49 protein-coding genes (2 of these 49 cut by a window edge) are annotated in these 56,595 nt (G+C 67.5%); 28 read left to right on the forward strand and 21 right to left on the reverse strand.

Annotated features, from left to right (window positions below):
* Positions 1–1,217, forward strand: partial view of a threonine ammonia-lyase, biosynthetic gene (ilvA, locus tag AACH00_RS03755; protein WP_341397639.1) — the 3' portion only. 367 nt of this gene lie to the left of the window's left edge; the window shows 1,217 of its 1,584 coding nt (coding positions 368–1,584); its start codon lies off the left edge, out of view; the stop codon is at positions 1,215–1,217.
* Between the two features lie 10 nt (positions 1,218–1,227).
* Entirely contained in the window at positions 1,228–1,617 is a 390-nt protein-coding gene (pcaC, locus tag AACH00_RS03760; protein WP_341397640.1) for a 4-carboxymuconolactone decarboxylase, read from the forward strand.
* 33 nt (positions 1,618–1,650) lie between these two features.
* Here the strand turns inward: pcaC and AACH00_RS03765 are convergent, their stop codons facing one another.
* The 7 genes from AACH00_RS03765 to AACH00_RS03795 all read right to left on the reverse strand — a co-directional run bounded on the left by AACH00_RS03765 (position 1,651) and on the right by AACH00_RS03795 (position 8,294).
* The gene (locus AACH00_RS03765) at positions 1,651–2,496 is read right to left on the reverse strand and encodes a formate dehydrogenase accessory sulfurtransferase FdhD (RefSeq protein ID WP_341397846.1); all 846 of its coding nucleotides are present in this window, start codon (positions 2,494–2,496) and stop codon (positions 1,651–1,653) included.
* Between the two features lie 86 nt (positions 2,497–2,582).
* Entirely contained in the window at positions 2,583–2,924 is a 342-nt protein-coding gene (locus tag AACH00_RS03770; protein WP_341397642.1) for a hypothetical protein, read from the reverse strand.
* Between the two features lie 19 nt (positions 2,925–2,943).
* The gene (locus tag AACH00_RS03775; protein ID WP_341397643.1) at positions 2,944–4,092 is read right to left on the reverse strand and encodes a formate dehydrogenase subunit gamma; all 1,149 of its coding nucleotides are present in this window, start codon (positions 4,090–4,092) and stop codon (positions 2,944–2,946) included.
* A 17-nt stretch (positions 4,093–4,109) separates the two neighbouring features.
* Entirely contained in the window at positions 4,110–4,361 is a 252-nt protein-coding gene (locus AACH00_RS03780) for a hypothetical protein (protein ID WP_341397644.1), read from the reverse strand.
* Positions 4,358–4,975, reverse strand: coding sequence for a formate dehydrogenase FDH3 subunit beta (gene fdh3B / locus AACH00_RS03785; protein ID WP_341397646.1), 618 nt, complete (start codon positions 4,973–4,975; stop codon positions 4,358–4,360). Before fdh3B ends, AACH00_RS03780 begins: the two co-directional genes overlap by 4 nt.
* A 20-nt stretch (positions 4,976–4,995) precedes the next feature.
* On the reverse strand, positions 4,996–7,974 hold the full coding sequence (locus tag AACH00_RS03790) for a formate dehydrogenase subunit alpha (RefSeq protein WP_341397647.1): 2,979 nt from the start codon (positions 7,972–7,974) through the stop codon (positions 4,996–4,998).
* Between the two features lie 107 nt (positions 7,975–8,081).
* Positions 8,082–8,294: a formate dehydrogenase gene (locus AACH00_RS03795; protein WP_341397648.1), complete on the reverse strand. Its 213-nt coding sequence runs from the start codon at positions 8,292–8,294 to the stop codon at positions 8,082–8,084.
* A 202-nt stretch (positions 8,295–8,496) separates the two neighbouring features.
* On the opposite strand from AACH00_RS03795, the gene AACH00_RS03800 reads away from it, so the two are divergent.
* The 8 genes from AACH00_RS03800 to mobA all read left to right on the forward strand — a co-directional run bounded on the left by AACH00_RS03800 (position 8,497) and on the right by mobA (position 17,746).
* A complete protein-coding gene (locus AACH00_RS03800) occupies positions 8,497–9,918 on the forward strand; it encodes a sigma-54-dependent transcriptional regulator (RefSeq protein ID WP_341397649.1) in 1,422 nt (473 codons plus the stop codon).
* Between the two features lie 41 nt (positions 9,919–9,959).
* Positions 9,960–12,074, forward strand: a complete 2,115-nt coding sequence (locus AACH00_RS03805; RefSeq protein WP_341397650.1) for a sensor histidine kinase — start codon at positions 9,960–9,962, stop codon at positions 12,072–12,074.
* 86 nt (positions 12,075–12,160) lie between these two features.
* The gene (gene apbC / locus AACH00_RS03810) at positions 12,161–13,252 is read left to right on the forward strand and encodes an iron-sulfur cluster carrier protein ApbC (RefSeq protein WP_341397651.1); all 1,092 of its coding nucleotides are present in this window, start codon (positions 12,161–12,163) and stop codon (positions 13,250–13,252) included.
* A gap of 9 nt (positions 13,253–13,261) precedes the next feature.
* Complete coding sequence (locus AACH00_RS03815; protein WP_341397653.1) at positions 13,262–13,744, forward strand: DUF3305 domain-containing protein; 483 nt, start codon at positions 13,262–13,264, stop codon at positions 13,742–13,744.
* A gap of 13 nt (positions 13,745–13,757) precedes the next feature.
* The gene (locus AACH00_RS03820) at positions 13,758–14,390 is read left to right on the forward strand and encodes a DUF3306 domain-containing protein (protein WP_341397655.1); all 633 of its coding nucleotides are present in this window, start codon (positions 13,758–13,760) and stop codon (positions 14,388–14,390) included.
* Complete coding sequence (locus AACH00_RS03825; RefSeq protein ID WP_341397656.1) at positions 14,302–16,476, forward strand: 4Fe-4S binding protein; 2,175 nt, start codon at positions 14,302–14,304, stop codon at positions 16,474–16,476. Before AACH00_RS03820 ends, AACH00_RS03825 begins: the two co-directional genes overlap by 89 nt.
* 13 nt (positions 16,477–16,489) lie before the next feature.
* Complete coding sequence (locus AACH00_RS03830) at positions 16,490–17,125, forward strand: TorD/DmsD family molecular chaperone (protein ID WP_341397658.1); 636 nt, start codon at positions 16,490–16,492, stop codon at positions 17,123–17,125.
* A gap of 3 nt (positions 17,126–17,128) precedes the next feature.
* On the forward strand, positions 17,129–17,746 hold the full coding sequence (mobA, locus tag AACH00_RS03835; protein ID WP_341397659.1) for a molybdenum cofactor guanylyltransferase MobA: 618 nt from the start codon (positions 17,129–17,131) through the stop codon (positions 17,744–17,746).
* Positions 17,747–17,797: 51 nt separating this feature from the next.
* Here mobA and AACH00_RS03840 read toward each other — a convergent pair whose 3' ends face one another.
* The gene (locus AACH00_RS03840) at positions 17,798–18,151 is read right to left on the reverse strand and encodes a hypothetical protein (protein WP_341397661.1); all 354 of its coding nucleotides are present in this window, start codon (positions 18,149–18,151) and stop codon (positions 17,798–17,800) included.
* A 75-nt stretch (positions 18,152–18,226) separates the two neighbouring features.
* On the opposite strand from AACH00_RS03840, the gene AACH00_RS03845 reads away from it, so the two are divergent.
* Positions 18,227–19,081, forward strand: a complete 855-nt coding sequence (locus AACH00_RS03845; RefSeq protein WP_341397662.1) for a TOBE domain-containing protein — start codon at positions 18,227–18,229, stop codon at positions 19,079–19,081.
* Between the two features lie 181 nt (positions 19,082–19,262).
* Positions 19,263–20,369 (forward strand): tetratricopeptide repeat protein, encoded by a 1,107-nt coding sequence (locus tag AACH00_RS03850; protein ID WP_341397663.1) that lies wholly within the window; start codon positions 19,263–19,265, stop codon positions 20,367–20,369.
* A 3-nt stretch (positions 20,370–20,372) separates the two neighbouring features.
* On the opposite strand, the gene AACH00_RS03855 is transcribed toward AACH00_RS03850, so the two are convergent.
* Positions 20,373–21,188, reverse strand: coding sequence for a mechanosensitive ion channel family protein (locus AACH00_RS03855; RefSeq protein WP_341397665.1), 816 nt, complete (start codon positions 21,186–21,188; stop codon positions 20,373–20,375).
* 269 nt (positions 21,189–21,457) lie between these two features.
* Here AACH00_RS03855 and AACH00_RS03860 point away from each other — a divergent pair, with 269 nt between their 5' ends.
* The 3 genes from AACH00_RS03860 to AACH00_RS03870 are packed head-to-tail and all read left to right on the forward strand — an operon-like array spanning position 21,458 to position 23,597.
* Positions 21,458–22,417, forward strand: coding sequence for a DUF3034 family protein (locus tag AACH00_RS03860; RefSeq protein ID WP_423221889.1), 960 nt, complete (start codon positions 21,458–21,460; stop codon positions 22,415–22,417).
* A 29-nt stretch (positions 22,418–22,446) separates the two neighbouring features.
* Positions 22,447–22,965: a group I truncated hemoglobin gene (locus AACH00_RS03865; protein ID WP_341397666.1), complete on the forward strand. Its 519-nt coding sequence runs from the start codon at positions 22,447–22,449 to the stop codon at positions 22,963–22,965.
* Positions 22,962–23,597, forward strand: a complete 636-nt coding sequence (locus AACH00_RS03870; protein ID WP_341397668.1) for a plastocyanin — start codon at positions 22,962–22,964, stop codon at positions 23,595–23,597. Before AACH00_RS03865 ends, AACH00_RS03870 begins: the two co-directional genes overlap by 4 nt.
* 39 nt (positions 23,598–23,636) lie before the next feature.
* On the opposite strand, the gene AACH00_RS03875 is transcribed toward AACH00_RS03870, so the two are convergent.
* On the reverse strand, positions 23,637–24,149 hold the full coding sequence (locus AACH00_RS03875) for a hypothetical protein (protein WP_341397670.1): 513 nt from the start codon (positions 24,147–24,149) through the stop codon (positions 23,637–23,639).
* 245 nt (positions 24,150–24,394) lie between these two features.
* Between AACH00_RS03875 and AACH00_RS03880 the strand changes: the two genes are divergently transcribed.
* The 3 genes from AACH00_RS03880 to AACH00_RS03890 are packed head-to-tail and all read left to right on the forward strand — an operon-like array spanning position 24,395 to position 27,664.
* Positions 24,395–25,615 carry a porin gene (locus AACH00_RS03880; RefSeq protein ID WP_341397671.1) on the forward strand — a complete coding sequence of 407 codons (1,221 nt, stop codon included), beginning with the start codon at positions 24,395–24,397 and terminating at the stop codon, positions 25,613–25,615.
* A gap of 14 nt (positions 25,616–25,629) precedes the next feature.
* Positions 25,630–26,064, forward strand: coding sequence for a hypothetical protein (locus AACH00_RS03885; RefSeq protein ID WP_341397673.1), 435 nt, complete (start codon positions 25,630–25,632; stop codon positions 26,062–26,064).
* A gap of 55 nt (positions 26,065–26,119) precedes the next feature.
* Positions 26,120–27,664, forward strand: a complete 1,545-nt coding sequence (locus AACH00_RS03890) for a methyl-accepting chemotaxis protein (RefSeq protein ID WP_341397674.1) — start codon at positions 26,120–26,122, stop codon at positions 27,662–27,664.
* A 105-nt stretch (positions 27,665–27,769) separates the two neighbouring features.
* On the opposite strand, the gene AACH00_RS03895 is transcribed toward AACH00_RS03890, so the two are convergent.
* Both AACH00_RS03895 and AACH00_RS03900 read right to left on the reverse strand, forming a co-directional pair.
* A complete protein-coding gene (locus AACH00_RS03895; RefSeq protein WP_341397675.1) occupies positions 27,770–28,267 on the reverse strand; it encodes a cyanophycin metabolism-associated DUF1854 family protein in 498 nt (165 codons plus the stop codon).
* A gap of 11 nt (positions 28,268–28,278) precedes the next feature.
* Positions 28,279–30,606 (reverse strand): cyanophycin metabolism-associated ABC transporter, encoded by a 2,328-nt coding sequence (locus tag AACH00_RS03900; protein WP_341397676.1) that lies wholly within the window; start codon positions 30,604–30,606, stop codon positions 28,279–28,281.
* 175 nt (positions 30,607–30,781) lie between these two features.
* On the opposite strand from AACH00_RS03900, the gene AACH00_RS03905 reads away from it, so the two are divergent.
* From AACH00_RS03905 to AACH00_RS03920, 4 genes are all read left to right on the forward strand, one after another.
* On the forward strand, positions 30,782–32,977 hold the full coding sequence (locus AACH00_RS03905; protein WP_341397677.1) for a cyanophycin synthetase: 2,196 nt from the start codon (positions 30,782–30,784) through the stop codon (positions 32,975–32,977).
* A gap of 81 nt (positions 32,978–33,058) precedes the next feature.
* Positions 33,059–35,629: a cyanophycin synthetase gene (gene cphA, locus AACH00_RS03910; protein WP_341397679.1), complete on the forward strand. Its 2,571-nt coding sequence runs from the start codon at positions 33,059–33,061 to the stop codon at positions 35,627–35,629.
* Between the two features lie 192 nt (positions 35,630–35,821).
* On the forward strand, positions 35,822–37,681 hold the full coding sequence (locus AACH00_RS03915) for a methyl-accepting chemotaxis protein (protein ID WP_341397681.1): 1,860 nt from the start codon (positions 35,822–35,824) through the stop codon (positions 37,679–37,681).
* A gap of 59 nt (positions 37,682–37,740) precedes the next feature.
* Positions 37,741–37,974 (forward strand): cysteine-rich CWC family protein, encoded by a 234-nt coding sequence (locus tag AACH00_RS03920; protein WP_341397682.1) that lies wholly within the window; start codon positions 37,741–37,743, stop codon positions 37,972–37,974.
* On the opposite strand, the gene AACH00_RS03925 is transcribed toward AACH00_RS03920, so the two are convergent.
* The 5 genes from AACH00_RS03925 to AACH00_RS03945 form a co-directional block, all read right to left on the reverse strand.
* On the reverse strand, positions 37,968–38,351 hold the full coding sequence (locus AACH00_RS03925) for a nuclear transport factor 2 family protein (protein ID WP_341397683.1): 384 nt from the start codon (positions 38,349–38,351) through the stop codon (positions 37,968–37,970). The genes AACH00_RS03920 and AACH00_RS03925 overlap by 7 nt on opposite strands.
* A gap of 38 nt (positions 38,352–38,389) precedes the next feature.
* A complete protein-coding gene (gene ahpF, locus AACH00_RS03930; RefSeq protein ID WP_341397684.1) occupies positions 38,390–39,955 on the reverse strand; it encodes an alkyl hydroperoxide reductase subunit F in 1,566 nt (521 codons plus the stop codon).
* Between the two features lie 165 nt (positions 39,956–40,120).
* The gene (ahpC, locus tag AACH00_RS03935) at positions 40,121–40,684 is read right to left on the reverse strand and encodes an alkyl hydroperoxide reductase subunit C (RefSeq protein WP_341397685.1); all 564 of its coding nucleotides are present in this window, start codon (positions 40,682–40,684) and stop codon (positions 40,121–40,123) included.
* 199 nt (positions 40,685–40,883) lie between these two features.
* A complete protein-coding gene (locus AACH00_RS03940; RefSeq protein ID WP_341397687.1) occupies positions 40,884–43,853 on the reverse strand; it encodes an adenosylcobalamin-dependent ribonucleoside-diphosphate reductase in 2,970 nt (989 codons plus the stop codon).
* A 61-nt stretch (positions 43,854–43,914) separates the two neighbouring features.
* Positions 43,915–44,124, reverse strand: coding sequence for a hypothetical protein (locus tag AACH00_RS03945; protein ID WP_341397689.1), 210 nt, complete (start codon positions 44,122–44,124; stop codon positions 43,915–43,917).
* A 75-nt stretch (positions 44,125–44,199) separates the two neighbouring features.
* On the opposite strand from AACH00_RS03945, the gene AACH00_RS03950 reads away from it, so the two are divergent.
* Positions 44,200–45,963, forward strand: a complete 1,764-nt coding sequence (locus AACH00_RS03950; protein WP_341397690.1) for a methyl-accepting chemotaxis protein — start codon at positions 44,200–44,202, stop codon at positions 45,961–45,963.
* Here the strand turns inward: AACH00_RS03950 and AACH00_RS03955 are convergent, their stop codons facing one another.
* Together AACH00_RS03955 and AACH00_RS03960 are read right to left on the reverse strand one after the other, a co-directional pair.
* Positions 45,964–46,539 (reverse strand): chorismate--pyruvate lyase family protein, encoded by a 576-nt coding sequence (locus AACH00_RS03955; RefSeq protein WP_341397692.1) that lies wholly within the window; start codon positions 46,537–46,539, stop codon positions 45,964–45,966. It abuts the gene before it with no gap.
* Positions 46,536–49,409 carry a DUF3857 domain-containing protein gene (locus AACH00_RS03960; RefSeq protein ID WP_341397694.1) on the reverse strand — a complete coding sequence of 958 codons (2,874 nt, stop codon included), beginning with the start codon at positions 49,407–49,409 and terminating at the stop codon, positions 46,536–46,538. The genes AACH00_RS03955 and AACH00_RS03960 overlap by 4 nt, the downstream gene beginning before the upstream one ends.
* A gap of 154 nt (positions 49,410–49,563) precedes the next feature.
* Between AACH00_RS03960 and AACH00_RS03965 the strand changes: the two genes are divergently transcribed.
* A complete protein-coding gene (locus tag AACH00_RS03965; RefSeq protein WP_341397695.1) occupies positions 49,564–49,950 on the forward strand; it encodes a hypothetical protein in 387 nt (128 codons plus the stop codon).
* A 116-nt stretch (positions 49,951–50,066) separates the two neighbouring features.
* Positions 50,067–50,951, forward strand: coding sequence for a transglutaminase-like domain-containing protein (locus AACH00_RS03970; protein ID WP_341397697.1), 885 nt, complete (start codon positions 50,067–50,069; stop codon positions 50,949–50,951).
* Positions 50,952–50,969: 18 nt separating this feature from the next.
* On the opposite strand, the gene AACH00_RS03975 is transcribed toward AACH00_RS03970, so the two are convergent.
* Positions 50,970–52,949: a hybrid sensor histidine kinase/response regulator gene (locus AACH00_RS03975; RefSeq protein WP_341397699.1), complete on the reverse strand. Its 1,980-nt coding sequence runs from the start codon at positions 52,947–52,949 to the stop codon at positions 50,970–50,972.
* Positions 52,950–53,088: 139 nt separating this feature from the next.
* Between AACH00_RS03975 and AACH00_RS03980 the strand changes: the two genes are divergently transcribed.
* Entirely contained in the window at positions 53,089–54,873 is a 1,785-nt protein-coding gene (locus tag AACH00_RS03980; protein WP_341397701.1) for an MFS transporter, read from the forward strand.
* Between the two features lie 66 nt (positions 54,874–54,939).
* Here the strand turns inward: AACH00_RS03980 and AACH00_RS03985 are convergent, their stop codons facing one another.
* Positions 54,940–55,506, reverse strand: a complete 567-nt coding sequence (locus AACH00_RS03985) for a GNAT family N-acetyltransferase (protein WP_341397702.1) — start codon at positions 55,504–55,506, stop codon at positions 54,940–54,942.
* A gap of 186 nt (positions 55,507–55,692) precedes the next feature.
* On the opposite strand from AACH00_RS03985, the gene AACH00_RS03990 reads away from it, so the two are divergent.
* A complete protein-coding gene (locus AACH00_RS03990; RefSeq protein ID WP_341397703.1) occupies positions 55,693–55,905 on the forward strand; it encodes a hypothetical protein in 213 nt (70 codons plus the stop codon).
* An 88-nt stretch (positions 55,906–55,993) separates the two neighbouring features.
* Positions 55,994–56,595, forward strand: the 5' portion of a protein-coding gene (locus AACH00_RS03995) for a hypothetical protein (protein WP_341397704.1). Its footprint extends 559 nt past the window's final position; only the first 602 of its 1,161 coding nucleotides appear in the window; the start codon lies at positions 55,994–55,996; the stop codon falls past the right edge of the window.

Genomic DNA, 56,595 nt, shown 5'->3' on the forward strand with positions numbered 1-56,595 from the left:
CGGTGACCACGCCCAAGGTCAAGATCGACGCCGTGATCGCTCTCGGCGGCGAAGTGGTGTTGTTCGGTGAAAGCTTCTCCGACGCCTACGGCCATGCCGTGGAGCTGGAAAAGGCCCAGAACCTGACCTTCGTGCACCCGTTTGATGATCCGGATGTGATCGCCGGCCAGGGCACGATCGCGATGGAAATCCTGCGCCAGCACCAGGGGCCGATCGACGCCGTGTTCTGCGCGATTGGCGGTGGCGGCCTGATTTCCGGCGTCGCCGCCTACATCAAGGCCGTGCGTCCGGAGATCAAGATCATCGGCGTGCAGATGGTTGATTCCGACGCCATGCTGCAGTCGGTCAAGGCGGGCAAGCGCGTGACGCTGCCCGATGTGGGCCTGTTCGCCGACGGCACCGCCGTGAAGCTGGTCGGCGAAGAAACTTTCCGCCTGGCGCGTGAGCTGGTCGACGACTACGTGGTGGTCGACACCGACGCAGTCTGCGCCGCCATCAAGGATGTGTTCCAGGACACCCGCAGCATCGTCGAGCCATCGGGGGCGATGGGCGTGGCTGCCATCAAGCAGTACGCGGCCGAGCACAAGCTCAAGGGCAGCACCTTCGTGGCCGTGACCTGCGGCGCGAACATGAACTTCGACCGGCTGCGTTTCGTGGCCGAGCGCGCCGAGTTCGGTGAGCAGCGCGAAGCGCTGTTCGCGGTGACCATCCCCGAAGAGCGCGGCAGCTTCAAGCGCTTCTGCGAACTGCTGGGCACGCGCAGCGTCACCGAGTTCAACTACCGCATCTCGCACGCCAATGTGGCGCATGTGTTCGTGGGTATTTCCATCAGCAAGCGCGACGAGGCCGACAAGGTCGCCCGCAGCTTCAGCAAGCATGGCTTCGCCACGGTCAACCTCACCGACGATGAGTTGGCGAAGGAACACGTGCGGCACATGGTGGGCGGCCGCAGCGAGCTGGCCAGCGACGAGCGCCTGTTCCGCTTCCAGTTCCCCGAACGGCCAGGGGCGCTGATGCGTTTCCTGTCGGCCATGCACCCGGACTGGAACATCAGCCTCTTTCACTACCGCAACCAGGGTGCCGATTACGGCCGCATCCTGGTCGGCATCCAGGTGCCAAAGGGCGACAAGAAGGCCCTCAAGGCTTTCATCGATGGCTTGGCTTACCCCTGCGTCGACGAAACCGAGAACCCGGTCTACAAGCTCTTCCTGCGCTGAGGAACACCTGATGAACGACGACCTGTTCAACAAGGGGCTGCAAACGCGCCGCGAGGTGCTTGGCAGCGACTATGTCGACAACGCCATCCGCAACGCCGATGCCTTCAGCCTGCCCTTGCAGGAGATGGTGACGCAGTACGCGTGGGGTGATGTCTGGAACCGCCCGGGGCTGGCCCGGCGCGACCGGAGCCTGCTGGTGCTGTCGATGCTCACGGCCCTCAACCGCCCGCATGAGTTGAAGCTGCACCTGCGCGGCGCGCTGAACAACGGCGTCACGCGCGACGAGATCAAGGAAGTGTTTCTGCAAGCCGCCATCTACTGCGGCGCACCGGCCGCGATGGACAGCTTCCGCGTGGCGCGCGAGGTGTTTGCAGAAATCGACGCGCAAGCCCAGGGCTGACGCAGCCGCCGGAGTCGGTCTGATCCGGGCTCGTCAGGTGTCGCTGCCCGCGACCACCCGCACCGCGGCCGGTTGCGGCAACGGCTCGGCGTCGAACCGGTCAAAGCCGGTGTAGCAGAGGAAGTGCTTGTTCGCCGCACGACCGAACAGCGTCATGCCGAGCTTCGAGGCCAAGTCATGGCCCATCTGCGTCACGCCGTTGCGAGAGACGACGATGGGCACGCCCATGTGCGCAGCCTTCATCACCATTTCGCTGGTGAGCCGGCCCGTGGTGTAGAAGGTCTTGTTGCCGCCGGTCACGCCGTGCAGCCACATCCAGCCGGCGATGGTGTCGATGGCGTTGTGGCGGCCCACGTCTTCCACGAACATCAGCAGCTGGTCGCCTTCAAACAAGGCGCAGCCGTGGACCGAACCCGCCTTGCGGTGGATGCTGTCCTGCTGGCGCATGGTGTCCAGCATCCGCGCCAGTGTCGACTGGCGGATGCGAGCGTTGTCTGCCGCGGGCAGATGCACCGCGTCCACCTGCTGCATCAGATCCCCAAACACCGTGCCTTGCCCGCAACCGGTGGTCACCACCCGCTTGGCGGTGCGGCTGTCGAGATCATCGATGCCGTGCCGGGTCTTCACGGCCGCGGCATGCACGTCCCAGTCCACGGTGATGGACTCAATGTCTTCAAGCGACGACACCAGCCGCTGGTTGAGCAGGTAGCCCAGCACCAGCATTTCAGGCGCAGCGCCCAAGGTCATCAGGGTGACGAGCTCGCGCTTGTCCACGAACACCGTCAGAGGCCGCTCGGCAGGAATGTGCAGACTGCGGCGTTGGCCGTATTCGTCCTGGATCTGGATCTCGCGCAGCATCGGCGCGCTGGCAGCCGTCATCCGCGGCGCATCGCTCCGCAACACAGGCACCACCGCCGTGACGGCATCGGTGGGCTGGTTGGCAGCGGAGGCCGCGGCGCTCATGGTCAGCCCTTCTTCGCAGCCGATGCCGGTGCGGCAGGGGCTGCAGCCGTGGCGGGCGCAGAAGCTGGCGCGGGCGGCGTGTAGACAAACGCACCCGGGTCAGCGCAGGCCGGGGTGTCGACGGTGGCGCCGAGTTCCTTGCCTGCCTTCTTGGCCTGGGCACGGTACTGGTCGGCCACGCGCTCACGCGACTTGCACAGCTGGAAATCAGCCACCTTGTTGCCGTGCGCGGTCTTCGCGGCGGCCTCGGCGGCCTTCGCCTTGGCTTCGTCGCTCGGGGCCGGCAGTTTGGCGGCACAGGTGCCGGCCACTAGGGCCAGCACGCAGAGGGTCAATGCACGCATCGGATGTCTCCAGAAAATGTCAGGCTTGCACGCCCGGACGACCCACCGGCGCCGGGCCAGCTTCGGTCGAACGTTGTGCGGGGATCTTGCCGGCCTTGATGTCGTCGTACCAGAGCTCGTGGTGTTCCTTGGCCCATGCTTCGTCGACATAGCCGGTGCGCATGGCGCTGTACGCGCCCTTCATGCCGATCGTGCCCATGTAGATGTGGCCGGCGAACATCGCCATCATCAGGATCGTTGCCACGCCGTGCACCATGTGCGCGATCTGCATGTCGCCACGCAGGTAGTCGAGACCCGGGATGACCTTGTCGAGCACCAGGCCCGACGCCACCACCACCAGACCGAGACCCAGCACACCACCCCAGAAGACGATCTTCTCACCGCCGTTGAAGCGGTGCGAAGGCACCTCGTGATCACCAAACAGGCCGCCAGCGCGCAGCAGCCAGGTCAGGTCTTCACGGCTAGGCCAGTTGTCACGCAGGAAGGTGAAAAACACCACCAGCAGCGACACCGCGAACAGCGGACCAGCGAAGTTGTGGGCCGTCTTCAGGGCGTAGGTCAACCAGCTGAACAGCGTCGAGCCAATCACCGGCAGCAGCGTGAACTTGCCAAAGGCCATCACCAGGCCGGAAATCGCCAGCACGGTGAAAGCGCCAGCATTCGACCAGTGCGCAGCGCGCTCGAACGGGGTGAAGCGCTCGATCAGCCGGCCGGTATCGGCGCCACCATGGCCACCGAGCGGGCCCTTGCGCCAGTAGAACAGGCCGAGGGCCAGCGCCACGATGAACAGCAGGGCACCGCCATACGGCAGGATCCAGTGATTGCGAACCTGGCGCCACGCCTCACCGGCCGTCGTCAGGCTGGAGCCCGGGTACTGCACGAAGGACTGGATCAGCACGCCCTTCTCGGCGCCCGGCAAAGAGCTGTAACCCGCCTGGGTGCCGGATTCACGCACCGCGCGCCAGTACGGCGCGTTGTTGCCTGGCTGGCTCTTGTTGCGCTCGGCGGCAGATTCATCAGGCTTCGGAAGCGCTGGCGCCACGAAGCCGGCAGGGGCACCGCCTTGCGCCGCCGACGCAGCGGCTGCCGGAGCCGCCTGTGCCAGAACGCCACCCGCCGTGAGCGTCAGGCTCGCGGCGATCAGCAGGGATTGCATGCAGCGCTTCATGGGCACTCCTTGCGCCATCACTTGGCCGGCGTCACCGAGCCGGTGCGCTGGTATTCGTTCTGGCCTTGATTGCGGGTGCGGATCTGGGTTTGCCAGCTGGTTTCATCCCCAGTGGTCCAGCCCGATGCGGTGTACTCGTTGCTGGCGCTTTCCCAGGGCTTCGCGTCAGCCTTCTTCAGCTTGGACGCGTCAATCTGCGCGCGTTCGCCGCAACCGGCCAACGCAGCAGCACACAGCGACAGCGCGATCAGGTGGGCAACGCGGCTCATGACTTGGCGCCTTCGGTCTTGGCAGCGGTGGGCTGGCCGTAAGCCGTGCCCCAGCCCCAGACTTCGCTGCCCTTGTTACGGGTCAGCACGCGGGTGCGGAAGATGTCCGCCACGACGTCGCCGTCGCCGCCGAGCAGGGCCTTGGTCGAGCACATTTCAGCGCAGGCCGGCAGCTTGCCTTCAGACAGGCGGTTGCGGCCGTACTTCTCGTTCTCGGCGTCGCTGCCATTGGCTTCCGGGCCACCGGCGCAGAACGTGCACTTGTCCATCTTGCCGCGCAGGCCGAAGGTGCCGTTGGTCGGGAACTGCGGTGCGCCGAACGGGCAGGCGTAGCTGCAGTAGCCGCAGCCGATGCACACATCCTTGTCGTGCAGCACCACACCTTCGTCGGTGCGGTAGAAGCAATCCACCGGGCACACGGCCATGCAGGGTGCGTCGGAGCAGTGCATGCAAGCCACCGAAATGCTCTTCTCACCAGGCACGCCGTCATTGAGCGTGACCACGCGGCGGCGGTTCACGCCCCAGGGCACATCGTGCTCGGCCTTGCAGGCCGTGACGCAACCGTTGCACTCGATGCAGCGCTCCGAGTCGCAGATGAACTTCATTCTTGCCATGTCAGTTTCTCCTCTGGCGATCAGGCGTTGTCACGCTCGATCTGGCAGACCGTGGTCTTGGTTTCCTGCATCATCGTCACGCTGTCGTAACCGTAGGTCGTCGCGGTGTTGATGGCCTCGCCGCGCACCACCGGCATGGCGCCTTGCGGGTAATAAGCCGCCATGTCCAGGCCGCCCCAGCGTCCCGAGAAGTGGAACGGCAGGAACACGGTTTCCGCATCCACGCGCTCAGTCACCATGGCCTTCACACGGATGCCGCGGAAGCCTTCGACGCCAGCCATCGGCGGGGTCTTCACCCAAACGTACTCACCGTTGCGAATGCCGCGGTCGTTGGCAGCCTTCGGGTTCAGCTCGACGAACATGTCCTGCTGCAGTTCGGCCAGCCAGGGGTTCGAGCGGGTTTCCTCGCCGCCGCCTTCGTACTCCACCAGACGGCCGGAGGTCATGATCAGCGGGAAGTTCTTGCCGATGTCCTTGTTCTTTTCCTGCACGGTCTTGTAAAGCGTCGGCAGGCGCCAGAAGGCCTTCTTGTCGTCGTGCGTCGGGTACTTGGCGACCAGGTCCGGACGCGTGCTGTACAGCGGCTCGCGGTGCTGCGGAATCGGATCCGGGAAGTTCCAGACGATGGCGCGGGCCTTGGCATTGCCAAACGGGTGGCAGCCGTGGTTCTTCATCACCACGCGGATGATGCCGCCCGACGAGTCGGTCTTCCAGTTCTTGCCTTCCGCGGCCTTCTGCTCGGCCTCGGTCAGCTCGCCCCACCAGCCCAGCTTCTTCACCAGCAGGTGGTCGAACTCGGGGTAGCCGGTCGTCAGGTCAGCACCCAGCGAGTGGGAGCCATCCGCGGCCAGCAGCGACACGCCTTCACGTTCCACACCGAAGTTCGCGCGGAAGTTGCCGCCGCCGTCCATCACGTGCTTGGAGGTGTCGTACAGGTTCGGCGAGCCGGGGTGCTTCATCTCGGCGGTGCCCCAGCACGGCCACGGCAGACCGAAGTAGTCACCGTCGAGGCTGTAGCCGGAGGCCTTGTCGATGCCGCCCTTGGCACGCAGCGTCTTCACGTCGAAGACATGCATGTTGCGCATGTGGGCCTTCAGGCGCTCCGGCGAGTGGCCGGTGTAGCCGATGGTCCAGACGCTCTTGTTGATTTCACGCAGGATGGACTCGGTTTCGGGCTCGAGCATGCCGCCCTTGCCCTTGACCATCTTGTAGTTCTTGACCAGCTCCTTGTCGAAGCCCAGCTTCTGAGCCAGCTGGTACATGATCATGTGGTCGGTGCGCGATTCCCACAGCGGCTCGATGACCTGCTCGCGCCATTGCACCGAGCGGTTCGAGGCGGTGCACGAGCCGGTGGTCTCGAACTGGGTACAGGCCGGCAGCAGGTACACGGCGCGCTTCGGGTTCAAGTCTTCCGGCTTGCCGGGCATCGCGGCCATGGCGGCGGTGGCCGACGGGAATGGATCCACCACGACCAGCAGGTCGAGCTTGTCCATCGCCTTCTTCATCTCCAGACCCCGGGTCTGCGAGTTGGGTGCATGGCCCCAGAAGAACAGACCACGCAGGTTGGATTCCTGGTCGATCAGTTCGTTCTTCTCCAGCACACCGTCGATCCAGCGCGACACCGTCATGCCGGACTTGGTCATCATGCCCGGCGCGAACTGCTTCTTGATCCACTCGTAATCAACGTCCCAGGCCTTGGCGAAATGCTTCCAGGAACCTTCGGCCAGGCCGTAGTAGCCCGGCAGCGAATCGGGGTTCGGGCCGACGTCGGTAGCGCCTTGCACGTTGTCGTGGCCACGGAAGATGTTGGTGCCGCCACCGCTCTTGCCGACGTTGCCCAAGGCCAGCTGCAGCAGGCAGCTGGCGCGCACGATGGCGTTGCCGATGGTGTGCTGGGTCTGGCCCATGCACCAGACGATGGTGCCCGGGCGGTTCTCGGCCAGGATCTTCGCGACCTTGTAGCAGGTGGCTTCGTCAACGCCGCAGGCTTCCTGAACCTTCTCGGGCGTCCACTTGGTCAGGCATTCCTCGCGCACCTTCTCCATGCCATAGACACGGTCCTCGATGTACTTCTTGTCTTCCCAGCCGTTCTTGAAGATGTGGTGCATCACACCGAACAGGAACGGAATGTCAGAGCCAGAGCGGATGCGCACGTACTCGTCGGCCTTGGCGGCCGTGCGGGTGAAGCGCGGGTCCACCACGATCATCTTGCAGCCGGTTTCCTTGGCGTGCAGCATGTGCAGCATCGACACCGGGTGGGCTTCCGCCGCATTCGAGCCGATGTAGATCGCCGCCTTGGCGTTCTGCATGTCGTTGTAGGAGTTGGTCATCGCGCCATACCCCCACGTGTTGGCCACGCCGGCCACGGTGGTGGAGTGGCAGATGCGCGCCTGGTGATCGGTGTTGTTGCTGCCCCAGAAGCTGATCCACTTGCGCAACAGATACGCCTGCTCGTTGTTGTGCTTGGACGAGCCGACCACGAACAGCGAATCCGGGCCGCTTTCCTTGCGCAGCTCCAGCATCTTGGCGCTGATTTCTTCCAGTGCCTGATCCCAGCTGATGCGTTCGTACTTGCCGTTGACCAGCTTCATCGGCGTGCGCAGGCGGTACTCACCGTGGCCGTGCTCACGCAGGGCCGCACCCTTCGCGCAGTGCGCGCCCAGGTTGATCGGCGAATCGAACACCGCCTCCTGGCGCACCCACACGCCGTTTTCAACCACAGCGTCCACGGCACAGCCCACCGAGCAGTGGCCGCACACCGTGCGCTTGACTTCCACCTTCTTGGCGCCGTCGGCCGCCTTCGGCGCATCCGAGGCTTCAGCGCGGCGGACCAGCGTCAGCTGCGACGCAGCAATGCCGGCGCCCACGCCCAGGCCGGAGCGGCGCAGGAAGGAGCGGCGGTCCATCGTGGGGATGGCGCGCGCCACACCGCGCGTCAGACTATTGACGAGGCCTGAGCCACTCTGGCCAGCTTGGTTGGATCTGCGAGTCAGCAGCATGGAATCTCCTGGAGGCGGAAGCGACAGGTTCGGCCAGCGGGCCGACAAGGTGCGCGTCAACAAAAACCAATGGCCGCGTCAGTCGCGGCCAGCTTTCAAGGCAACGCTCAGACCCGGGCGGTCTGGTAGTAGCGCATCACGTGGGCCGTTTCCTGGTAGCCGTCCTTGCCGGTTTCCGGCACGGGCGACACGGGGGCGACAGCCACGGGCGCCGGGGCGCTCGGCAACACCGCTGCCACGGCCGCCAGGGCGCCTGCCGTGCCCACACCCGCGAAGAGGGTGCGTCGTGACACAGGGGAAAGTTTCTTGGCGTCGTTCATGGTGTTCTCCGGCACAGCGTGACTGCGAATGACATATGCAATTGAATGCATGGTAGCCGTCACATTAGGGATGACGCCAGCTTCTTGAACAATCAGAAACAACCCCCACGCCGACCACGACAATCTGTCTGGTGGCGCGACAAGTTGTCGCAACATCCCGACTTGCGCCAGCCTTTGCGGCTGTGCCTAGAATCCGCCGCCTGTGACCGCCCATCTGCCGCCCCCCACCACGCCGTCGGCGCCCGCGCCAGGCGCGACCGACAACACCTGGCCACTGGCCAGCGTGCTGATCGTCGACGACGAGCCCGGCATGCGCAGCTTCCTCGAGAAGAGCCTGACGCCGCGCATGGGGCTGGTGCACACGGCCGGCGACGCCGAACAAGGCGAGGCGCTGGTGCGACGGCACCGCTACGACCTGATCATCCTTGACAACGCCCTGCCGGGCCGCAGCGGCCTCGACTGGCTCAAGTCACTGCGCGAGGAAGGCTTCGCGGGCGAGACCATCCTCATCACCGCATTTGCCGACCTCGACACCGCCATCGAGGCCCTGCGCGCGGGCGCCAGCGACTTCATCCTCAAGCCCTTCCGGCTGACCCAGATCCTCAACGCGGTTCGACAGAGCCTGGAGCGCCGCGAGTTGCGCCGCGAGAACTTCGTGCTGCGGCGCGCGCTGTCGCAGCGCACCCCGACGGCCGACGGCCTGGTGGGCGATTCGCTGGCCATCCGGGGCCTGCAGGCCGCCATCCAGCGGGTGGCGGGCGTGGGCAGCACGGTGCTGTTGACTGGTGAGTCAGGCACCGGGAAGGAGTTGGCCGCGCTGGCCCTGCACCGCAACAGTCCACGCGCAGACGGGCCGTTCGTGCCGGTGAACTGCGCCACCTTGTCGCCCGAGCTGATCGAGGCCGAACTCTTCGGCCAGGCATGGCGCGGCCCGGACAGCAGCCGGCAGGTGCGCGACGGCCTGTTTGTCTACGCCCAGGGTGGCACCCTGTTCCTCGACGAGGTCGGCGAATTGCCGCAAGCCCTGCAAGCCACCTTGCTGCGGGCGCTGGAAGAGCGGCGCATTCGCCCGGTGGGCAGCGAGCAGGAAATCCCGGTCGATGTGCGCATCGTCGCCGCCACCCACCGACCGCTGATGCAGGAAGTGGCTGCCGGCCGCTTCCGCAAAGACCTGTATTACCGGCTGCAGGTGGTGGAAATCAACCTGCCGCCGCTGCGCTCGCACAAGGAAGACATGCCGGCGCTGGTCGAGCACTTCATCGCCACGCTCGGCCCGCAATTGGGCGTGCCGCCGATCGAGGTCACGCCCGACGAGCTGGGCTTCCTGCAGCAATACGACTGGCCGGGCAATGTGCGTGAGTTGCGCAACCTGATCGAGCGCTCGTTGATTCTGGGCGCGCTGAATGTGTCGGCGCTTTACCAAGGCTTGTCGCGCAGCGCGGCCGCCGCCAGCACACCGCCAACCGGCCACGCACTGCTGACCACCGACCTGCAGACGCTGGAGCGCCAGCACATCCTGGCGGTGCTGGATTCGGTGTCGGGCGACAAGACCCGCGCGGCCCAGCTGCTGGGCATCTCGCGCCGCACGCTGGAGCGCCGCGTGGTCGAGTGGGGCCTGCAATGAGCTCCGGCTGCCGCCGCACCACCTTGCGCCGCGGCTGAGCCATGCCCCGGCTGCAGTTCAAGCACTGGCCCATCCGCCGCAAGCTGCTGGCGATGGTGCTGATGCCGCTGGTGGTGGTGCTGCCGCTGCTGGGCATGTTCCTGCTGATCTGGGGCAATGCGGCGGTGGACCAGCTGCTGGTGGCCAAGGTGCGGGCCGACCTGGCCGTGGCCCGCAGCCACTTCGACCGCATGCTCACCGACGTGGGTGGCAGCGCGGCGGCCATGGCCGATTCCCGCGCGCTGAGCGACGCACTCGACGGCGTGCTGCCGGCGCAGGGCAGCTCGGCGGCCGTGCGCGGCGACCAAGCGAAAGCGCACGCGCAAGACCTGCCCGCGCTGCTGCGCCGCCTGCGCGACCGGGAGCGTCTTGACTTCATCCAGTTCCGCAGCGCTGACGGGCAACTGCTGGCGGGCGCCGACAGCGCCCTTCAGACCGGCGCTGCAGCCGCGCAAGGCGCCGCCCTGCCCTGGGTGCCCCCGACCAGCCCGCGGCCCCAGGGCTCGGTTGAGGTGCTGAGCGCGGCGCAGCAAGCGGCCCTGCCCGAAGCCCTGCGCGCCCGCGTCGCGGTGCCCCTGCTGGCCACGGCCAATGCCGCCCCCAGCGCGCAGGCACAGGAAGACCGCGCGATGGTGGTCATGGCCACTGCAGACGTGCGGGGCCCGGATGGCCAGCTGCGCGGCCACCTGCAGGCCGGCGTACTGCTGAACCGCAACCTCGGCTTCATCGACCAGCTCAACGAGGTGGTTTATCCGGAAGGTGCGCTGCCCCAGGGCAGCCACGGCACGGCAACGCTGTTCCTCGACGATGTGCGCATCAGCACCAATGTGCGGCTGTTCGGCGGCGAAGCCAGTGAGCGGGCCATCGGCACGCGTGTATCAAGCACCGTGCGCGAGGCCGTGCTGGGCCGGGGCGACACCTGGCTGGACCGCGCCTTCGTCGTGAAAGATTGGTACGTCTCTGGTTACCTGCCTTTGACCGACCACCTCGGCCGGCGCGTCGGCATGCTCTACGTGGGCTTTCTGGAGGCGCCGTTTGTCGGTCTGAAATACATCGCGCTGGCCACCATCGGCCTGATCTTCTTCGCGGTGATGCTGGTGGCGGGCTGGGTCAGCCTGCGCTGGGCACGCGGCATCTTCCGCCCGCTGGAGCAGATGAGCCGCACCATCATCCAGCTGGAGGCCGGCGACAGCCAGGCGCGCGTCGGCGCAGTCAACAGCCGCGACGAGATTGGCGAGCTGGCCGCCCACTTCGACCACTTGCTCGACACGCTCGATCAGCGCACCGACGAGTTGCAGGCCCTGAACCAGGCGCTCGATGCCAAGGTGGCGCAGCGCACCGCCGCGCTGGCCAGCCGCACGCTGGAGCTGGAAACCGCCCAGCAGCAGCTGGTGCGCGCCGAAAAGCTGGCGGCCATCGGCCAGCTCACCGCCGGCATCGCGCACGAGGTGAACAACCCGATCGCCGTGATCCAGGGCAACCTCGATCTGGCCCGTGAGCTGCTGGGCCCGCACGCCCGCCTGGTGCGCGACGAGCTGACGCTGATGGACCAGCAGATCGAGCGCATGCGCCTCATCGTGACCCGGCTGCTGCAATTTGCCCGGCCGGGTGACTATGCGGGTTACGTCGACACCGTTGATGCGGCCCGGGAACTGCGCGACTGCCTGCCGCTGGTCGAGCACCTCCTGCACGGCGCGCAGGTGCAGGTGCACACCGACTGGCAGCACACCCGCAACGCCCAGATCAACCGCCAGGAATTGCAGCAGGTGCTGGTGAACCTGCTGGTGAATGCCCTGCAGGCCATGCCCGAAGGCGGCGAGCTGCGGCTCTCCACCGCCGACTGGACGGAGCTGGGTGTGGAGATCCGGGTCGAGGACACCGGGCCGGGCTTGCCGGCCGAGTTGCTCAACCGACTTTTCCAGCCCTTTGCCACCGGCCGCAATGAGGGCACCGGCCTGGGCTTGTGGATCAGCCACAGCCTGGTCGAGCGCTATGGCGGCGAGCTGCAGGTCATCAATCTGCCGGGGCGTGGTGCCCGTGTCAGCCTGCGCCTGCGCAGCGACGTGCCCCCGCCACCCGAGCCACCGAGGCCCCACCCCGACACCTCGGCGGTGTAAACCCTGAGGCAAGCCCCTGCGACAGGCTGTCGCAACGCCAGCCGGTAGACTCGCGCACGTTTTACCTATGCACACCTGAACCTACCATGGCGCTGACCGAACAAGCTGTCCTCGACGCACTGACCACCGTGGTCGACCCCAACACCGGCCGTGATTTCGTGTCGGCCAAGCAGGTCAGGAACCTTCGCATCGACGGCACCGACGTGTCCTTCGATGTCGAGCTGGGTTACCCGGCACAAAGCCAGATGCCGACGCTGCGCAAGGCCCTGATCGCGGCCACCCGCAGCGTGGGTGGCGTGGAGAACGTCAGCGTCAACCTGAGCGTGAAGATCGTGGCGCACCAGGTGCAGCGCGGCGTCTCGCTGCTGCCGGGCGTGAAGAACATCATCGCCGTGGCCTCGGGCAAGGGCGGCGTGGGCAAGAGCACCACCACCGTCAACCTGGCCCTGGCCCTGGCGGCCGAAGGCGCCAAGGTCGGCATCCTGGACGCCGACATCTACGGCCCGAGCCAGCCCATGATGATGGGCATCACCGGCCGGCCGGAAAGCCTGGACGGCAAGACCATGGAGCCGCTGGAGAACTACGGCGTCAAGGTGGCCTCCATCGGTTTCCTGATCAATGAAGACGACGCCATGATCTGGCGCGGCCCGATGGCCACCCAGGCGCTGGAGCAGCTGCTGCGCCAGACCAACTGGGGCGACCTCGACTACCTGATCGTCGACATGCCCCCGGGCACCGGCGACATCCAGCTGACGCTGAGCCAGCGCGTGCCGATCACCGGCGCCGTCATTGTCACCACCCCGCAAGACATCGCCCTGCTTGACGCCAAGAAGGGTCTGAAGATGTTCGAGAAGGTGGGCGTGCCCATCCTCGGCATCGTCGAGAACATGGCTGTGTATTGCTGCCCGAACTGCGGCCACATGGAACACATCTTCGGCGCCGATGGCGGCAAGAAGATGGCCACCGACTACGGTGTGGATTACCTCGGCGCCCTGCCGCTGAACCTGTCGATCCGCGTGCAGGCCGATGCCGGCCGCCCGACCGTGGTGAGCGAGCCTGATGGCGAGATCTCCGGCCTCTACAAGACCGTGGCGCGCCAGGTGGCGGTGAAGATCGCCCAGCGCACCAAGGACTTCTCGTCGAAGTTCCCGACCATCACCGTGTCGAAGAACACCTGAGCGACAAGCATGCGTGAAGCGTTGCCCCAGCTGCGCGTGGCGGTGGTCATCGAGCGCCAGCACCAGCCCAACGTCTGGGAAGACTGGCGCTTCGTGATCGCCGACGTGGTGCCCGACACCGGCCTGTTCGGTGACGCTCCGCGCGTGCTGCGCGACGACGGCAAGACGGCGCAGACGCTGTACCCGGGGTTCGACGTCACGCTGTTCCACGACGAGGGCGAGGGCTACTACCTCAACCTCACCAGTGGCGCGCCGGTGTGGTTCGTGATGTGGCGGGTCGATGACGAGCACCCTTCACGCGCCTGGCCCGAGCAGGTCACGCTCTCGTACAACGAGGCGGGCCGGCTGCTGGACGCGCAGGAGCGCGTCGACAACCTGCCGCTGGGTGCCGATGAGCGCGAGTGGCTGCAGGCCTGGACCGACGCCAACTACCGCCCCGAGGTCAAGCAGCGCAAGCGCCCGGCCTCGTTCCGCGCCCCCGGCCAGCGTTGAGGCAGCCCCGGCCATGAGCGCCCCGGAATCCGACCGCCCGGCTGGCGGATTTTTCTCGCGCTGGTCGCGCCGCAAGGCGGACGTGCGGGAGGCTGAAGCGGCCGCCGTGGTGCCCGTCGCACCTCCGGCGCCGGTACCAGCCAACACGCCGCCTGCCGGTGCTTCAGCCACCGAGCCCACCGACCCCGCACAGCCGCCCGCGCCCACCCTGGCCGACGTGGCCGAGCTGCAGGTGGGCGACGAGGTCAGCCGCTTCGTGCAGCGCGACGTGAATCCCGATGTGCGCAATGCCGCGCTGAAGAAGCTGTTCGCCGATCCGCACTACAACGTGATGGACGGCCTCGACATCTACATCGACGACTACAGCCAGCCCGACCCGCTGCCGGAAGGCTGGCTGGAAAGGATGGTGCAGAGCGAGGCCCTGGGCCTGTTCCGCAAAGACCCGACCGAACCTGAGGCAGGCGACGCCGACCTGGTTACCGCCGCCGCCCCTGACACAGCCCCCGCGCTCGAAGCTGATCGCTCCGAGACGCTCACCCTGCCCGAGCCCACCCCCGATGAAAACGCTGATCTGCGACTGCAACCGGACCCTGCCGCTGAACGCCCCCGCGCTGAGCCAGGCCCTGGCGAAGACACCGGGCGCTGATACCGACGGCCTGGACACGGTCCACTCGCTGCTGTGCCGCCGCGAGGCTGGCAGCTTCCAGCGCGCCGCCAAGTCGGGCGACGATGTGCTGGTGGCCTGCACCCAGGAAAGCCGCCTCTTCCTCGACCTGAACGCGGCCACCGAGGGCACCCAGCCCGTCACCGAACGGCCGATCCGTTTCGTCAACCTGCGTGAAACCGGCGGCTGGTCGAAAGACGGTGCCCAGGCCACGCCCAAGCTGGCAGCCCTGATCGCCGCGGCCCAGCTGCCCGATCCCACGCCGGTGGTCACCGTGCCCTACCGCTCGTCCGGCCGTACGCTGGTGATCGGCAGCGCCGATGACGCCGTGCGCATGGCCACGCTGCTGGCCGACAAGCTGGACGTGACCCTGCTGCTCGACGGCCCCGGCGGCGCCCTGCCCCAGCGGCGCGACTGGCCGGTGCACACGGGCCAGCTCACCCGGCTGACGGGCTGGCTGGGTCAGTTCGAGGCACATTGGTCGGCCGGCAATCCGATCGACGCCGAGCTGTGCACGCGCTGCAATGCCTGCATCGACGTTTGCCCCGAAGGCGCGATCGACTTCAGCTACCAGGTCGATCTGGCCCGCTGCAACAGCCACCGCGCCTGCGTGCAGGTGTGCGAGGTGGCTGGCGCGATTGATTTCAACCGCAGCGCGACCACGATCACCGAAGCGTTCGACTTGGTGCTCGATCTGCGCGAAGCCCCTGCCTTCAGCCAGCACCAGCCGCCGCAAGGCTATTTCCACCCGGGCCGCGACGAGCGCCGCCGGATGGACGCCGTGCTGCAGCTGCGGGAGATGGTGGGCGAGTTCGACAAGCCCAAGTTCTTCCACTACACGCACAAGCTGTGCGCGCACAGCCGCAATGAGCAGATCGGCTGCAGCGCCTGCATCGACGTGTGCTCGACCAGCGCCATCCGCAGCAATGCCTCGCTCAAGGGCGTCAGCAAGCAGGTGATCGCCCAGGGTGGTGGCGGCGGCATCATCGTCGAGCCACACCTGTGCGTCGGCTGCGGCGCCTGCACCACCGTGTGCCCGAGCGGCGCGCTGGCCTACGCCACGCCCGACACCGTCGACATGGGCAAGCGCCTGCGCACCCTGGTGGGCGCCTACCAGCGCGCCAGCGGCAAGCACGCAGCGCTGCTGGTGCACAGCCAGGGCGCCGGCACCCGGCTGATCGATGAGCTGGGCCGCGCCGCCCGCACGCAGGCCGATGTGCACGGCGTGCCCGCCCGCGTGCTGCCGATGGCCGTGTGGCACACCGCCAGCATGGGCCTGGACCTGTGGCTCTCGGCCATCGCGATGGGCGCCTCACAGATCATGGTGCTGCTGACCGACGAGGAAGCGCCCGAGTACCGCCAGGCCCTGACCGAGCAGATGGCGGTGGCCCAGGCCATCCTCCACGCACTGGGCTTTGAAGGCAAACACCTGCACCTGCTGGAAGCCCGCGATGCGCGCGACCTGGCCAGCCTGGACGCCGCCCTGCGCTGCGCCCCCGCTGCCACCGTGGCCCAGCCGCTGGCCATGGCCACCCAGGCCAACAAGCGCGCCACGCTCGACATGGCGTTGGACCACCTGCTCTCGCAAGCCCCGACCAAGCCCGAAGCCATCGCGCTGCCGAAGGCAGGCTCGCCGTTTGGCAGCCTGCAGGTCAACACCGACCGCTGCACCTTGTGCCTGGCCTGCGTGGGCGCCTGCCCCGAAGGCGCGCTGGCCGACAACACCGAGAAGCCGCAGCTGCGCTTCATCGAGAAGAACTGCGTGCAGTGCGGCCTGTGCGTCAGCACCTGCCCGGAAACCGCCATCACGCTGGAGCCGCGCCTGTGGCTGGCCGACGAGGGCAAGGCCCGCAAGAGCGCCCGCGTGCTGCATGAGGCTGCACCCTTCGCCTGCATCCGCTGCGCCAAGCCCTTCGGCACGCTGAAGGCCATCGAGAACATGCTGGGCAAGCTGGCGGGCCATCCGGCCTTCCAGGGCGCCGCCGCCGATCGTCTGAAGATGTGCAACGACTGCCGCGTCGTCGACATGTTCAGCGACCAGCAACAGACCCACATCACCAAGCTCTGAAACGCACACCGCCATGAACGCCGACCAACTGCGCTCCCTGAGCTTTGCCACCGCCGACGACAGCGAAGAGCTGGCCCGTGCCGAGCTGTACGGCCTGCTGGCCCGCCTGTGGCTGGCACCGCCCGATGAGGCCCTGCTGCGCCAGTTCGGCGTCGCCGTGACGCAGGCGCCTGAATCAGGCGCCTTTCTGGAAGGCCCCTGGGAACAGCTCGTGGGCACCCTGCGGGCCACCACCGAGGCGGATGCCAAGCTGGAGTTCGATGCGCTGTTCGGCGGAGTCGGCAAGCCCGAGGTCTTTCTGTTCGGCTCGTTTTACCTGGCCGGCTTTCTGAACGAGAAGCCGCTGGCCGTGCTGCGGGAAGACCTCGCCCGACTCGGTCTGACCCGCGACGAGACCTCTGGCGACACCGAAGACCACATCGCCTACGGCCTGGAAGTGATGCGCTGGCTCATCGCCGGTGACGACATCGCCATCTGCAACCTGGAGCAGCAGCGCCGCTTCTTCCGCAATCACATGCAGACCTGGGTCGGCAAGCTCTGCGACACCGTGGCCGTGCACCCGGCGGCGCGCTTGTACCGGCAGCTGGCGGGCTTCACCCAGGCCTTCATGCAGGTGGAAACGCAAGCCTTCGACATGCTGGAGGGCTGAAGCGTGATCAACACCGATGACATCACCGGCCTGATCCTGGCGGGCGGGCGCGGCAGCCGCATGGGCGGCGTCGACAAGGGCCTGCAGAACCACCTCGGCATGCCGCTGGCCATGCACGCGCTGCTGCGGCTCGGGCAGCAGGTGGGGCATCTGATGATCAATGCCAACCGGAACCTCGGCGCCTATGAATCGATGGGCGTGCCGGTCTGGCCGGATGCGGTGAGCGACTTCCCCGGCCCGCTGGCGGGCTTCCTCGCCGGGTTGGAGCGCAGCGAAACCCCGTACCTCGTGACCGTGCCTTGCGACACGCCGAACTTCCCACCCGACCTGGTGCAGCGTCTGGCAGCCGCGCTGGAAGCGGAAGACGCCGATCTGGCCATGGCGGCCACGATGGAGCCCGACGAGGGCTCGGCCGATGGCACCTTGAAGGTGCAGGTACAGCCGGTGTTCTGCCTGATGAAGACCTCGCTGATGGAAAGCCTGGTCGCGTTCACGCAATCGGGTCAACGCAAGATCGATGTGTGGACGGCCCAGCACCGCTGCGCCACGGTCGTGTTTGACAACGCCGCGGCGTTTGCCAACGCCAACACGCCGGAAGAACTGCGACGCCTGCAGGGGTGAAGTGCCCAACGGCTGACGCTCGGAACCGCTGTGGGCAAGTCCGCTTCGGGCTCAGCCCCACCACCTGAACAACTCCGGCCGGCTCTGCCGGTATTCGGCCAGCCGGGCCAGGGTATGCGGCACCAGGGCATGCGCGCCGAACCACAGCGCGTCCTCAAAAGCCGGCCCCGGGAACCGCAGCGAGACGCCCACCCCGGCCCAGCCCGCCCAATCCACCTCCGGCATGGCCTTGACCAGCTTGTCCGGGGCCGAGCGCATCACCGACGCCAGCGCTGACAGCTGCTGCGCCACTTCCGCCCGCGTGGCGACACTGGCCAGCAGCTCCCCCTGGTCCTGATCGCCCAGCAGCGTGATGACAGCGTCGCCCGTCTCCTGGACGATGCCCAGCAACGGTGCAGTGATCATGATGGCCTCCAAGGGTGTTGATCTTCTTCGTCATGCTCAGCAGGTTTTGCGCCAGGGCTGCCTACACTGCCCCCCATGATTGAACGGCGTCGCCCAATGACGGCGGCCAAGGCGGCCGCCACCTCCCCGCTGACCGGGCACTTCGCGCTGCAGGGCCCGCAGGGCAGCCTGCTGGACGACACCCGCATGCGGCTGCTGGAGGCCATCGACACCCACGGCTCGCTCAATCGGGCGGCGGCCCATGTGCCCATGTCGTACAAGGCAGCGTGGGAAATGCTCAACACGATGAGCAGCCTGTCGGCCACGCCGCTGGTGGAGCGGCTCACCGGCGGCGCGGGCGGCGGCGGCACCCGCCTGACCGCCCACGCCCGGCAGCTGATGGCGCTGTACCGGGCCATGGCCAGCTCGCAGCAGGATGTGCTGAACCGGCTCGGCAGCATGCCGGCCGACAGCACCCCCGACGCCCTGCGCAGCCACCTGCGGCGCCTCACCATGCGCAGCAGTGCCCGCAACCAGTTCGCCGCCACGGTGCTGCAGCTGGTGGACCGCGGCGGCATGGTCGACGTGCAGCTGGACCTGGGTGCCGATGGCCCGCTGCTGGCCAGCGTCACGCCCGAGGCGGTGCATGAGATGACCCTGGCGCCCGGGCAGACGCTGTTTGCGCTGATCAAGGCCCCCTGGGTTCAGGTGCGCGCCACCCGGCCGCGGGCCGCCGCCCACCTGACGCGCTGGCAGGGCACGCTGCAAGCCTGCCGGCCGGGCAGCGCCCATGTGGGCGTGACGCTGGCCTTGCCCGGCGGCGGGCTGCTGCATGGGCTCTGGCATGGGCTGTCGCACGCCAGCCCGGGGGAAGGACAGCTGCCAGAGCCCGGCACGCCCGTCTGGGCCAGCGTGGCCAGCGACAGCGTGGTGCTGGTCAGCTTTTCCTGACGCTGCCTCGGCATCACCCTCGATGGCGCCGCCTTCCGCTTGAGCCTAGGATGGGACCCCGGGGTGCGCTGCCCCGTGGCGTTAGAAGGAGTCGACCATGCCGTGCCGATCCAACCCCGTCTGGCGAGCCTGTGTCGTGGCGGGCCTGTCTGCTTGCCTTGCAGTCAGCCTCACCGCCTGCATGACGCCCCCGCCCACCCCGCAGCTGGCCGATGCAGCGCTCTGGCAAGACGCAGCCTTCAGCCCGCCGCAGCAGCCGGTCGACGTCAGCCAGCTGTTCACGCTGAGCGACGAGATGCAGCGTTATCTGCGGGTGGAACTCGGCCCGCGCCTGCAATCGGAGGGGCGCCTGCGCGGCCTCTACCGAGCGCTGCAGGCTAGCCGGCAGCTGAAGCTCGATTACGACGCCCGCATCACCCGCACGGCGGCAGAGGCGTTCGAGGCACGCTCAGGCAACTGCCTGTCTCTGGTGATCCTGTCAGCGGCCATGGCACGGGCACTGGGCTTGAACGTGCATTTCCAGCAGGTGCAGGTGGAGGCCAGCTGGAGCCTGGCCGGCGACGTGCTGGTGGTGAATGACCACGTGAATCTGGTGCTGGGCCAGCGCGCGCAAGGCAGCGTCTGGACGGACGACAGCGGCATGTCGCTGGTCGTTGATTTCCTGCCGCACGAGCTGATGCAGGGGCAACCCAGCCGCACCATCACCGAAGCCATGATCGTCACGATGTTCATGAACAACCGGGCGGTTGAACATTTGCTGAGCGGCGCCACGGACGATGCCTACGCCTGGGCGCAGGCTGCCTTGCGCCGTGACCCGAACTTCACGCCGGCGCTCAACACCCTGGGCGTGATCTACCAGCGCAAGGGCCTGCTGGCCCCGGCAGAGCAGGCCTGGCAGATGGCACTGCGCCAGCAACCGGACAGCCCGGGCGTGCTGGGCAACCTGGCGGCCGTGCAGCGCGCACTGGGGCAAACTGATGAGGCCGCACGCAGTGAAGCGCGGCTGGCGCGCCTGCAGCGGGAAGCGCCATGGGGCGAATTTCGCAGGGCGCAGGTCGCACTGCAAAGCGGCGACGCTGGCACTGCTCGCGCTTTGCTGGAGCGCCTGCTGAAGCGCGACGCCACCCAGCGCGACGTGCACGTCTGGCTGGCCCAGGCCTATCTGCAATTGAAGCAGCCTGAGCAGGCCAGCCGCCACCTGGCCCTGGCCGTGCAGCACAGCCCCACGCATGAGCAGGGGCTGTATGCCGGCAAGCTGGCGCGGCTGCAGGCGGCTGTGTCGCCCTGAACGTCAGCCGGCCTGGATGATGCGGCTCACCAGCGCCGGGGTCGGTGCGGGCCAGCCAGCTTCACGCGCCACGCGGACGATGGTTTCGTTGGTGTCGAAGTACACCTGCCAGTAGTGCTCGTTGGCGCAATACGGGCGCACGGCAATCACCGGGCCATTCAGGTTCATGTCGAGCAGGGCCACTTCCAGTGCGGGCTGGGCCACCACGTTGGGAATCTGGCTCACTGCCGCGCGCAGGCGGGCGATGGCGTCGATCGGATCGACACCCACGGCCAGCTGGGCGGTGCGCTCGACGCGTCGCGCCGGCAGAGCGCTGAAGTTCTGCATGGTGTCGGCAAAGATCTTGCCGTTGCCCACCAGCGTCATCACGTTGTCGGGCGTGACCAGCGTGGTGGCGAACAAGCCCAGCTCATGCACGGTGCCGGTGATGCCGCCGACCGACACGAAGTCACCCACCTTGAACGGGCGCAGCACCAGCATGAAGGCGCCCGCCGCGAAGTTGCCCAGCATGCCGCTCCAGGCCGCGCCAATGGCCACACCGGCGCCCGCCAGCAAGGCAGCGAACGAGGTCGTCTGGATGCCGAAGTAGCCCAGGATGCCGAGCACCAGGGCAATGTTCAACGCCACCGCCAGGATGTTGCCCAGGTACTTGGTGAGAGTCGGGTCGACATGGTTGCGGCCCATGGCAGCCTGCATCAGACCCACCACCCGGCCGATCAGCCAGCGGCCGATGATCCAGAAGGCGATTGAAGCCAGCACCTTGATGGCCAGCTCGGTCGCTGTGGTGCTGAGGAAGTGTTGGAACGTGGAAATGTCCATGTCGTGCTCCTGAAAAGGACGAGGAAATGAAAGACGAGCGCCAGTCTGCCCAGCCTGGGCAGCACCCGCCGCGGGCCCGCCTGCATTTCGGCACTGTGTCTTGACGGTGTGGTGACGGCGCGCCGGCTTCGTGGCATCTGCCCTGGTCTGCCGCGAAAGACCCTTTGTTCAACATGGGTGCATCCAGTGCCAGCCGTGCTGCGTATACCGAAGGTAGATCAATGCGCCATTCGGCCCGATCCGTCACTTTCACCCACACAGGCTCCTCCATGCACGCACCTTCCCGCTCAGCGGCCGCCGCCGCTCGCCCGACCCGTCTGAATGCCATGCCGGCGGCACGGCTGGCCATGGGCCTGGCCCTGGCGGGTGGGCTGCTGGGCATGATGCCGCCCGCGAAGGCCGCCGACGGCAAGCTGCTGTTGACCGGCGGCGTCAGCAGCATCGACGGCGCGGCGGGCGGTGGCCTCACGCCCTGGGCCGTGACTGGCAGCTACGCCACTGAAGGGCAATGGGGCGCCACCGCCCACCTGACCAGCGTGCGCACCGGCGACTACGCGATGAACACCGGCGGCGTGACCGTGGCCTGGAACGACCAGATCGAGCTGTCCCTCGCCCGCCAGGATTTCGACACCGGCAACACGGGCACCGCCCTGGGCTTGCCCGGCTTGCGCCTGAAGCAAAACATCGTCGGGGCCAAGTGGCACTTCGCCGGTGATGCCGTGCTCGACAGCGACACCTGGATGCCGCAGCTGGCCGTGGGCATTGAATCCAAGACGCTGGACGCGGGTGGCCTGGCCCCCACGCTCGCGGCACTGGGCGCCCGCACCGATGGCGTGGATGTCTACCTCAGCGCCACCAAGCTGTTTCTGGCCCAAGGCGTGCTGGTGAACGGCACGCTGCGCACCACCAAGGCGAACCAGAACGGCCTGCTGGGCTTTGGCGGCACCGGCCACACCAAGATGCGCCTGATGCCGGAGGTGTCGCTGGCCTGGCTGCTGCGCAAGGACCTGGTGGTGGGCGTGGAATACCGCGCCAAGCCCGACAACCTCAACCCGTCCATCCTCGGCGCCGGCTTGAAGGAAGACGACTGGAAGGACGTGTTCGTGGCCTGGGCACCGAACAAGCACCTGTCGTTGACGCTGGCCCATGTCGACCTCGGCCGCATCGTGCCTGCCGTGGCCGCCCGCCGCCAGACCGGCACCTACCTGTCGGCCCAGGTGGCCTTCTGACACCGCACCCCATTTTAATGAACGCCGCCATGACTGCACACACCCTTCGCCCCGCCTTCTTCAAGGCTCCCGCCACGCTCACGGCCACGCTGCTTGGTGCCTGGCTGACCATGCACGGCCCAGCCGCCCATGCACAAGCCGCGATGCCGGCAGCGGCGCCCACCAGCACCACCGCGGCTGTGCCTGTTGATGCCGGCACTTTCGCCGCCTTCGGCGCGCGCGCCGGCCTGGGTGAGCTGGGCACCGATTTCGTGGCCCGCCTGCAGCGCGACCCGCGCACCGCCCCCTTCTTCGAGAAGACCAACGCGCCGGAGCTGGCCACCAAGCTGGCAGATCAGTTCTGCCAGGTGCTGGGCGGCGGCTGCGCCTACAAGGGCGCCGACATGAAGACCGCCCACCGCGATCTGGACATCCGCAAGCAAGACTTCAATGCGCTGGTGGAAGTGCTGCAGCAGTCGATGGACGCGCGCGGCATTCCCTTCACCGCCCAGAACCGCCTGCTGGCGGCCCTGGCGCCGATGCACCGCGACAGCATCACCGTGCGATGAACCGGCAGACTCGCTTGCTTGCCAGCGGCCTGGCACTGGGATGGAGCTTGCTGGCCAGCGCCAGCGCAGCCACCTTGACCGTGCGCGTGGTGGACGCCAGCGGCCAGCCCGTGCCCGATGTGGCCGTGGTGGTGCGCAGCCCCGGTCTGGCACCGCGGGTGGCGGCCATGGCACCGGTGGAAATCACGCAGCAGGGCATGCGGTTCGTGCCGGCCGTCAGCGTCGTCACGCCGGGCACCAAGGTGCGCTTCACCAACCGCGACAGCTTTGATCACCACGTCAAGGGCAGCCAGGCGCAGGTGTTCGAGTACCGCATCGCCGGCTCCGATGCCGGCTCCACCAAGCCCTCGTCCTCGCCCGAAGTCGTGATCGAAGGCGGGCCGGGGCCGGTGACGCTCGGCTGCCTGCTGCACTCGCGAATGCAGGGCAGCCTGTATGTGACCGACTCGCCGTGGCACGGCATCAGCGGTGCCGATGGCTCGGTGCAACTGGCCAATGTGCCGGACGGCGCCTTGCAGGTGGTGGTGTGGCACCCGCAGCAGTTCATCGAACAGCCGGCGGTGCCGGTTCAGGTGGCCGGCGCCACGCGGCTGTCGGTCAGCCTGAACTTCACGCCCCGCGCCCGGCGCTGAGGCGATCGGCGGCGCCGCGGCCAAACCGCGGGCCGCTGATCAGTCAGCGCGGCGGCCGGGGCGTTCGAAGTCGGCCTCGATCCACGCCGTGGCACTGGCGCGGTCGAGCTTGAAGCCCGGCGACACCGACACGCGGGCCAGGCACTCATCGCCCTCATCGAGCGCGCTCAGGCTCGCCTGGGGGTTTTCGTCATCGGGTTCGATGTCGAGACACACGGTGATGCGCCGATCACCCAGATTGACCACCACCTGCTTGTGCAGCGTGGCCTGCAGGTGCTGCTCATGCCGGCGGATCACTTCAGACGCGGTTTTCACCAGCGTGTTGAAGGCATTCACATCCAGCGGCTTCGGGTTCTTCTTGTCGCGGCCCATCGTCCACGGGCCGACCAGCGCGGGCTCACTTTCGCCGTCGCGCGTCATGCCCACGGCCCAGCCGTCGTCGTCTTCGTTCTTGAAGACCTGGGCGGTCCATCCCTTGTCGCGCCACAGGCGGGCCTCGTGCACCGCTGCGTCGGCGGTTGCGTCATTCAATTCGTCATCGGGCAGGTTCATGCCGTCAGTCTAGTCGGCCCCGCATGAAGCCGACGATGGCCCCGGCGCAAGTATTGGCCAGGACCCGCGCTACGTGGCGAGCATCGCCTTTGCATGAGGAATATGGCGCGCATCAGTGCCGTATTCCGGGGATTGGGTGCTCAAGGAATGGGCAAAGTGGCCGAAGTTGAATGCATGTGTCCGGGACAGCCACTTGGTCAGGCTGCCGCATGCAAAGGACAAGACCTTCACCACACAGGAAGACAATGAACGCGCTTCGCACCCCCTCACCACGCCTGCTGGCCCTGGCCTGCGCTGCTGCCTGCGGCCTGGCCCACGCACAGAGCGACGAAACCTCGCTGAATTTCTCGGGCTTCGCCACGGCAGGAGTCGTGCGCACCACCGAGAGCCGCGCCGTCTTCGGCGTGCCGGGTCAGGCTGACGACGGCGCCACGCGCTCGGCCTCGTTCACGCCCGACACCAAGCTGGGCCTGCAACTGTCGGGCAAGCTGAACAGCATGTTCTCGGCCACCGGCCAGGTCATCACCAAGTACACCGGCGACGGCAACTGGACGCCGACCGTCGAATGGGCCTTCGTGAAGGCGCAACTGACGCCGCAGGTGGGCGTGCGCGTGGGCCGCATCGGCCTGCCGATCTTCGCCGTGTCTGACTTCCGCGACGTGAACTACGCCAACGTGTGGATGCGTCCGCCGCTGGACGTTTACGGCCAGGTGCCGGTGAGCCATGCCGACGGCGCTGACATCAGCTGGCAGTTCCAGCTGGCCGGTGCCACCGTGAACACCCAGCTGTTCGGTGGCAAATCGTCTGCCGTCTACACGGGCAACAAGCTCGACCTGAAGGACATCTACGGCCTGAACGCCACGGTGGAACTGGACGGCGGCTGGACGCTGCGCCTGGGTCATGTGGAAAGCAAGCTGACGGTGCACAACGCCACCCTGAACGGCCTGCTGACCGTGCTGAACGGCGCGGGCTTCACCAGCGTCGCCCAGCAACTCGACCCCACCAACAAGCCGGCCTCGTTCTCGGGCCTGGGCCTGGGTTACGACCAGGGCAACTGGGTGGCGAGCGCTGAATACACGCGCCGCAAGAACCAGAGCTATGTGTCGGACACCACCGGCTGGTACACCTCGGTGGGCTACCGGATCGGCAACTTCACGCCGTATGCCGTCATTTCCGCCATCAAGGTCGACGACAGCAATGTCGTGAACACGATCCCCAAGGGCGTCGCACCGGCACTGACCGGCCTGTCGATGGCCGTGGACGGCGCCGTGGCCACCCAGGCCCTGGGCCAGAAGAGCGCGGCGCTCGGCCTGCGCTGGGATGCCTATCGCAACACCGCCGTGAAGTTCCAGATGGAGCACATCAAGACAGACGGCGGCCGCGGCCTGTTCGGCTACCCGCAAACCGGCTTCGGTGACGGCGCCAGTGTCAATGTCTACGGCCTGTCGGTCGATCACGTGTTCTGAAGGAGCCCGGCAACATGCTCAATATCTCTCTCTGCAAGCGCCTGGCTCTTGGTCTGACCCTCGCCGGCGCCGCGACGCTGGCTTCGGCTGAAGTCGCTGTCATCGTCAACCCGAAAAGCGCCACCGGCAGCATGACGGCTGAACAGGTCAGCGCCATCTTCCTGGGCAAGGTCGGCACCCTGCCCTCGGGCGCCACCGCCGCCATGGCCGACCAGCCTGAAGGCAGCCCCGTGTACGAGCAGTTCTACGGCAAGGTCACCGGCAAGACCGGTGCGCAGGTGAAGGCCGCCTGGTCCCGCCTGACCTTCTCGGGCAAGGCGACGCCGCCCAAGCCGCTGGCCAGCTCGGCTGAGGTGAAGAAGTTCGTGGCAGCCAACCCTGACGCGATCGGCTACATCGAGAAATCGGCGGTGGACGGCACCGTGAAGTCGGTGCTGGTGGCGGACTGATCGCCCCAGCCCTGACCTTCCCCCTTTGGATCTGAAAGAAGTACGGAGACTCCCCATGGGACTCAAACAACGAATCTGGCTCTTGCCGATCGCGGCGGCACTCATCTTTGTGCTCGGCGTCAGCGTCGTGGCTTGGGTCTCGCAACGCACCACGGGCACCATCCACCAGATGGGCGCGGCGGACTATCCGTACCTCGACGGCGTGACCGAGTTCGCCGGTCAGCTTGAATCCCTCGTGGCCGTGGTGCAGAGCGCCGTGGCCGAGGGTGAAAAGGAACGTCTGAAGGATGTGGAAGAACGCAGCAAGGCCATGAGCGCCCAGCTGGCCAAGCTGAAAGGCTTGCAAGGCAAGGACGCGGAAGTGGCTGCGCTGCAATCACAGTTCAACGACTACGCCAGCGCCACGCTGGAGGCGGCCGGCATTCTGCTGGGCGCCAAGCAGGGCGACCAGGCCGTGGCCGTGCCGAAGATGCAATCGGCTTACAAGACGCTCGAAGCCAGCGTGCGCAAGACCCGCGACAACGCCAAGGCGGCGATGGACGCGGGCATCGCCTCGGCCGAGTCCGGCGTTCAGGCCAGCCTGACCGCGATGGTGGTGGTGGCGCTGTCGGTGGTGGCTGCGCTGGGCATCGGCTCCACCGTCCTGGTGCGCAGCATCTGGGCACAGATCGGCGGCGAGCCGGAATATGCCCGGTCGGTGCTGCAGAAGATGGCCGGCGGCGACCTGTCACAGCACGTGGAGGTGGATGCCAGCCACGGCGGCAGCCTGCTCAGCGCGATGCGCGAGATGAGCGAAGGCCTGGCCGGCATCGTCGCCACGGTGCGCCAGGGCTCGGATTCGATGGCGACCGCCTCGCAGGAAATTGCCAGCGGCAACCAGGATCTGTCGCAACGCACGGAACGCACGGCCTCCAGTCTGCAGCAGACGGCCAGCTCGGTGACCGAGCTGTCGGGCACCGTTCACCAGACGGCTGATTCGGCCCGCACCGCCAACCAGCTGGCCTCGTCGGCCGCTGATGTGGCCGCACGCGGCGGCACGGTCGTGTCGCAGGTGGTCTCGACCATGGACGAGATCAACCACAGCTCGAAGAAGATCTCCGACATCATCGGCGTGATCGACGGCATCGCCTTCCAGACCAACATCCTGGCCTTGAACGCCGCTGTGGAAGCCGCCCGTGCCGGCGAGCAGGGCCGCGGTTTTGCCGTGGTGGCCGGTGAAGTGCGCTCACTGGCCCAGCGCTCGGCCGAAGCCGCGCGCGAGATCAAGAGCCTGATCGGCACCAGCGTCGACAAGGTCGAACTGGGTGCACGCCTGGTGGCGGACGCCGGCAACACGATGAACGAGATCGTGGCGTCGGTGCAGCGCGTCAGCGACATCATCGGCGAGATCACCGCCGCAGCAGCCGAGCAGAGCGACGGCATCGGCCAGGTGAACAACGCAGTCGGCCAGCTCGACCAGATGACGCAGCAGAACGCCGCGCTGGTGGAGGAAAGCGCCGCTGCCGCCGAATCGCTGAAGGACCAGGCGCACCGCCTGACCAGCGTGGTGGCCACCTTCCGGCTGCCCAGCGACGCGGGCAACCACCTGATGCTGCACTGAGGCGCGGCAAGCAGCCTGACCACACCCATCAAGCAAAAAAGGCCGGTATCGCTACCGGCCTTTTTTCATGGACGAACCACGTCGCCGCGGTGTGCCGTCAATGGATCAGAGGAAGCGCTCGAGCAGCTTCTTGCTGTGGCGGTCCATGGCAAGCAGGTCAGGCACCAGAAACACGATGCCATGTCCGCTCGTGATGAGCAGGCTGGAGCGTGCACCCGGCAGGCGACGGATGTCTTCCTCGCCCTTGAGCACCAGCGTGGTCACGCCGCGGTCGGTGTCCACGGTCCAGGTGCTCGGGCTGGAGAAGGTCGAGACCGACAGCAGGCGCTTGATCTGCGGCACGAACTCGCGGCTGGCCAGCTCGTCTTCCAGCAACTGACGCTGGCCGACGGGCAACTGGCTCAGGTGCTCGACCCAGAACAGCTCCTTGCCTTCCGGGCCGACCATCGAGATGCCTTCGTCGGGTGCGGCCAGCGGAAAGGCCCGCACCGGCACCACGCCGATCTGGCTGTGGCCTTCGGCGTCGGTGTAGACGAGGCGCCCGAGCGCGTCACGGCTCAGCGTGAACGGGGCGTCCTGGGCAGTGGTGGTCACTTGGCTCATGCGTGTCTCCTTCAACCCGCCGTGGCGCTGTGCGCCGACGGCTGGGGCAACTGGCTCGACAACAGCACGGCGTCGTGGTCGCTGCCTTCGTCATCCGATTCGGCCTTGCGGGCCTGGGCCTCATACAGGCGCCAGTAGTGGCCCTGGCGCGCCATCAGCTCGTCGTGCGGACCGACTTCCACCACCTCGCCGCGGTCCATCACCACCAGGCGATCGGCCTTGCGCAGCGTTGACAGGCGGTGGGCAATGGCGATCGTCGTGCGGCCCTGCACCAGGTTGTCGAGCGCGCGCTGGATTTCCTTCTCGGTCTCGGTGTCCACCGCCGAGGTGGCCTCGTCGAGGATAAGGAACTTCGGATCGATCAGCAGCGCGCGGGCGATGGAGATGCGCTGACGCTCACCGCCCGACAAGCCCTGGCCACGTTCACCCACCAGCGAGTCATAGCCCTGCGGTAGACGCAGGATGAAGTCGTGGGCATGGGCCGCGCGGGCTGCCGCCACGATCTGGGCGCGGGTGGCGTCAGGCCGGCCATAGGCGATGTTCTCGGCGATCGTGCCGAAGAACAGGAAAGGCTCCTGCAGCACCAGGCCGATGTGGCGGCGGTAGTCGGCCACCGCCATGCGGCGCAGGTCGATGCCGTCGACCTTGATCGAACCATCCGTCACGTCATGGAAGCGGCACAGCAGGTTCACCAGCGTGCTCTTGCCCGAGCCGCTGTGACCCACCAGGCCGATCATCTCGCCCGGCTTGATCTCCAGGTTCAGGCCACGGATGACCGAGCGGTTGCCATAGCGGAACGCGATGTTCTCCATCGTCACGCCGCCACTCAGGCCGCCCGGCGGCAGCTTCACCGGATCAGCCGGCTCAGGCACGGTGGAGACATGGTCGAGGATGTCGAAGATGCGCTTGGCACCGGCCGCGGCCTTCTGGGTGACCGAGACGATGCGGCTCATCGAATCAAGCCGGCCGTAGAAGCGGCCGATGTAGGCCAGGAAGGCGCTCAGCACACCGACGGTGATTTCACCGCGGCTGACCTGCCAGATGCCGAACGCCCAGACCACCAGCAAGCCCATGTCGGTGAGCAGCGACACCGTGGGCGTGAACAGACTCCAGGTCTTGTTCAGCCGGTCGTTCACCGCCAGGTTGGCCTGGTTGGCCTCGCGGAAGCGGGTGGCTTCGCGCTTTTCCTGGGCAAAGGCCTTCACCACGCGGATGCCGGGAATGGTGTCGGCCAGCACATTGGTCACCTCGCCCCAGACCCGGTCGATCTTCTCGAAGCCGGTGCGCAGGCGGTCGCGCACGGTGTGGATCATCCAGGCGATGAAGGGCAGCGGCAGCAGGGTCACCAGCGCCAGCCAGGGGTTGATCGAGAACAGGATCGCCGAGGTCATGGCGAGCATCAGCACGTCGGTCGCGAAATCGAGGGCATGCAGAGACAGGAACACCGAGATGCGGTCGGTCTCGGAGCCGATGCGGGCCATCAAGTCACCCGTGCGCTTGGCGCCGAAATAGTCGAGCGACAGGCCCAGCAGGTGCTCGAAGGCAGTGGTGCGCAGATCGGCGGCAATACGTTCGGACACCAGCGCCAGCAGCCAGGTGCGGATCCAGCCCAGGCCCCAGGCCAGCAGGCCCGAGCCCAGCAGGCCCGACAGCAGCAGCAGCACGTAATGCGTGTCGATCTTCTGGCCGTTCTGGAACGGGATCAGCACCTCGTCCATCAAGGGAATGGTGAGGTACGGCGGCACCAGCGTGGCAGCCGTGGACGCCAGCATCAGCAGAAAGCCGATCAGCAGGCGGCCCTGGTAGGGCTGGGCGAAGCGCCACAGGCGCAGCAGCACCCAGGTGCTCGGCGGGCTGTTCAGCTCGCGGGTGCAGACCTCGCACTCGTCACTGTCAGCCGGCAGCGGTGCGCGGCACGACGGGCAGCGGGTGGCGTCGTCGCCCTCCACGGCTGCGCCGGTGGCACGCGATTGCTGCAACTGCTCGAAGCGGCGCACCAGGCGCAGCGCCTGCACATTCACGCCGAGGGTGAAGCGCCAGCGGGCGATGCGGCGCTCGGCCGTGCACAGCTCCAGCGTGCCCACGCCCGCGTGGTCCACGTGGCGCAGCACCTGCCCGTCTTCCAGCGGGAACGACTGCCACTCCGACGCGCCCGCGACATGGGCCAGCAGGCGGCGGTCGGTGAGCAGCAGCTGGCCCTGATCGAATCGCAGCGCCTCGTTCAGGTCAACCGCCAGTGCAGCCAGGGCGTTTTCCCCAGCAAGCAGGGGCGCATCGGGTGTCCCGGGCAGCAGCTGGGGCAAGGCCCCCGTGGAAGTTTCGGAGTGATGATGGTGCATGGTGGGGGTAGGTCGCCAGAAGGCGGCAGGGGCGATTTTCCGCCAAATGTGAGGCCGTGCCGTGCCAGCCAACGGCGCATGGCCACAACGCGCTGACGAGACAACGCGCAAAATCCGCTCCGCAGCCCCCAAAATGCCACATCTGGCCGCACCACCCTTTGCCAAAGACGCTTCCATGAGCCTGAAGAAAAACGATATCCAGCTGCAACGCATCACCTACCTGCGCGGCCCCAACATCTGGACCTACCGCCCGGTGATGGAGGTCTGGCTCGATCTGGGCGAACTGGAAGACTTCCCCTCGAACCTGCTGCCCGGCTTCACCGACCGCCTGCTGGCCCTGCTGCCCGCCCTGGAAGAACACCACTGCGGCGTCGGCGAGCGCGGCGGCTTCATCCAGCGTCTGCGTGAAGGCACCTGGGCCGGCCACACGCTGGAACACTGCGTGATCGAGCTGCTGAACCTGGCTGGCATGCCCACGGGCTTCGGCCAGACGCGCAGCGTGTCGCAGCGCGGCGTCTACCGCATGGTCTTTCGCGCCCGCAACGAAGAAGTCGGCCGTGAAGCCCTGAAGCAGGGCCACGCGCTGCTGATGGCGGCCATCAATGATGAGCCGTTCGATGTCGAAGCCGCCATCACCGCGGTGCGCGACGCGATTGACGACTGCTACCTCGGCCCGTCCACCGCCTGCATCGTGGCGGCCGCCACCGACCGCCGCATTCCGCACATCCGCCTGAACGACGGCAACCTGGTGCAGCTGGGCTACGGCGCGCGCCAGCGCCGCATCTGGACCGCCGAAACCGACCTCACCTGCGCCATTGCCGAAGGCATCGCCGGCGACAAGGACCTCACCAAGACCCTGCTGAAGGCCTGCGGCGTGCCCGTGCCCGAAGGCGTGGTGGTGGCGAGTGCCGATGAAGCCTGGTCGGAAGCCCGGGACATGGACGGCCCGGTGGTGATCAAGCCCAGCGACGGCAACCACGGCCGTGGCGTGACGCTCGACCTGACCGAAGAGGCCGACATCCGCGCCGCCTTCGAGCTGGCCGACAAGCACGGCAGCGAAGTGCTGGTGGAGCGCTGCATCCGAGGCAACGAACACCGACTGCTGGTGGTGGGCGGCAAGGTGGTGGCGGCAGCCCGTGGCGAATCCGCCTGGGTGACCGGCGACGGCCACAGCACCGTGACCCAGCTGATCGACAGCCAGATCAACTCCGACCCGCGCCGCGGCACCACCGAAGCGCATCCGCTGAACCGCCTCGACATTGCCGAAGACGAAGTCATCCTGCTCGACCTGAAGCGCCAGGGCCTGGACGGCCAGTCGGTGCTGCCGGCCGGCAAGCGCCTGCTGGTGCAGCGCAACGGCAACGTCGCGATCGACTGCACCGACGACCTGCACCCGGACGTGGCCCATGTGGTGTCGCTGGGTGTGCGGGCCGTGGGCCTGGACATCGCCGGCGTCGATCTGGTGTGCGAAGACATCAGCCGCCCGCTGGAAGCCCAGGGCGGCGCCATCGTCGAGATCAATGCCGGCCCCGGCCTGCTGATGCACCTGAAGCCCGCCGAAGGCCAGCCGCGCCCGGTTGGCCAGGCCATCGTCGAGCACCTGTTCCCCGAATCCGACCATGACCCGCGCCCGGGCCGTGTGCCGATCGTCGGCGTGGCCGGCACGCGCCACACCGCCACCATCGCCCGCGCCGTGACCTGGCTGATCCACCTCGCCGGCAAGCCCACCGCGCTGGCCTGCCAGGATGGTCTGTTCCTCGGCAGCCGCCGCATCGCCCGCACCGGCAAGCAGTTCTGGGATGCCAGCCACCGCCTGCTGATGAACCGCGAGGCCCAGGCCGCCGTGTTCGAGAACAGTGCCGCGATGATCCTCGGCGACGGCCTGCCCTATGACCGCTGCCATGTGGGCGTGGTCACCGACATGGGTGGCTGGGAAGGGCTTGCGCACCACGACATCCACGACGAAACGCCGATGTTCAAGGTGCTGCGCACCCAGATCGACGTGGTGCTGTCTGATGGCGTTGGCGTGCTGAACGCCAACGATGCGCGCATCGCCGAGATGGCCGAGCTGTGCGACGGCAGCGTGCTGATGTACGCCTGGGGCGACACCCTGCCCACGGCCCTGCTGGAACATGTGCAGGCCGGCGGCCGCGCCGTGACGCTCAAGGGCGGCCGCGTGCAGCTCCACACCGGCAACGACGTGCAGACCGGCCTGGACCTGGCCGGCCTGCTGGCCCGCAAGGGTGAAGCCGGCAACCACGGTCTGAGCGAAGCCCTGCTGGCGGCTGTGGCCACCGCCTGGGCCTTCGGCATCGGGCCCGAGCTGATTGCCGCCGGCATCGAGACCTTCGAATTGCAGCCGCCGGTCTGATTCACCAGCCCGTTCTGCTCTATTCTCAAGACCCAGCCAGACAGCCCACCCACGCTGCAGACGTCGTCAAAAAAACACGCCATGGACATTTCACGCACTCGCGCACTTCGCGGCCCCAACCTGTGGAGCCGTCACACCGCCATCGAATCCGTCGTGGCCTGCCAGGAAGCGGAACGCGCCCTGACCAACCTGCCCGGCTTCGAAACCCGCTTGCGCACGCTGTTCCCGGCGCTGGGCTCGATGCGGCGCCAGCCCGACATCACCTCGCTGGCCCACGTGGTTGAAACCGCCGCACTGGCGCTGCAGGCCCAGGCCGGCTGCCCGGTCACCTTCAGCCGCACCACCGAAACCACCGAGGCCGGCACCTACCAGGTGGTGGTCGAGTACACGGAAGAAGTGGTCGGCCGCAAGGCCTTCGATGCAGCCGTGGCGCTGGTGGAAGCGGCCCTGAGTGCCGAAGGCACCTTCGACGCCGACGCCGTCGTGGCCGAATTGCGCGAACTGGACGAAGACGTGCGCCTCGGGCCGTCCACCGGCTCGATCGTGTATGCCGGCGTGGCTCGCGGCATTCCGTACCGCCGCCTGACCAGCGGCTCGCTGGTGCAGTTCGGCTGGGGCAGCAAGCAGCGCCGCATCTGGGCGGCTGAAGTGGACTCAACCAGCGCCGTCTCCGAATCCATCGCCCAAGACAAAGACCTGTGCAAGACGCTGCTGGCCGCCGCTGGCGTACCGGTGCCGGTGGGCCGTCCGGTGGGCAGCGCCGACGAGGCCTGGGAAGTGGCCGAGGAAATCGGCCTGCCCGTGGTGCTGAAGCCGCAGGACGGCAACCAGGGCAAGGGCGTGACGGTGAACATCACCACCCGCGACCAACTCGACGCCGCCTACAAGGCCGCCGAGGAATACGGCCATCCGATGGTCGAGAAGTTCCTGCCCGGCAGCGACTTCCGCCTGCTGGTGGTGGGCAACAAGCTGGTGGCCGCTGCCCGGCGTGACCCGCCCCACGTGATCGGCGACGGTGAGCACACGGTGCGCCAGCTGGTGGACCAGGTGAATGCCGACCCGCGCCGTGGTGATGGCCATGCCACGTCGCTGACCAAGATCCGGTTCGACGACATCGCCGTGGCACGCCTCGAACTGCAGGGCCTGACGCCGGCCTCGGTGCCGCCCAAGGGCCAGCGCGTCATCCTGCGCAACAACGCCAATCTGTCGACCGGCGGCACTGCCACCGACGTGACCGACGACGTGCACCCGGAAGTGGCGGCACGCGCCGTGGCCGCCGCGCAGATGATCGGCCTCGACATCTGCGGCGTTGACGTGGTGTGCGACAACGTCATCCGCCCGCTTGAAGAACAGAGCGGCGGCGTGGTCGAAGTGAACGCGGCCCCCGGCCTGCGCATGCACCTGTCGCCGTCCTTCGGCAAGGGTCGCGCAGTGGGTGAAGCCATCATCAACCACCTGTATCCGGCCGGCGAAAACGGCCGCATCCCGGTGGTGGCCGTCACCGGCACCAATGGCAAGACCACCACCTCGCGCCTGATCACCCACCTGTTCGCCGCCAGCGGCCTGCGCGTGGGCATGACCAACACCGACGGCGTGCACGTGAACGGCCGCCAGATCGACTCCGGCGACTGCTCCGGCCCGCGCAGCGCGCGCAACGTGCTGATGAACCCGGACGTGGACGCCGCCGTGTTTGAAACCGCCCGTGGCGGCATCCTGCGCGAAGGCCTGGGATACGACCGTTGCCAGGTGGCCGTGGTCACCAACATCGGTGCCGGCGACCACCTCGGCCTGAACTTCATCACCACGGTCGAAGACCTGGCGGTGCTCAAGCGCGTCATCGTCCAGAACGTGTCGACCGACGGCTACGCGGTGCTCAACGCCACTGACCCGCATTGCGTGTCGATGGCTCCGACCTGCCCGGGCGGCATCATCTACTTCGCGGCGGACCGGCACCACCCCGTGCTGGCCACCCACCGCGCCCAGGGCCAGCGCTGCGTGTTCGTCGATGACGGCCACATCGTGGCCTCGGAAGGCAACTGGCGCGAATCGATTCCGCTGACCGACGTGCCACTCACCCGCAGCGGCACCATCGGCTTCCAGGTGGACAACGCCATGGCCTCGGTGGCTGCTGCCTGGGGCGTGGGCCTGTCGTGGGACGCCATCCGCGCCGGCGTGGCCAGCTTCGTGAATGACGCTGACAACGCCCCCGGCCGCTTCAACGTGATGGACTACCGCGGCGCCACCCTGATCGCCGACTATGGCCACAACCCGGACGCCATGCGCGCCCTGGTCGACGCCGTGAACGCGATGCCGGGCAAGCGCCGCTCGGTCGTCATTTCGGGCGCCGGTGACCGCCGCGACGAAGACATCACCGAACAGACGCAGATCCTCGGCAAGGCCTTTGACGACGTGATCCTGTACCAGGATGCCTGCCAGCGCGGTCGCGAAGACGGCGAAGTGCTGGCCCTGCTGCGGCAGGGCCTGGAAGGTGCGCCGCGTACCCGCAATGTCGACGAGATCCACGGCGAGTTCCTGGCCATCGACACCGCCTTGAGCCGCCTGCAACCAGGTGATCTGTGCCTGGTGCTGGTCGACCAGGTGGAAGAAGCCCTGGCCCATCTGGCCAAGAGGGTGGCTGAGCCGGCCCACTGAAGGCACGCTCGACCAAGACGGGCGGCTGCCGCCCGATCAGCCCCTTGAAAGCGCCAAACAGCGACGATCAAGGGGCTTTTTTGTTGCATTGAGCGACAGAGTGCCCGCAGGACACTCCGCGGGCGGCTGGCTGGATGCTGGGATGCCCTCATTCCGGAAGGGCAGGCACAGGCAGAGCCGCAAGGAGTCGCGATGATCCCCGCCCTGAATTCCCTGCGTGCCCGCCTGGTAGCCACCACCGGCGCGCTGGTGCTGCTGAGCCTGCTGGCCCTGGTCAGCTACAACCACTTCGCTGCCCGCAGCTCGGCCCTCGCCGATCTGGGTGCCCAGACCCGGTCGCTCGCGCACTCGCACGCTGCCAGCATCGGTGACTGGGTCGCGTCACGGCGCGCGGTGGTGCAGTCGTTCACTGGCGCCGTGGCGGATGCCGACCCGGTGCCGCGCCTGGCCCAGGCCGAGCAGGCTGGTGGCTTCGACACCACTTATTTCGGCTTCGCCGACAAGCACACCGCCTTCTCCAAGCCCCAGCAACTGCCGGAAGGTTATGACCCGACCGGCCGGCCCTGGTACACCCAGGCCGCCGCGGGCAATGGCGTTGTGCTGACTGAACCCTATGTGGACGCCAGCACGAAGAAGCTGGTCATCACCTTCGCGGCGGCCATCCGGGAAGGCAGCAGCGTCAAGGCCGTGGCTGCGGGTGACGTGTTCATGGACGGCGTCTCGAAAAACATCGCCTCGATCCGCCCGACCGCCTCCAGTTTCGGCTTCGTCGTGGCAAAGGACGGCAAGGTCATGGTGCATGAGCAGGTGGACCGCGTGCTCAAGCCGGCCACCGAGCTGTCGGCCGAGCTCACGCCGGCCCTGCTCGCCGAGGCCGGCAGCCAGTTGACTGAAGTGAACGTGGCCGGCCGGCAGATGCTGCTGACGACGCAAACCATCGAAGGCACGCCATGGACGCTGGTGGTGGCACTGGACAAGGGTGAGGCGTTGGCCGGGGTGTCCGCCATGCTGTGGCAATCGCTGCTCGGCAGCGCCGCGCTGGCACTGGTGTCGGTGCTGGCCGTGGGTGGCCTGCTGGCCTCGCGACTCAAGGGACTGACCACGCTGCGCGACGCGATGCGCGAAGTGGCCGAGGGCGACGGTGACCTGACCCGCCGCCTGAAGGCCGACGGCACTGACGAGCTGGCCGCGATCGGCCGCCACTTCAACCAGTTTGTCGACAAGATCCAGCACACGCTGTCGGAGATTCGCGCGACCAGCGATTCGGTGCGCGTCGCCACCGAGGAGATCGCCACCGGCAACCAGGATCTCTCGACCCGCACCGAACACACCGCATCCAGCCTGCAGGAAACCGCCAGCTCGATGTCGCAGATGACCAGCCAGGTGGGCCATTCGGCCGATACCGCGCGTCAGGCCAACCAGCTGGCATCGTCAGCGGCCGATGCGGCGCGCCGCGGCGGCGACGTGGTCGACCAGGTGGTCGGCAGCATGGACCAGATCACCCAGAGCTCGCGCAAGATCGCCGAGATCATCGGCGTGATCGACGGCATCGCCTTCCAGACGAACATCCTCGCGCTGAACGCGGCGGTCGAAGCCGCCCGCGCCGGTGAGCAGGGCCGCGGCTTTGCCGTGGTGGCGGCCGAGGTGCGCTCACTGGCGCAACGCTCGGCCACGGCCGCGCGCGAGATCAAGACGCTGATCGACACCTCGGTGACGCACGTGGCCACGGGCGCGGAACAGGTCAACCGCACCGGCACGGTGATGCACGACATTGTCTCGAGCGTGCGCCGGGTGGCCGACATGATCGGCGAGATCGCCTCGGCCTCGGAGGAGCAGCGCGACGGCATCGCCCAGGTGAACGTGGCCGTGGCCCAACTGGATTCGATGACGCAACAGAACGCGGCGCTGGTGGAGGAATCAGCCGCCGCGGCCGCCAGCCTGAAGGACCAGGCCGCGCGCCTGGCGACCGCCGTGGCAGCTTTCCGCATCGGTGACGACCGCTCGCGCAGTGTGTCGGCTACTGCCATCACGCACGACACCACCACTGCCTGAGGCCGGCTCACCGGGCAACATCTGCCGATACAGCTGCGTCTTGCTGCACACTGCGGCGCATGAATGGTTCGAACGACGATGCGCTGACACCCGCGCAGTGCCCGCGCTGCGGCGGTAATTTTGGCTGCGGGGCGCTGCGGCTGGACCAGCCCTGCCCATGCAGCACGGTGACGCTGGCGCCGGCCTTGCAGGCCCGGCTGCGCCAGCGCTGGTCAAGTTGCCTGTGCCTCGCGTGCCTGGGTGCGCTGGCGGCTGGCGCTCCGCTGGAGCTGCCGCGTCAGCACGTTCAGTAGCGCTGCACCACCGCGGTCATGCGCACCGGCGGCTCGTAGGCCTCGGGCCAGAAATCATCGATGGCGGTGATCAGGCCAGCCTCATCAAAGGTGAAGAAGCTGATGCCCACCGCGGTCGCGCCGCTCACCTTGAAATCGCAGCGCGAAACGGCCTGCCCCGGCCCGGTGGCCACCCTCACCACGTCCAGTTGCCAGTCACCCGGGTAGGTGCGGTTGAACTCGACGTAGTCGGCGCGGCCCTTCACCACCTCGCGGGTCTGCGGCACGCGGTACACCACATCCGGGTGAACGGTGTCACCAAAGGCAGCCCAGTCGCGGGCGACGGCCGCTGCCCAGTAGTGCCGCACCAGGGCGGCCAGATCATGCGAAGCACTCATGCCGCCATCATAGACAGCGGCATGGGTGCGTCACGCGTTCAGACCGGCGCGGAGGTGCGGATCAGGTGGTCAAAGGCGCTGAGCGCAGCCTTGGCACCCTCGCCCGTGGCGATGATGATCTGCTTGTACGGCACCGTCGTCACGTCACCGGCGGCAAACACGCCCGGCACGTTGGTGGCGCACTTGGCGTCGATGATGATTTCGCCGTGCTTGCTCAGCTCGACCGTGCCCTTCAGGAACTCGGTGTTGGGCACGAGGCCGATCTGCACGAACACGCCTTCCAGCTCGATGCGACGGGCTTCGCCGGACGCGCGATCGGTCCAGTTCAGGCCGTTCAGCTTCTGGCCGTCGCCGGTGAATTCGGTCGTCTGCGCCTGGGTGTGGATGGTGACGTTGGACATGCTCTTGAGCTTGTCCACCAGCACCGCATCAGCGCGCAGCTGGTCACCAAATTCCAGCAGCGTGACGTGGCCCACCAGGCCGGCCAAGTCAATGGCGGCCTCAACACCCGAGTTGCCGCCACCGATCACGGCCACGCGCTTGCCTTTGAACAGCGGGCCGTCACAGTGCGGGCAGTACGCCACGCCCTTGTTCTTGTATTCGACCTCGCCGGGCACGTTCACGCTGCGCCACCGCGCGCCGGTGCTCAGCACCACGGTGCGGCTCTTCAGCTCGGCGCCGTTGTCCAGCTTCACGGTGACGTAGCCACCCGGCTGCTCGGCCGGAATGACGGCCGCCACGCGCTGCAGGTTCATGATGTCGACGTTGTAGTCGCGCACGTGGGCCTCCAGCGCAGCAGCGAACTTCGGGCCCTCGGTGTGCTGCACCGAGATGAAGTTCTCGATGCCCATGGTGTCCATGGTCTGGCCACCAAAACGCTCGGCCACCACGCCGGTGCGGATGCCCTTGCGGGCCGCGTACACGGCGGCAGCAGCGCCGGCCGGGCCACCGCCCACCACCAGCACGTCGAACGCTTCCTTGGTGGCCAGCTTGGCCGCAGCGCGGGCTTGTGCGCCGGTGTCGATCTTGGCGAGGATCTCGCCGATCTCCATGCGGCCCGAGTAGAACGGCTGGCCGTTCAGGTAGACGCTCGGCACAGCCATGATCTGGCGCGCCTCGACCTCAGCCTGGAACAAGCCGCCATCCACCGCGACGTGGCGGATGCGCGGGTTCAGCACGGCCATCAGGTTCAGGGCCTGCACCACGTCCGGGCAGTTGTGGCAGGTCAGGGACATGTACGTCTCGAACACGAAGTCGCCGTCCAGCGACTTGATCTGCTCGATCGTGTCCGCATCCACCTTGGGCGGGTGGCCACCGGCCTGCAGCAGCGCCAGCACCAGCGAGGTGAACTCGTGGCCCATCGGCACGGCGGCGAAACGCACACCCATGTCGGCGCCCACGGCACTGATGTTGAAGGAGGGGCGACGCTCATCGGCGCCGTCGTAGCGCACGCTGACCAGCGGCGACAGCGGCGCGATCTCTTCGAGGAGTTCGCGCATTTCCTGCGAAGCCGGACGATCATCCAGCGAGGCGACCAGTTCGATCGGTCGTTGCAGGCGTTCAAGGTAGCCCTTGAGCTGGGCTTGCAGATTGGCGTCGAGCATGGCGGTTCCTGGTGATGCGGGTGGAGTTCAGGCGAAGTCGTGCTGACCTCGTTGAAAGCCGCCCCGACAGGCGCCGCGAGCTGCTTTCAACGAGGCCCGTGAAGGGCCGGAGAGGGGGCCAGCCCGTGCGGGCCGGCCGATGCCAGAGGCATGGATGTCAGAAGATCAGATCTTGCCGACCAGGTCCAGCGACGGGGTCAGCGTCTTGGCGCCTTCCTTCCACTTGGCCGGGCAGACCTGGCCAGGGTTGGCGGCGGTGTACTGGGCAGCCTTCAGCTTGCGCAGGGTTTCCGACACGTCACGGGCGATTTCGTTCGAGTGGATCTCGGCGGTCTTGATGATGCCGTCCGGGTTGATCACGAACGTGCCGCGCAGTGCCAGGCCTTCTTCAGGGATGTGCACGCCGAACGCGTTGGTCAGGGTGTGGGTGGGGTCGCCAACCAGCGGGAACTTGGCCTTGCCGACGGCCGGCGAGGTTTCGTGCCACACCTTGTGCGAGAAGTGGGTGTCGGTGGTCACGATGTAGACCTCGGCACCAGCAGCCTGGAAGGCAGCGTAGTTGTCAGCTGCGTCTTCGATTTCGGTCGGGCAGTTGAAGGTGAACGCGGCCGGCATGAAGATCAGGACGGACCACTTGCCCTTCAGGCTCTCGTCAGAGACGTCGATGAAGTTGCCATTGTGGAAGGCTTGGGTCTTGAACGGCGCGACTGCGGTGTTGATCAGCGACATGGAGTTTCCTGTTGCGGTGAGTAAAAGGGGTGCAGCACAAAGCTGCGACGGGTTGAATCTTAGGCCGGGCGGCTGATGTTGTGGATTGATTGATCGAATGCCCCTGATTGGCATTGCCTATCGCCCGTTCCGTCATCAGCCCGCCATGAAAAAGGGCCCGCGAACGGGCCCTTCAAGGTGAAACCAGCCGGGCGCGGCCTCAGCCGCACTGCCCGACATAGCCACAGGCGGTGCAGAAATCGCAGCCGTCCTTGTGGATCATCGTGGCGTTGCCGCATTCCGGGCAGGGCTTGCCAGCCATCGGGCTGACCTTGCCGGCGGCGTCTTCAGCAACCGGTGCAACCTTGCGCTCGGGCGCTTCCAGGATGCCCATGGCGTTGATCGGGAAGCCTTCTTCGTCGAGCACACCCAGCATCGCGTAGCGGTGGATGACCAGGCGGGCCACGTAGGCCACCGTGCTCGGCCAGATCTGCTGGCGCTTCTGGCCCGGCACCGGTGCCATGAAGTGGCCCAGCGGCTCACCCACGTTCAGCAGCTTGCGCAGCTTCATGCCGACCCAGGCCGGGTCGATCACGCGCATGTCGAGCGACAGCAGACGCGCCAGGCCATCGAGGGCCTTCGGGTAGTTGCCCGAGAAGCCGATGGCGCAGGGGCGGGTCACGTAGCCACTCGGTGCGTCCGGGTTGGCCAGCGCCACTTCCTTCAGCGTCAGGGTGAAGGCTTCGCCGGTGGCGGGGTTATCCACATCAACCGCCCAGGCCAGCGTGCCCGAGGTGGTCGTGCGCGGCTCGTCGCGGCTGAACATGGCGTCGAGCACCGGGGTTGGGCCGACGGCGTCGAGCGAGCCCAGTTGCTCACAGCGCCAGCGGATGACCGCCGCGGTGGCAGCCACCACGCCCGGGAACAGGCGCTTCTCGCCACTCGGCGGGAAGGCCATCTCGAACGAGCGCTCTTCGGCCACGGTGGCCAGGGTGTCGAGCTTGAGCTTGAGCCACTGAGGATCATTCACCCGCATGTCCATCGACAGCGTCTTGGCCAGGGCACCCAGGCCGCGCGGCTGCTCGGCGCCATTCACCCACACCTCGAACGGCAGGGTGCGGCCGAACAGGCCGGCGTCGGGGCCGGCTTCGGCCGGCAGTTCACCCACGAACAGCGCGAAATCGCCGTGCGGGTGCTGGATCATGTAGCTCCAGGCCGGGTTGCCGCCGCGCATTTCCGGGCGACCGGGCCAGCGCAGGCTGGTCAGCACGGCCTTCGGCGACTTGTCGAGCTTCAGGCGCTGGTTGGCGCCGTCGGTGGTCAGCGGTGCGGGTTCCACCACGGGCACCGTCGGTGCGGCCGGAGCCGCCGTCGGCGTGACGCTGAGCACCGAGCCCAGCACCGAGTTCGGACGGTAGGTGGCCAGACCCTTCAGGCCCGACTTCCAGGCCATCATGTAGAGGTCCTGGAAATCGGCGTAGGGGTAATCCGCCGGCACGTTCACCGTCTTGGAGATGGCGGTGTCGATGCACGGCGCCACGGCGGCCACCATCTGGGCATGGGCCTCGGCGCTCATTTCCAGCGCGGTGACGAAGGCCTCGGTCAGCGGTGCATCGGCGCCCTTCAGGTGGCGATACAGGCGCCACGCGTGGTCTTCGACCGCGTACTCCTTCGAGCTGCCGTCGGGCATGCGCTTCTTGCGGGTGTAGGTCCAGCTGAAGGCCGGCTCGATGCCGTTGCTGGCGTTGTCGGCGAAGGCCAGGCTGATGGTGCCGGTCGGCGCGATCGACAGCAGGTGCGAATTGCGCAGGCCGTGGGTACGGATGCGGTCCTTCACGCCTTGCGGCAGACGCGACGCAAACGTGCCGCGCGACAGATACATGTCGGCGTTGAACAGCGGGAACGCGCCGCGCTCCAGGCCCAGATCCACGCTGGCGTTGTAGGACGCGTCGCGCATCACTTCACTGATGTGGCGGGCCATGTCGCGGGCGGGCTGGCCGTCGTAGCGCAGGTTGAGCATCACCAGCGCATCACCCAGACCGGTGAAGCCCAGGCCCACGCGGCGCTTGTTGGCGGCTTCTTCACGCTGGCGCTCCAGCGGCCACACGGTCACGTCGAGCACGTTGTCGAGCATGCGGGTGGCCACGGCCACCACCTTGGCGAAGGCTTCGTCGTCGAAGAAGGCGCCACCCTCGAACGGCTCGCGCACGAAGTGCGTCAGGTCGATCGAGCCCAGGCAGCAGCAGCCATACGGCGGCAGCGGCTGCTCGGCGCACGGGTTGGTGGCGGCGATGGTTTCGCAGTAGCTGAGGTTGTTGTCCTGGTTGATGCGGTCCAGGAACAGCACGCCCGGTTCGGCATGGTCGTAGGTGGACCGCATGATCTGGTCCCACAGCGACAGCGCCGGCAGCGTGCGGTACACCCACAGGCCGTCAGCACGCTGGAAGGCTCCACCGGCCTTGAGCTTGGCGCCCGGCTCGGCACGATGCACCAGCTGCACGTCGGCGCCGGTCTGCACGGCCTGCATGAACTCATCGGTCACGCCGACCGAAATGTTGAAGTTGCGCAGATCGCCCTGGTCCTTGGCGTGGATGAAGGCCTCGATGTCCGGGTGGTCGCAACGCAGCACACCCATCTGGGCACCGCGGCGCGCACCGGCCGATTCCACCGTTTCGCAGGACCGGTCGAACACGCGCATGTAGCTGATCGGGCCGGACGCGCTGGACTGGGTCGAGCCCACCCAGGCGCCGTGCGGGCGGATGCGGGAGAAGTCATAACCCACGCCGCCGCCGCGACGCATGGTTTCAGCCGCCTCGGTCAGGGCGGTGTAGATGCCGGGGAACCCGTCTTCATCCGACGCGATGGAATCACCCACGGGCTGCACGAAGCAGTTGATCAGGGTGGCGGTCAGGTCGGTGCCGGCAGCGGAGTTGATGCGGCCGGCCGGCACGAAGCCCAGCTCCTGCGCACGCAGGAACTCGGCTTCCCAGTGGGCGCGCTGCTCGGGCGCTTCAACCACGGCCAGGGCGCGTGCAATGCGAGCGCGCACTTCGCCCACAGAGCTTTCGCTGCCTTTGGCGTACTTCTCGATCAGCACCTCTTCGCTGATCGGCTGCGGAGGCAATGTCCTGTCCCCCGGGCCGGCCGGAACGGGCGTGGATCGGGTGTCAAACAGGTCTTCTGTGTTCATGTCTTCTTTTCCGGCGGGTCTGTCTTCAAGCCCGTCATCATCCACTGAAACGGGGCGGATGTCAGTCGGCGCCGGCTTGACCATCCACAAAGATTCGGCATGCAGCAAAACGCTTGACAGCCGCAAAAGCCGGCAGGCAGGCAGACCGCCTCAGCCGGCCGGGCGCTGGGTCGGCATTCACCTGCAAAACAAGGAATTGCGCCACGTCCTGGCCGGTGTTGATGCCTTTAGCCGCCATGTCAGCTGCCGATACTCCGAGGTACACAGCCATTGCTGCTCAATGCCCGGAGCGGGCTGCTGCCTGCCTGTCAGAGCACACAGGCCTCGAATTTCCCCTGGAGACCTCATGAACAGCCTTCGTCAACTACGCATCGGACTGCGTCTCAGCCTCGCCTTCGGCGCCATGGCGCTCCTGATCGTCCTGATGGGTGGTTTCGCCGTGCTGAAGATGGGCACCATCAACGCCAGCACCGAAGAAATCGCCACCAACAGCATGCCCAGCATCCGCGCTCTCGGCGAAATCAACATCGCGATGAACGCCGCCCGCCGGTTCAGCCTGCGGCATGCGCTGGAGATCGAGGCCACCGGCAAGCAGTCCGCGGAAAGATCCCGCGATGAGTTGGTGAACACCACGGTGCCCCAGGCCCTGGCCACTTATGAAAAGCTGCTCTCGTCAGACGCAGAGCGGCAGCATTTCGCCGACACCAATGCCGCCTGGCAGGCTTATATCGCTGCCGACAAAGAGCTGCTCGCCATGTCCAATCAAGGCGAAGACAAGGCCGACCTGGCGGCCAAACTGGCCATCGGCCCGGCCGGCCAGGCTTTCGCCAAGGTCCTGGTGCCGCTGAACAAGGCCATCGAGCTCAACAACTCGGATGTCAACGACACCGAACAACACGCCCGCGCCACCTTCGAGGCGGCCCGCGACACCATGCTGGCCATCGCGGTGGCGACCGTGCTGCTGGCCGTCGCCATGGCCGTGGTCATCACCCGCTCCATTACCGGCCCGCTGAGCGAGGCGGTGCAGGCCGCCAACACCGTGGCCCAGGGTGACCTGACGGCCAACATCGCCGCCGAAGGCCGCGACGAAGCCGCCGACCTGCTGCGCAGCCTCAAGGCCATGAACGACCAGTTGCAGCAGGTGGTGGGCCAGGTGCGCAGCAGCAGCGAGAACATCGCCACCGGCTCGGCGCAGATCGCCACCGGCAACGCCGACCTGAGCCAGCGCACGGAAGAACAAGCCGCCAATCTGGAAGAAACCGCCGCCTCGATGGAAGAGCTGACCGCCACCGTCAAGACCAGCGCCGACACCGCCCGCCAGGCCACCCAGCTGGCCACGGCCGCCTGCGGCGCCGCCACGCGCGGCGGCGAGGTGGTGGGTCAGGTGGTGCACACGATGGACGAGATCACGGCCAGCAGCCGCAAGATTGGCGACATCATCGGCACCATCGACGGCATCGCCTTCCAGACCAACATCCTCGCGCTGAACGCCGCAGTGGAAGCCGCCCGCGCCGGCGAGCAAGGCCGCGGCTTTGCCGTGGTGGCTGGCGAGGTGCGCACGCTGGCCCAGCGTTCGGCCGAGGCCGCCCGCGAGATCAAGCAACTCATCGGCACCAGCGTGGAGAAGGTGGATGCCGGCTCACGCCTGGTGGCGGACGCCGGTGCACAGATGGACGACATCGTTGGCCAGGTGCGCCGCGTGGCCGACCTGATCAGCGAGATCAGTGCCGCAGCGGTCGAGCAGACCAGCGGCATCGGTCAGGTCAACAACGCCATCGGCCAGCTCGACCAGGTGACCCAGCAGAACGCAGCCCTGGTGGAAGAAAGCGCAGCCGCCGCCGACAGCCTGAAGCAACAGGCCAAGCGCATGGTGGAAGTGGTCAGTGCCTTCAAGCTGCCCGGCCACAGCCACCAGGGCAGCCACGCAGCGACGCCGGCACCGGCCCACGTGCGCGCCGCCGCCGAGGTGCTTCGCCAGGTGGCCCGCCCCACGCCGGCACCCCGGCCTGCGCTCACCTCGGCGTCATCGGCTGCGAGCGCACCATGGCCCGCAGCCCCCGCTCCGATGCCGCCCGCCAACCACGGCAACGACGACTGGGAAAGCTTCTGATCAGCCCACGCTGGCCGGGCGCAAAACGCCCGGCAGCAAGCCCTGCCTGAAGCATTCAGTGATCAGCATGGCCGGTCCGTCCGGCGTGGCGATCACGTAGCTGCGCACGCTGCCCTCGTCGGGCTCGCCGCAGCGGCGCCACAGGTGGGGCCACAGCGGCTTCGCCTGGTCTTGAGACAAGGGCGCGCGCCGGATCCACAGCCGCTGCAGCAGGTGCCCGATCGGCAGACGGCCCGCCAGCAGGTCGTCGCGCACATCGGCCGGAGCCGTCGCCACGGCGATCCACGACAGGTTGTCCATCATCACCTCGCCGCAGTGCACCAGGCTCACGCAGCGTTCGATGAAGTGCGTACCGGGCAGGTGCGCATGCACCTCGGCCGGCACCTCGGTCGTCACGCACTGGTCATGCACGATCAATCGCACCGGCCCGCCGGCCCGGGTTTCGCACAGGCGGGTGGCCGAGCCATCTTGCGCCAGGTGCAGCGCCAGCCAGGGCGCAGCGGCCACGCGCTGCTCAGCGCTCAGGCCATCCAGAAACCGGCGCCGCTGCACACCCACCTCACTCGACAAGCTCACAGCGCATCCAGCGCGCGCTGCGCGAAGTTGAACTCGTTGAAGCCGCGCACACCGGTGTCCACCGCCTTGCGCAGCCACTGCTTCGCCTGCGCCTTGTCGCCATCGAGCAGGGCCTTCTGGCCGGCGTAGTAATACAGCTCGCACAGGCGGCCGGGGTCGGGCCGGCCATCGAGGCGGGCCGCCACCAGGGCCGTGTCCATCGTGGCCTCACCACGCAGGTAGTTCAGCACGGCCAGCGGCCAGCCGGGGTCGCGGCCGGTGGGCAGCAGCGCGTCGGTGCTGCGCTTGCCGTCATCCCCCGCCTTGCGGGCGCTGAGGTAGAGCCAGATCGCGCCGTAGCTGCGCTCCTGTTCGGTGCGGCTCTCCAGGATCTCGCGGAAGCGGGCCTGCGCATCGGTCGGGCGGTCCATGAAGTACAGCGAGTAAGCCTGGGTGTAGCGGGCGCCATCGTCAGTGCCACCCAATGCGAGCGCTTCGGTGGACAGGCGCAGCGCGTCGGCATCCTGGCGCCGCAGCAAGGCATTCACGGCCAGCGAGGCACGCAGCGGTGCGCTGTCAGGGATCAGGGCCAACGCGGCCTGCAAATCCTGCAAGCCCAGGTCCGGCTGGCCGAGGTGGTCTTGCTGGATGCCGCGCTGCATCAGCGCCTGGCCCCGCAGCTTCGGGCTCAGCCGGCCGCTGTCGAGCTGGGCATTCAGCACCAGCCGCTTGAAATGGGCATCGGCCATGTCACGCGACGCCACCTTCAGCTCGCCCGACTGCAGGCGCCGATCCAGCAGCCGGAGCTGCTCACGGAGGTTGTCCAGGCCCTTGGCGTCGATCGCCGCGAACTGGATGGTCTGGCCCAGGCGCACGAACGACTTGGTGACCTGCTCCAGATGCGCCGCCCAGTCGGCCGCGGCAATCCGGCCATTGCGCATCTGCAGCTCCGCCTCGACCTCCTGCGTGTTGGCGTCGCCGTTCTGGCGGAAGCGCAGCTCGTAGGCCTTCTGCCGGTCATCCGCGCGGGACGACGAGGGTTTGCCGAAGACTGGCTCGGCAAACTCGAAGCGCACCTTGTGGCGGAACAGACCCACCGAATTGATCTGCACGGGCCGGGTGCGGGCTGAGCGCTCGGTGACGCGCAGCGGGTCGGCGAGCGACATGAAACCGAACTCGCCGATCAGCGACTTCTCTTCCGGAAAGCGCCAGAACTCGGTCAGCTGGTAGCGCTGGGTCACGGTGACGGCGTTGCCGGCAGCCTGCTCTTCCAGCTGCAGCTCGCCCAACGGCGTGGCCATCGGGTAGGCCCGCAGGTAGTCGCCAACGAAGCTCTTCTGCAGCTCGGCCACGGGGGTCTGCGCGAAGAAGCTGCGGGCGCTCTCGGCATAGTCGCCCACATAAGTGATACGCGACACCAGTTGCACCGGGGCAGCGATGCGATCGACCACGAAGGTGTCCACCACCGACACGCGCAAGGCATCTTGCAGGCCCGGCAACGGCGTCAGGCCCTGCGTGGTGGGCGCCACCAGCAGCGCATGGCCCAGGCCCAGCGATTCGCGTTGCAGCACCGGGCCCTTCTGGTGCGAGCGGGTGGCGTCCAGCCACACCGGCTTGCCGTTGAGCGTGACCTGCGCGATGGCATGGTTGAAGGCCAGCGGACTGGGCAACAGCGTGTTGACGTCGTCGCGGTAGAGCGTGGACACCAGCGCCGGCGACGCCGGAATGTCCATCGCCCGCAGCAGCGCGCTCAGCAGGCCGGACTTGTCCTTGCAGTCGCCATAACGCTGGGCCAGCACCTTGCCCGGCGCCACTGGCAGGTGCGAGTTCTCGCCGATCTCGGTGCCGAAATAGCGCACCTCGGTCTGCACAAAATCCAGTGCCTTCTGGGCGCGTGCCAGCGGGTCCGGCCCGGCGTCCTGCATGATCTGGCGGGCCAGATCGGTCACGGCCTTGTCGGGTGCCCAGACGGGCGCAAAGAGCTGCTCGGCCCAACGCGCCACCTCGGCCCAGTCACCGAATTCACTGAACTGGATCTGGTCTTCCAGGAAGCTCGACGCCGGCGCCAGGTTGTCTGCGCTCCAGGCCGGCACCCGCAGACGGCGGAACACGGTTTCACGCACGCCAGCGGCTTCACTGCTGCTGACGCTGATGCGGGCCGGTTCGACGCGGTGGCGGATCTGCCGCGCAGCGGGCGCCAGCAGCCGGTACTCGAACTGGGCCGTCGGGCCCTTCGAATTCAGCGACCACTCCTGGTCGAAGAACTTGCCGTTGAACACCGGGTTGTCGCCGATGACGCTGTAGACCAGATCGACCTTGTCGCCCACCCGCACATCGTCGAGCACCAGCGACGCCGTCTTGCGGCCATCCACCATCTGCCATTCCAGCCGGGTTTCGCGCTGCAGCATCTGCACCTTGGCAGGGTCCAGGCGGTTCAGGCGCTGCTGCCCGCGCAGCACTTCCAGCCGGTGAAACACCAGGCGCTGGTAGCTGGGGTCGAAGTCGATCTGGATCTGCGCGCCCTGCTCCAGGCCGGCGGTCTCGGTGATCTGCCGCAGCGAGCGCAGGTAGCGCTGCACCTCGCCACGTTCACTGATGCGGGTCTGGAAGTCGCGCATCAGGAACTGCACCGGCGCGTTGTCCATCGTGGCTGCCGGGTCGGCCGCCACGGGCTTGACCCAGGCCGGCACGGTCTCGATCGTGAAGCCCCGCGCCTGTGCTGCGGCGCTGCCCTTGGGTTGCGGTTTGGCAGCCGCCTTTGATGCGGGGCCCGAGCCGGCGTTGGCCGGGTCTGCGGCACTTGCCGTGCCGATGCTCAGGGCCACGGCCAGTCCAGCCACCAACGGCCATGCCGCACCACGCGACAAGCGCCGGAACTTCGAATTCAACATCGATCGACAACTCCCTGATGATCTTCCGGGCCCATGTCCCTTGCTCGTGGCGAGGGCGGCCGGTGCACCCAGTGTAGAAGCACCCGAGCGCCCGGCATGGCCAGCTCATGATCATCGTCAAGGCACCGTCAGGCGCCTGTTGCACACTGTCACCGTGAGCGCCAGCACCATCATTCCCATCCATGCCGCCAACACCGCGGCCCACCAGGACCACGACGGCTGCAGCGCCTGCCTCGACAGCGCCGCCGGCCCGGTCTGCCGCAGTGACATCGGTGCGCCCTGCATCACCCCGGCCCTGCACGGCCCCGCTGAAGAGCTGCAGCGGGTGATGCAGGCGCTGGACCAGGCCCTGGCCGTGCGCACTGACGGCGGCCTGGGCGCCAGCGGCCTGATCCATTCACTGCGACTGGCCGATGGCGAGGTGGAGCTGATACTCACGGTGGCACCCCGGTGTGGTGGCGCCCGGCTGGCCGACAGCGCATTTCAAGCCCTGCGGCGCCTGCTGCCCGACACCGACATTTACGTCCGTCACGCCTGCTGACGGCGCAACACCCGGCCAGCGCACAGCCTGGCACGACGCTTGCGCGCATACTCGCGCACACCATTTCCTCATTCCAGCGCCCCAAGACGGGGAGCACAGCGCCGCGGAGCCGCCCCATGATCCGCATCCAGCTACAGGTGGACCTGAATTACGAGATCGATGCCTTTGGCGCCGACTTCGTCTTCAACATCCACGCGGCCCACACCGCGCACCAGACCGTCACCCAGGAACGCCTGGACATCAGCCAGCCCGTTGTCAGCCAGCTGCACACCGAGGCCGGCACCGGCAACCGCATCCTGCGCCTGCATGCCGGCCCCGGCCCGCTGCGCGTGAGCTACAGCGCCACGGTCGATCTGCACCATTACCGTGCCGACCCTTCCCAATTGCCCGAAGTACCGGTGCGCCGGCTGCCGCCTGAAGTCATCGGCTACATCTACCCCAGCCGCTATTGCCAGTCGGATCGGCTGCTGCGACTTGCGGCCAACGAGTTCGGCAAGCTCTGGCAGGGCCACAGCCGGGTGCAGGCCATCCAGGACTGGGTGCAGCGCCATGTGGCCTTCACCTCGAACACCACCAATGCCAGCACCTCGGCAGTCGACACGCTGATCGAGCAGGTGGGCGTGTGCCGCGATTTTGCGCACCTGATGATCGCGCTATGCCGGGCCTTGAACATCCCGGCCCGCTTCGCCACCGGCACCGATTTCGGCGCGAACCCAGAGCTGGGCCCGCCCGACTTCCATGCCTACGTCGAGGTGTTCCTCGGCGACCGCTGGTACATCTTCGATCCGTCAGGCACCGCCATCCCGATGGCCTTCGTGCGCTTCGGCACGGGCCGTGATGCGGCCGATTGCGCCTTCGCGACGATCTTCGGTGGTGTGCGTTCAGCCGCGCCGATCATCAACGCCTGGGCCGTAAATGACGCCGGCCAGGGCATGACGCTGCCGGTGCAGACACGCGAGGCGCTGTCGACCAGCGCTGCCATTCCACTGTCGCCGGGTTGAGCGCAGCGGGCCTGGTGCTCAGTGCTCGGTACTGCCACGGCCCAGCTGGTCGAGCGTGGCGCGCAGCTCTTCCAGTGAATACGGCTTGAGCACGAAGGGCAAGGAGCTGCCGGCGAGGGTTTTGGGCAGCTCGGAATCGGCCCAGCCGGAGGTCAGCACGATGTGCAGATCGGGGCATTCAGCGCGGGCCAGCCCGGCCAGCTGCAGGCCGTTGATGCCACCGGGCATCAGCAGGTCGGTGAACAACACGTCGTAGCGGGACGAGGTGTCGAGGATGGCCAGCGCGCTGATGCCGTCGGCACACTCGGTCACCTCGTGGCCCAGCGAGCGCAACATGGCCGCACCGATCATGCGGGCTGCATCGTCGTCCTCAACCATCAACACGCTCAAGCCGGCGGCCTCACTCCGTGCTGGCACCTTCGCGCCCTCGGGCAGCTGTGGCTCGGATGTGGGCGGCACCTCCGGCCCTGCCAGCGGCAGCGACAGCGTGAAGCAGGTGCCAACCCCACTGCGGCTGCGCACCGCCACCTGCCCGCCCAGCTGGTGCACCGAGGCCTGCACCATGGCCAGCCCCAGGCCCGACCCACGACCGCTGCCCTTGGTGGTGAAGAACGGATCGAAGATGCGGGCCAACGTGGCCTCGTCCATGCCGATGCCGTTGTCTTCCACGTCGATGCAGGCCATGCCGGGCAAGGCCGCATCCAGCCGGCTGCGCACGCTGAGCGCGCCGCCCTGCGGCATCGCGTCCTGCGCATTCAGGATGAGGTTGAGCAACGCGGCCTCCACCTGGGCGGCTTCGGCATCCAGCCAGCGGGCGCCGGGCGTGAGCTGCACGACCAGGCGTATGTCGTCGCGCAGCACCTGGCGCAACAACAGGCAAAGTTGCTGCATCACGCTGTCCAGATCGACCCGGCCGCGGGCGAGCAGCGGCGTCCGCGAAAAACCCAGCAAGCGCCGAACATGGCTGGTGCCGCGCGCGGCAGCGTCCCGGATGGCGTCCACCAGCGCCAGCAGCTCGGGCTGATCCGCCACCCGGGCCGCCAGCAACTCGGAGGCGCCCGACAAGGTGGTGAGCAGGTTGTTGAAGTCGTGGGCGATGCCGCCCGTCATCTCCCCGACTGCCCGCAGACGCTGGGCACTGACACGCTCCAGCTCACGGGCTCGCTCATCGGTGAGGTCATGCAGCACGCCCACCATGTGGGTCAGCTCGCCCCGTTCATTGCGCAGGGGCGCCAGCGCCACTCGGCACCAGAAGGTCGAGCCGTCGCGCCGATAGTTCAGCAGCTCCACCGTCACCGGGCGATGCTCATGCAACGCATCGCGCAGCTGCGCCACAGCCTCGGGCGCAGTGTCGGGCCCCTGCAGGAAGCGGCAGTTGCGGCCCAGGGCCTCGGCGGGCTGATAACCGGTGATGCGGCTGAAGCCAGTGTTCACGAAGCTCAAGGGCAGGTCGGGGACACGCGCATCGGCCACCACGATGCCCTCGTTCACGCTGGCAAGGATCAGGCTGTAGAGCTGCCGCTGCTCGTCGAAGTAGCGGCGCTGGTTCACCTCGCGCTGCACCGACACCCAGTAACGGAACCAGCCGTCGGCATCGGCCACCGGCGTGACCGAGAACTCCACCCAGAACTCGCTGCCGTCCTTGCGGTAATTCAGGATCTCGACACGCACCGGTTGCCAGGCCCGCAGGGCTTCACCGAGTCGGCGAACGGTGCAAGGGTCGGTGCGCGGGCCTTGCAGCAGCCGGGGCGAGCGGCCGAGCACGTCGGCCGGCGCGTAGCCCGTCATGCGGGTGAAGGCTGCATTCACATGGACGATGCGCGGACCAGGCTCGTCGAAGGGCTCGGCCTCGGTGATGAGAATGGCGTCATCGGTGTAGTCACCGATGCGCATCAGCAGATCGGACAGTGCAAAGCCTGCTTGCAACGGCGTGCCGGGGGGCGCGGGCGATGCCAACTGCGGCAGCGGGGATGAACTGGCGTCAGCTTTTGAGTGCATGAAGTCTCAATGGCAGCGATGCGGCATTTCCCCACGCGGCAAACGTCTGTGTCAAGCAGGGCGACTTCGGGCTTGCCACCGCCCGGCCTCGGCGTGTTCCCCGAGGCCCGGGGCCGTTCGACGCTGGCACACTGGCGGCATGCGTTTACCCAACCTCTTCCAAACCCGAAACGGGCGGTTCGCCGCCTTTTTCCTCCTCTACGTGACGGAGGGAATCCCGCTGGGCTTTGCCGCTACCGCGGTCGCCACCCAGTTGCGGCGTCAAGGCGTGGGGCCGGCCGAGATCGGCGCCTTCATCGGCCTGTTCTACCTGCCCTGGGCCTTCAAGTGGGCCTTCGGCCCGATCGTCGACGTGTTCGCGATCGAGCGCCTGGGCCGCCGCCGCGGCTGGATCCTCGGCACCCAGATCGTCATGGTGGCCACGCTGTTCGCCACGTCCTTCCTGAAGCTGCCTGAGCAGCTCTGGCTGTTCTCGGCCATCCTGCTGGTGCACAACACCTTCTCGGCCACCCAGGACGTGGCCATCGATGCCCTGGCCATCAACACGCTGGATGAGCAGGAACGCGCCACGGCCAGCGGCGTGATGTTCGCCGGCGCCAGCATCGGTCAGATGATCGGCGGCTCGGGCGCCTTGCTGGTGACCAGCTGGTTCGGCTTCCAGAGCAGCTTCTACTTCGTCTCGGCGGCCATCCTGCTGGTGACGCTTTTCGTGGTGCTGCCGATGAAGGAAGCGGCCACCCCGCCGCGGGTGCGCGCTGCGGGCTCGGCCATGGCCGCTGCGGGCCGCGAGATGCGTGAATTCGCCGTGACCGCCTTCAAGTCCTTCATGGGCACGCGCGGCGCGTTTGTCGGCCTGTTCATGTCGCTGCTGCCGCCCGGGGCCATGTGCCTGGGCCTGGCGCTGCAAAGCAACCTGGCCGTGGAACTGGGCATGGACGACGGCGCCGTGGCCACGATGAATTTCTGGTCCACGCTGATCGGCGCGGCCGGTTGCCTGTCGGGCGGCCTGATCGCCGACCGCTTCGACCGCCGCCACGCGCTGACCTGGTACATCCTGCTGATGAGCATCCCGGTGTTCGTGATGGCGCTGGTGCTGCAGCACTTCAACTGGATCATGCCGATCGCCCCGGATGCCGCCAAGCCCGATGTGCCCACCCTGCTGATGACCGCCTTCTGGGCCACCACGCTGGTCTACGCCTTCTTCAACGGCATGATGTATTCGGCCACCACGGCCATCTTCATGGACGTGACCAACCCGGTGGTGGCGGGCACGCAGTTCACCGCCTACATGGCGATGTTCAACCTGGCGATTTCCTACAGCGCCACCTGGCAAGGCATCTCGATCGAGGCCTGGGGCTACCCGGGCACGATGATCGTCGACGGCTTCTACGGCATGCTGTATCTGCTGGTGCTGCCCTTGACGCGCAAGCGCCCGGGTGACGTGGCTGCCGACAACGCGCTGGCCCCGGGCCGTGCCCGCAAGCTGGGTCTGGTTCTGGCCTTGCTGTGTCTGGCCTGGCTGCCGGTGCATGCGCTGGAAAGCCAGTTCGGCGCGGCCAAGGACATCGTCAACATCCTGTTCACCCTCGTCTTTATCGCCTCTGCGCTGTTCCTGCTGGCCGGTGCCGCCCTGCTGGGCGCAGTGGCCGGCCGGCTGACGCGCATCGGCGCGTGGTTCTCGCCGTTGCTGCTGCTGATGCAGGTGCGCAACTACCAGGACGGTCTGGCCGCCAAGCTGGGCGTGAGCACGCAGAGCCTGGGCGCCACGCTGGACATCTTCCTGTACGGCGTGCCACTGCTGGCCGCCGTGCTGCTGTGGCAGATGAGCCGCCATGCCTGGGCCGATCTGGCCATGCCGTCCACCACGGAAGGCGAGGCTGGTGACACCGCGCTGCCGGACGCCAAGCTGGCCGCTGCCAGCTGATATCCGCCCTCTCTCAGCCCACCAGGGCGCCCTCACCGGGCGCCCTTTTTTTCGTCTCGGCGATGCTCAGGCGTGGGCGGTGCTGGTGCTCGGGCCGTTGAGCAACAAGCCAAACACCAGCAAGTCGTGGCGCGCGCCGCCCCAGCGCCCGGCCTGGCGCAGCAAGCCTTCACGTACAAAACCCAGCCGCTCCAGCAGGGCGATGGACGGCGCATTGTCGGGGTGCACGGTGGCGTCCACGCGCTCCAGCTGCAGGCTCAGGCGCCCGTGTTGCAGCACGGCCTTCACGGCCTCGCTCATCAGGCCCTGTCCCTGGGCTGAGCGGGCGAGCTCATAACCCACGCCGGCGCTTTGCCAGCTGCGGTTCCAGCGGAACAGGCCGCAGCTGCCCAGCAAGGCGCCGTCCGAGCGCCGCACCACGCCCCAGCGCGTGGCGGGGGTGGCTTGCAGCCGGGCGGCGGCAAACGCCGCGATCAACTGCTCGACCTGCATCACCGAGGCCGGCGGGTCGGCGCCGAACCAGCGCATGGCGGCGGCATCGGCATGGATGGCGAACAGCGCCGGCGCATCGCCCGCCACCAGTTCACGCAGAACCAGCCGCGGCGTGTGCAAGACGGGAAATTCGCTGCTCATGGGGCGCATCTTACGCAGGGCACGGTGAGCCTTGGACGCATCGGCAACGCCGCTCATCGGCGCCAGCGCACGCTCGATCCGCCGTTTCCGCCATTCGTCGCACACCGCTGGCTGCACCCCGGCTGCCTGCGCAGAATTCATTCCATCGCAGGTTCAAACCTCTCCCCCACACCCCAGGAGCCCATCATGACCAAGACCACCGCCCGCACCGCTTTCGACACCGCCAACACCGCCGTTCGTTCGACCGCTGCCGCCCTGGCGCTGGTGGTCACGATGGGCCTGATGGGTGGCCTGAACGCCGTCGCCGACCAGCAATACGACCATGTGCTGGCCGCCCGGAGCGCCCAGGGCCCGACCCAGATGGTGCTGATCACCGGCCATCGCCCAGCCCGCGCCTGACCACCTGCTCCCACCTTTGATGCTTCCTCCAGGGCCCTGATCCGGCCTTCCGGCCCCGCCCCGTGCGGGGCCTTTTTTTGGGCGCCTCATGCGCGTCGCATCCTCCTCACGGCAACACCCACCACCGCCCTTGCTGCAAACCACGCCGCTGCACCAGTTGCGTCTGCGCTGGGCCTGGCTGGCACTGCGGCAGCGCCTGCGTCGCTGGGGCGTGTGGCTGATGAGCGCCCTGCTGCTGGCCAGCGTTGGCAGCAACGACCCGCTCGCAGCGGCCATCGGCCTGCTGGGTGGGCTGGCCATGCCCGCCATCACCTTGTTCAACCGCGGCGCCTGGGCCTGGCCCATCGTGCTGGCAGGCCATGTGGCGATGGGCCTGCTGCTGGTGCGCGCGGCGCGGCCGCTGCTCTGGCAAGACAGTTGGCGCGACACGCTTGCGGCCTGGCCCATTTCGCCCGAGGCCTGGCACCGCAGTGATCGCCGCCTGTTGATGCGGGTGCTCGCGCCCTGGTGGGCCTCGCTGGGCAGCGGCGCTGCTGTCTGGGTGCCGCTGCAGTGGCCGCAGCCGGACGGACCTGTGCGCCTCTTGTCCGGGGTGGTCTTGATGGCGGTGTCCGGGGCGGGCAGTGTCTGGCTCGGCAGCCGGATGCTGGTGGCCTGGCGCAGCGGCTCACCGAACGCGCCTGTCGCGCA

Origin of the sequence: Ideonella margarita (assembly GCF_038066635.1) — a bacterium.
GTDB lineage: Bacteria > Pseudomonadota > Gammaproteobacteria > Burkholderiales > Burkholderiaceae_C > Ideonella > Ideonella margarita.

What these genes read in the sequence shown, in the direction of transcription:
- pcaC (WP_341397640.1), top strand. Translation starts at nt 1,228, where the DNA reads ATGAACGACGACCTGTTCAACAAGGGGCTGCAAACGCGCCGCGAGGTG.
- AACH00_RS03765 (WP_341397846.1), bottom strand. Translation starts at nt 2,496, where the DNA reads ATGACGGCTGCCAGCGCGCCGATGCTGCGCGAGATCCAGATCCAGGAC.
- AACH00_RS03770 (WP_341397642.1), bottom strand. Translation starts at nt 2,924, where the DNA reads ATGCGTGCATTGACCCTCTGCGTGCTGGCCCTAGTGGCCGGCACCTGT.
- AACH00_RS03775 (WP_341397643.1), bottom strand. Translation starts at nt 4,092, where the DNA reads ATGAAGCGCTGCATGCAATCCCTGCTGATCGCCGCGAGCCTGACGCTC.
- AACH00_RS03780 (WP_341397644.1), bottom strand. Translation starts at nt 4,361, where the DNA reads ATGAGCCGCGTTGCCCACCTGATCGCGCTGTCGCTGTGTGCTGCTGCG.
- fdh3B (WP_341397646.1), bottom strand. Translation starts at nt 4,975, where the DNA reads ATGGCAAGAATGAAGTTCATCTGCGACTCGGAGCGCTGCATCGAGTGC.
- AACH00_RS03790 (WP_341397647.1), bottom strand. Translation starts at nt 7,974, where the DNA reads ATGCTGCTGACTCGCAGATCCAACCAAGCTGGCCAGAGTGGCTCAGGC.
- AACH00_RS03795 (WP_341397648.1), bottom strand. Translation starts at nt 8,294, where the DNA reads ATGAACGACGCCAAGAAACTTTCCCCTGTGTCACGACGCACCCTCTTC.
- AACH00_RS03805 (WP_341397650.1), top strand. Translation starts at nt 9,960, where the DNA reads ATGCCCCGGCTGCAGTTCAAGCACTGGCCCATCCGCCGCAAGCTGCTG.
- apbC (WP_341397651.1), top strand. Translation starts at nt 12,161, where the DNA reads ATGGCGCTGACCGAACAAGCTGTCCTCGACGCACTGACCACCGTGGTC.
- AACH00_RS03815 (WP_341397653.1), top strand. Translation starts at nt 13,262, where the DNA reads ATGCGTGAAGCGTTGCCCCAGCTGCGCGTGGCGGTGGTCATCGAGCGC.
- AACH00_RS03820 (WP_341397655.1), top strand. Translation starts at nt 13,758, where the DNA reads ATGAGCGCCCCGGAATCCGACCGCCCGGCTGGCGGATTTTTCTCGCGC.
- AACH00_RS03825 (WP_341397656.1), top strand. Translation starts at nt 14,302, where the DNA reads ATGAAAACGCTGATCTGCGACTGCAACCGGACCCTGCCGCTGAACGCC.
- AACH00_RS03830 (WP_341397658.1), top strand. Translation starts at nt 16,490, where the DNA reads ATGAACGCCGACCAACTGCGCTCCCTGAGCTTTGCCACCGCCGACGAC.
- AACH00_RS03840 (WP_341397661.1), bottom strand. Translation starts at nt 18,151, where the DNA reads ATGATCACTGCACCGTTGCTGGGCATCGTCCAGGAGACGGGCGACGCT.
- AACH00_RS03845 (WP_341397662.1), top strand. Translation starts at nt 18,227, where the DNA reads ATGATTGAACGGCGTCGCCCAATGACGGCGGCCAAGGCGGCCGCCACC.
- AACH00_RS03850 (WP_341397663.1), top strand. Translation starts at nt 19,263, where the DNA reads ATGACGCCCCCGCCCACCCCGCAGCTGGCCGATGCAGCGCTCTGGCAA.
- AACH00_RS03855 (WP_341397665.1), bottom strand. Translation starts at nt 21,188, where the DNA reads ATGGACATTTCCACGTTCCAACACTTCCTCAGCACCACAGCGACCGAG.
- AACH00_RS03860 (WP_423221889.1), top strand. Translation starts at nt 21,458, where the DNA reads ATGCACGCACCTTCCCGCTCAGCGGCCGCCGCCGCTCGCCCGACCCGT.
- AACH00_RS03865 (WP_341397666.1), top strand. Translation starts at nt 22,447, where the DNA reads ATGACTGCACACACCCTTCGCCCCGCCTTCTTCAAGGCTCCCGCCACG.
- AACH00_RS03870 (WP_341397668.1), top strand. Translation starts at nt 22,962, where the DNA reads ATGAACCGGCAGACTCGCTTGCTTGCCAGCGGCCTGGCACTGGGATGG.
- AACH00_RS03875 (WP_341397670.1), bottom strand. Translation starts at nt 24,149, where the DNA reads ATGAACCTGCCCGATGACGAATTGAATGACGCAACCGCCGACGCAGCG.
- AACH00_RS03880 (WP_341397671.1), top strand. Translation starts at nt 24,395, where the DNA reads ATGAACGCGCTTCGCACCCCCTCACCACGCCTGCTGGCCCTGGCCTGC.
- AACH00_RS03885 (WP_341397673.1), top strand. Translation starts at nt 25,630, where the DNA reads ATGCTCAATATCTCTCTCTGCAAGCGCCTGGCTCTTGGTCTGACCCTC.
- AACH00_RS03890 (WP_341397674.1), top strand. Translation starts at nt 26,120, where the DNA reads ATGGGACTCAAACAACGAATCTGGCTCTTGCCGATCGCGGCGGCACTC.
- AACH00_RS03895 (WP_341397675.1), bottom strand. Translation starts at nt 28,267, where the DNA reads ATGAGCCAAGTGACCACCACTGCCCAGGACGCCCCGTTCACGCTGAGC.
- AACH00_RS03900 (WP_341397676.1), bottom strand. Translation starts at nt 30,606, where the DNA reads ATGCACCATCATCACTCCGAAACTTCCACGGGGGCCTTGCCCCAGCTG.
- AACH00_RS03905 (WP_341397677.1), top strand. Translation starts at nt 30,782, where the DNA reads ATGAGCCTGAAGAAAAACGATATCCAGCTGCAACGCATCACCTACCTG.
- cphA (WP_341397679.1), top strand. Translation starts at nt 33,059, where the DNA reads ATGGACATTTCACGCACTCGCGCACTTCGCGGCCCCAACCTGTGGAGC.
- AACH00_RS03915 (WP_341397681.1), top strand. Translation starts at nt 35,822, where the DNA reads ATGATCCCCGCCCTGAATTCCCTGCGTGCCCGCCTGGTAGCCACCACC.
- AACH00_RS03920 (WP_341397682.1), top strand. Translation starts at nt 37,741, where the DNA reads ATGAATGGTTCGAACGACGATGCGCTGACACCCGCGCAGTGCCCGCGC.
- AACH00_RS03925 (WP_341397683.1), bottom strand. Translation starts at nt 38,351, where the DNA reads ATGAGTGCTTCGCATGATCTGGCCGCCCTGGTGCGGCACTACTGGGCA.
- ahpF (WP_341397684.1), bottom strand. Translation starts at nt 39,955, where the DNA reads ATGCTCGACGCCAATCTGCAAGCCCAGCTCAAGGGCTACCTTGAACGC.
- ahpC (WP_341397685.1), bottom strand. Translation starts at nt 40,684, where the DNA reads ATGTCGCTGATCAACACCGCAGTCGCGCCGTTCAAGACCCAAGCCTTC.
- AACH00_RS03940 (WP_341397687.1), bottom strand. Translation starts at nt 43,853, where the DNA reads ATGAACACAGAAGACCTGTTTGACACCCGATCCACGCCCGTTCCGGCC.
- AACH00_RS03945 (WP_341397689.1), bottom strand. Translation starts at nt 44,124, where the DNA reads ATGGCTGTGTACCTCGGAGTATCGGCAGCTGACATGGCGGCTAAAGGC.
- AACH00_RS03950 (WP_341397690.1), top strand. Translation starts at nt 44,200, where the DNA reads ATGAACAGCCTTCGTCAACTACGCATCGGACTGCGTCTCAGCCTCGCC.
- AACH00_RS03960 (WP_341397694.1), bottom strand. Translation starts at nt 49,409, where the DNA reads ATGTTGAATTCGAAGTTCCGGCGCTTGTCGCGTGGTGCGGCATGGCCG.
- AACH00_RS03970 (WP_341397697.1), top strand. Translation starts at nt 50,067, where the DNA reads ATGATCCGCATCCAGCTACAGGTGGACCTGAATTACGAGATCGATGCC.
- AACH00_RS03975 (WP_341397699.1), bottom strand. Translation starts at nt 52,949, where the DNA reads ATGCACTCAAAAGCTGACGCCAGTTCATCCCCGCTGCCGCAGTTGGCA.
- AACH00_RS03980 (WP_341397701.1), top strand. Translation starts at nt 53,089, where the DNA reads ATGCGTTTACCCAACCTCTTCCAAACCCGAAACGGGCGGTTCGCCGCC.
- AACH00_RS03985 (WP_341397702.1), bottom strand. Translation starts at nt 55,506, where the DNA reads ATGAGCAGCGAATTTCCCGTCTTGCACACGCCGCGGCTGGTTCTGCGT.
- AACH00_RS03990 (WP_341397703.1), top strand. Translation starts at nt 55,693, where the DNA reads ATGACCAAGACCACCGCCCGCACCGCTTTCGACACCGCCAACACCGCC.